This is a genomic window from Paludisphaera rhizosphaerae (assembly GCF_011065895.1).
Lineage (GTDB): Bacteria > Planctomycetota > Planctomycetia > Isosphaerales > Isosphaeraceae > Paludisphaera > Paludisphaera rhizosphaerae.
The window spans coordinates 1-57,671 of record NZ_JAALCR010000028.1; the positions used below are offsets into that span (position 1 = coordinate 1).

At 66.8% G+C, this 57,671-nt stretch carries 43 protein-coding genes; 18 read left to right on the top strand and 25 right to left on the bottom strand.

The features are described from left to right. Positions 1-139: 139 nt before the first annotated feature. From G5C50_RS26050 to G5C50_RS26080, 7 genes are all read right to left on the bottom strand, one after another. The gene (locus G5C50_RS26050) at positions 140-802 is read right to left on the bottom strand and encodes an HD domain-containing protein (RefSeq protein WP_165073908.1); all 663 of its coding nucleotides are present in this window, start codon (positions 800-802) and stop codon (positions 140-142) included. Beyond that, positions 799-2,778, bottom strand: a complete 1,980-nt coding sequence (gene acs / locus G5C50_RS26055; RefSeq protein WP_165073909.1) for an acetate--CoA ligase — start codon at positions 2,776-2,778, stop codon at positions 799-801. Before acs ends, G5C50_RS26050 begins: the two co-directional genes overlap by 4 nt. An 87-nt stretch (positions 2,779-2,865) precedes the next feature. Then, complete coding sequence (locus G5C50_RS26060; RefSeq protein ID WP_165073910.1) at positions 2,866-3,480, bottom strand: hypothetical protein; 615 nt, start codon at positions 3,478-3,480, stop codon at positions 2,866-2,868. 17 nt (positions 3,481-3,497) lie between these two features. Next, positions 3,498-5,531 (bottom strand): RIP metalloprotease RseP, encoded by a 2,034-nt coding sequence (gene rseP / locus G5C50_RS26065; protein WP_165073911.1) that lies wholly within the window; start codon positions 5,529-5,531, stop codon positions 3,498-3,500. Further along, positions 5,519-6,688: a 1-deoxy-D-xylulose-5-phosphate reductoisomerase gene (locus tag G5C50_RS26070; protein ID WP_165073912.1), complete on the bottom strand. Its 1,170-nt coding sequence runs from the start codon at positions 6,686-6,688 to the stop codon at positions 5,519-5,521. Before G5C50_RS26070 ends, rseP begins: the two co-directional genes overlap by 13 nt. A gap of 518 nt (positions 6,689-7,206) precedes the next feature. Further along, entirely contained in the window at positions 7,207-8,772 is a 1,566-nt protein-coding gene (locus G5C50_RS26075; RefSeq protein WP_165073913.1) for a ComEC/Rec2 family competence protein, read from the bottom strand. Positions 8,773-8,774: 2 nt separating this feature from the next. Further along, on the bottom strand, positions 8,775-10,568 hold the full coding sequence (locus G5C50_RS26080; protein ID WP_206107860.1) for a gluzincin family metallopeptidase: 1,794 nt from the start codon (positions 10,566-10,568) through the stop codon (positions 8,775-8,777). Here G5C50_RS26080 and G5C50_RS32425 point away from each other — a divergent pair. Beyond that, on the top strand, positions 10,551-10,832 hold the full coding sequence (locus G5C50_RS32425; protein ID WP_206107861.1) for a hypothetical protein: 282 nt from the start codon (positions 10,551-10,553) through the stop codon (positions 10,830-10,832). The genes G5C50_RS26080 and G5C50_RS32425 overlap by 18 nt on opposite strands. A 325-nt stretch (positions 10,833-11,157) precedes the next feature. Here the strand turns inward: G5C50_RS32425 and G5C50_RS26085 are convergent, their stop codons facing one another. After that, positions 11,158-12,363 (bottom strand): patatin-like phospholipase family protein, encoded by a 1,206-nt coding sequence (locus tag G5C50_RS26085; protein ID WP_165073914.1) that lies wholly within the window; start codon positions 12,361-12,363, stop codon positions 11,158-11,160. A gap of 563 nt (positions 12,364-12,926) precedes the next feature. On the opposite strand from G5C50_RS26085, the gene G5C50_RS26090 reads away from it, so the two are divergent. The 3 genes from G5C50_RS26090 (at position 12,927) to G5C50_RS26100 (ending at position 17,374) form a co-directional block, all read left to right on the top strand. Then, a complete protein-coding gene (locus G5C50_RS26090; RefSeq protein WP_165073915.1) occupies positions 12,927-15,329 on the top strand; it encodes a DUF4962 domain-containing protein in 2,403 nt (800 codons plus the stop codon). Positions 15,330-16,030: 701 nt separating this feature from the next. Further along, a complete protein-coding gene (locus G5C50_RS26095; RefSeq protein WP_165073916.1) occupies positions 16,031-16,501 on the top strand; it encodes a hypothetical protein in 471 nt (156 codons plus the stop codon). A gap of 438 nt (positions 16,502-16,939) precedes the next feature. Beyond that, complete coding sequence (locus G5C50_RS26100; RefSeq protein ID WP_206107863.1) at positions 16,940-17,374, top strand: hypothetical protein; 435 nt, start codon at positions 16,940-16,942, stop codon at positions 17,372-17,374. Between the two features lie 161 nt (positions 17,375-17,535). Here the strand turns inward: G5C50_RS26100 and G5C50_RS26105 are convergent, their stop codons facing one another. Next, positions 17,536-18,492: a sigma-70 family RNA polymerase sigma factor gene (locus tag G5C50_RS26105; protein ID WP_165073917.1), complete on the bottom strand. Its 957-nt coding sequence runs from the start codon at positions 18,490-18,492 to the stop codon at positions 17,536-17,538. Positions 18,493-19,226: 734 nt separating this feature from the next. On the opposite strand from G5C50_RS26105, the gene G5C50_RS26110 reads away from it, so the two are divergent. Beyond that, positions 19,227-19,988: an RNA polymerase sigma factor gene (locus G5C50_RS26110; protein WP_165073918.1), complete on the top strand. Its 762-nt coding sequence runs from the start codon at positions 19,227-19,229 to the stop codon at positions 19,986-19,988. A 3-nt stretch (positions 19,989-19,991) separates the two neighbouring features. Here the strand turns inward: G5C50_RS26110 and G5C50_RS26115 are convergent, their stop codons facing one another. Continuing rightward, complete coding sequence (locus tag G5C50_RS26115) at positions 19,992-21,125, bottom strand: SGNH/GDSL hydrolase family protein (RefSeq protein ID WP_165073919.1); 1,134 nt, start codon at positions 21,123-21,125, stop codon at positions 19,992-19,994. A gap of 307 nt (positions 21,126-21,432) precedes the next feature. On the opposite strand from G5C50_RS26115, the gene G5C50_RS26120 reads away from it, so the two are divergent. The 5 genes from G5C50_RS26120 to G5C50_RS26140 all read left to right on the top strand — a co-directional run bounded on the left by G5C50_RS26120 (position 21,433) and on the right by G5C50_RS26140 (position 27,152). After that, on the top strand, positions 21,433-22,584 hold the full coding sequence (locus tag G5C50_RS26120) for a glycosyltransferase family 2 protein (RefSeq protein ID WP_165073920.1): 1,152 nt from the start codon (positions 21,433-21,435) through the stop codon (positions 22,582-22,584). After that, positions 22,563-23,687, top strand: coding sequence for a DUF362 domain-containing protein (locus tag G5C50_RS26125; protein WP_165073921.1), 1,125 nt, complete (start codon positions 22,563-22,565; stop codon positions 23,685-23,687). The genes G5C50_RS26120 and G5C50_RS26125 overlap by 22 nt, the downstream gene beginning before the upstream one ends. Positions 23,688-23,709: 22 nt before the next feature. Further along, a complete protein-coding gene (locus G5C50_RS26130) occupies positions 23,710-24,939 on the top strand; it encodes a glycosyltransferase family 4 protein (protein WP_165073922.1) in 1,230 nt (409 codons plus the stop codon). A 128-nt stretch (positions 24,940-25,067) separates the two neighbouring features. Beyond that, on the top strand, positions 25,068-26,264 hold the full coding sequence (locus G5C50_RS26135; RefSeq protein ID WP_165073923.1) for a metallophosphoesterase: 1,197 nt from the start codon (positions 25,068-25,070) through the stop codon (positions 26,262-26,264). 150 nt (positions 26,265-26,414) lie between these two features. Then, positions 26,415-27,152 (top strand): hypothetical protein, encoded by a 738-nt coding sequence (locus G5C50_RS26140; RefSeq protein ID WP_165073924.1) that lies wholly within the window; start codon positions 26,415-26,417, stop codon positions 27,150-27,152. Positions 27,153-27,248: 96 nt separating this feature from the next. On the opposite strand, the gene G5C50_RS26145 is transcribed toward G5C50_RS26140, so the two are convergent. Further along, entirely contained in the window at positions 27,249-28,097 is an 849-nt protein-coding gene (locus G5C50_RS26145; RefSeq protein ID WP_165073925.1) for an ABC transporter ATP-binding protein, read from the bottom strand. Between the two features lie 305 nt (positions 28,098-28,402). Next, a complete protein-coding gene (locus tag G5C50_RS26150; protein WP_165073926.1) occupies positions 28,403-29,533 on the bottom strand; it encodes a Gfo/Idh/MocA family protein in 1,131 nt (376 codons plus the stop codon). A gap of 122 nt (positions 29,534-29,655) precedes the next feature. On the opposite strand from G5C50_RS26150, the gene G5C50_RS26155 reads away from it, so the two are divergent. The 5 genes from G5C50_RS26155 to G5C50_RS26175 all read left to right on the top strand — a co-directional run bounded on the left by G5C50_RS26155 (position 29,656) and on the right by G5C50_RS26175 (position 36,286). Then, the gene (locus G5C50_RS26155) at positions 29,656-30,777 is read left to right on the top strand and encodes a Gfo/Idh/MocA family protein (RefSeq protein ID WP_165073927.1); all 1,122 of its coding nucleotides are present in this window, start codon (positions 29,656-29,658) and stop codon (positions 30,775-30,777) included. Between the two features lie 32 nt (positions 30,778-30,809). Further along, on the top strand, positions 30,810-31,460 hold the full coding sequence (locus G5C50_RS26160) for a Uma2 family endonuclease (protein ID WP_206107864.1): 651 nt from the start codon (positions 30,810-30,812) through the stop codon (positions 31,458-31,460). Positions 31,461-31,529: 69 nt separating this feature from the next. After that, positions 31,530-32,954 (top strand): sensor histidine kinase, encoded by a 1,425-nt coding sequence (locus tag G5C50_RS26165; protein ID WP_165073928.1) that lies wholly within the window; start codon positions 31,530-31,532, stop codon positions 32,952-32,954. Next, positions 32,932-34,347, top strand: coding sequence for a sigma-54-dependent transcriptional regulator (locus tag G5C50_RS26170; protein ID WP_165073929.1), 1,416 nt, complete (start codon positions 32,932-32,934; stop codon positions 34,345-34,347). Before G5C50_RS26165 ends, G5C50_RS26170 begins: the two co-directional genes overlap by 23 nt. Positions 34,348-34,372: 25 nt before the next feature. Next, on the top strand, positions 34,373-36,286 hold the full coding sequence (locus G5C50_RS26175; protein ID WP_165073930.1) for a tetratricopeptide repeat protein: 1,914 nt from the start codon (positions 34,373-34,375) through the stop codon (positions 36,284-36,286). Here the strand turns inward: G5C50_RS26175 and G5C50_RS26180 are convergent. From G5C50_RS26180 to G5C50_RS26200, 5 genes are all read right to left on the bottom strand, one after another. Further along, positions 36,194-39,028: a protein kinase domain-containing protein gene (locus G5C50_RS26180; protein WP_165073931.1), complete on the bottom strand. Its 2,835-nt coding sequence runs from the start codon at positions 39,026-39,028 to the stop codon at positions 36,194-36,196. The two genes, G5C50_RS26175 and G5C50_RS26180, sit on opposite strands and share 93 nt — an antisense overlap. Before the next feature lie 98 nt (positions 39,029-39,126). After that, positions 39,127-39,939: a dimethylarginine dimethylaminohydrolase family protein gene (locus G5C50_RS26185; RefSeq protein WP_165073958.1), complete on the bottom strand. Its 813-nt coding sequence runs from the start codon at positions 39,937-39,939 to the stop codon at positions 39,127-39,129. Positions 39,940-39,971: 32 nt separating this feature from the next. Further along, positions 39,972-41,225 carry an ornithine cyclodeaminase, nickel-pincer nucleotide-dependent gene (locus G5C50_RS26190; protein ID WP_165073932.1) on the bottom strand — a complete coding sequence of 418 codons (1,254 nt, stop codon included), beginning with the start codon at positions 41,223-41,225 and terminating at the stop codon, positions 39,972-39,974. A gap of 265 nt (positions 41,226-41,490) precedes the next feature. Further along, positions 41,491-42,663 (bottom strand): cystathionine gamma-synthase, encoded by a 1,173-nt coding sequence (locus G5C50_RS26195; protein ID WP_165073933.1) that lies wholly within the window; start codon positions 42,661-42,663, stop codon positions 41,491-41,493. A gap of 14 nt (positions 42,664-42,677) precedes the next feature. Further along, positions 42,678-44,027 carry a cystathionine beta-synthase gene (locus tag G5C50_RS26200; protein ID WP_165073934.1) on the bottom strand — a complete coding sequence of 450 codons (1,350 nt, stop codon included), beginning with the start codon at positions 44,025-44,027 and terminating at the stop codon, positions 42,678-42,680. 173 nt (positions 44,028-44,200) lie between these two features. On the opposite strand from G5C50_RS26200, the gene G5C50_RS26205 reads away from it, so the two are divergent. Both G5C50_RS26205 and G5C50_RS26210 read left to right on the top strand, forming a co-directional pair. Next, on the top strand, positions 44,201-44,422 hold the full coding sequence (locus G5C50_RS26205; protein ID WP_165073935.1) for a hypothetical protein: 222 nt from the start codon (positions 44,201-44,203) through the stop codon (positions 44,420-44,422). 506 nt (positions 44,423-44,928) lie between these two features. Beyond that, the gene (locus tag G5C50_RS26210) at positions 44,929-45,942 is read left to right on the top strand and encodes an FkbM family methyltransferase (protein WP_165073936.1); all 1,014 of its coding nucleotides are present in this window, start codon (positions 44,929-44,931) and stop codon (positions 45,940-45,942) included. Positions 45,943-46,386: 444 nt separating this feature from the next. Here the strand turns inward: G5C50_RS26210 and G5C50_RS26215 are convergent, their stop codons facing one another. Next, on the bottom strand, positions 46,387-47,403 hold the full coding sequence (locus tag G5C50_RS26215; RefSeq protein WP_165073937.1) for a DUF1573 domain-containing protein: 1,017 nt from the start codon (positions 47,401-47,403) through the stop codon (positions 46,387-46,389). Between the two features lie 288 nt (positions 47,404-47,691). Between G5C50_RS26215 and G5C50_RS26220 the strand changes: the two genes are divergently transcribed. After that, positions 47,692-48,813: an aromatic ring-hydroxylating oxygenase subunit alpha gene (locus G5C50_RS26220; protein ID WP_165073938.1), complete on the top strand. Its 1,122-nt coding sequence runs from the start codon at positions 47,692-47,694 to the stop codon at positions 48,811-48,813. Positions 48,814-48,819: 6 nt separating this feature from the next. Here G5C50_RS26220 and G5C50_RS26225 read toward each other — a convergent pair whose 3' ends face one another. The 7 genes from G5C50_RS26225 to G5C50_RS26255 all read right to left on the bottom strand — a co-directional run bounded on the left by G5C50_RS26225 (position 48,820) and on the right by G5C50_RS26255 (position 57,279). Beyond that, positions 48,820-49,023 carry a ferredoxin gene (locus G5C50_RS26225; protein WP_165073939.1) on the bottom strand — a complete coding sequence of 68 codons (204 nt, stop codon included), beginning with the start codon at positions 49,021-49,023 and terminating at the stop codon, positions 48,820-48,822. Between the two features lie 18 nt (positions 49,024-49,041). Next, positions 49,042-49,980 (bottom strand): hypothetical protein, encoded by a 939-nt coding sequence (locus tag G5C50_RS26230; protein WP_165073940.1) that lies wholly within the window; start codon positions 49,978-49,980, stop codon positions 49,042-49,044. 18 nt (positions 49,981-49,998) lie between these two features. Next, entirely contained in the window at positions 49,999-51,003 is a 1,005-nt protein-coding gene (gene ilvC / locus G5C50_RS26235) for a ketol-acid reductoisomerase (protein WP_165073941.1), read from the bottom strand. A 225-nt stretch (positions 51,004-51,228) separates the two neighbouring features. Then, the gene (gene ilvN, locus G5C50_RS26240) at positions 51,229-51,849 is read right to left on the bottom strand and encodes an acetolactate synthase small subunit (RefSeq protein ID WP_165073942.1); all 621 of its coding nucleotides are present in this window, start codon (positions 51,847-51,849) and stop codon (positions 51,229-51,231) included. Between the two features lie 231 nt (positions 51,850-52,080). Beyond that, entirely contained in the window at positions 52,081-53,601 is a 1,521-nt protein-coding gene (locus G5C50_RS26245; protein ID WP_165073943.1) for a DUF4340 domain-containing protein, read from the bottom strand. A gap of 63 nt (positions 53,602-53,664) precedes the next feature. Then, complete coding sequence (locus tag G5C50_RS26250) at positions 53,665-56,433, bottom strand: Gldg family protein (protein ID WP_240907370.1); 2,769 nt, start codon at positions 56,431-56,433, stop codon at positions 53,665-53,667. Between the two features lie 117 nt (positions 56,434-56,550). Beyond that, on the bottom strand, positions 56,551-57,279 hold the full coding sequence (locus tag G5C50_RS26255) for an ABC transporter ATP-binding protein (RefSeq protein ID WP_165073944.1): 729 nt from the start codon (positions 57,277-57,279) through the stop codon (positions 56,551-56,553). Between the last annotated feature and the right edge of the window lie 392 nt (positions 57,280-57,671).

Below are 57,671 nucleotides of genomic sequence, written 5' to 3' on the forward strand. Positions count from 1 at the left end.
GGCGATCTTTTATCCGATGGCGATCGGGCACCCACAAGGGGTGCCCCTACGACGGTAGGACCGACGTCGGTCGGGTGCCAATCCTCAATGTTCGGCGCGGGGCGCAATCCAAACGGTCGGCACTCGAGAATCCTCGACCTCAAACCTCCCCCGACTCCAACCGTCCGGTCGTCTCCAACTCCTGCGCCTCGCGGGCCAGGTTGGCGAGGGCTTCGGCCTGGCGGGGAGCGTAGGCTTCGGTGAGGAAGATTCGGCCGCGGGCGAGCATGTGGCGGAGGAACTTCTCGACGCGGCCTTTGCGGTAGACGTCCTCGCCGAAGATGGGGGCGTATTCGCGCAGGACGCCCTCGGCGTAGCGGGCGTATTCGGGCCAGGGGGCGGCGAGGATGGAGAGGTCGACGTCGAGGAAGAGGTCGACGTCGGGGTCGCCCGTCGCGGAGTGGCCGCAGGTCGCCAGGATCATCGCCTCGGCCCGCTCCAGGAGGGAGGCCGAGACGGATCCGGCAAGCAGGTCGTGGAGCGCGGAGGCGCTGCGGGCCTCGTTGTCGCGGCGGGAGGGTTCGTATACGGCGTCATGGAAGAAGACGGCCAGTTCGACGGCGTCGCGGTTCTGGAACAGAGATCCGTGGGCCTCGACCTCGTCGAGCATCCGCGCGACGTGATCGAGGCCGTGGTAGTATCGGCCCTCAGCCGTGTACTGGTCGACGAGGTAGTCCGCGATCAGCGCGGTGCGATCGTCGTCCAGGCCCAGGCGGCGGGCCAGGAGGATCCACGCACGACGTGATCGGTCGGCGGCGGTCATTCCTCTTCCTGCTGTTCCTGTTTCCGCAGCATGGCCAGGACGCCGGCGTCTTCCAGCGTCGAGGTGTCGCCCGTGCTCTCAACCCCGGCGGCGATGTCGCGGAGAAGCCTCCGCATGATCTTGCCGCTGCGGGTCTTGGGCAGGGACTCGCTGAAGTGGATGTCGTCCGGGCGGGCGAGGGCCCCGATCTCCTTGGCGACGTGGGCCTTCAACTCCGCCTTGAGCTTGTCCGTGGGCGTCTGGTTGAGTTCCAGCGTGACGAAGCAGGCGATCCCCTGGCCCTTGATCTCGTCGGGCTTGCCGACGACGGCGGCCTCGGCCACCGCCGGGTGGCTCACCAGGGCGCTCTCGATTTCCATCGTGGAGAGCCGGTGGCCGGCGACGTTCAGGACGTCGTCGACGCGACCCATGATCCAGTAGTTGCCGTGCTCGTCGCGGCGGGCGCCGTCGCCGGTGAAGTACACGCCCGGCACGTCGCTCCAGTACTGGTTCTTGTAGCGCTGATCGTCGCCGTAAATGGTCCGGAGCATCGACGGCCAGGGCTTGGTGATGACCAGGAAGCCCCCTTCGTTGACGCCCACGGGCGTGCCGTCCTTGGTGACGATCTCCGGGACGATGCCGGGGAGCGGGCGGGTCGCCGAGCCGGGGATGGTGGGCGTCGCGCCGGGGAGCGGGGCGATCATGATCGCCCCGGTCTCGGTTTGCCACCAGGTGTCGACGATCGGGCAGCGGCCGCCGCCGATGACCTCGTGGTACCACATCCAGGCCTCGGGGTTGATCGGCTCGCCGACCGAACCCAGCAGGCGGAGGCTCGTCAGGTCGTGCTTCCTGGGGTGCTGCTCGCCCCACTTCATGAAGGCGCGGATGGCGGTGGGGGCGGTGTAGAGGATCGTGACCTTGTAATCCTCGATGATCTTCCAGAACCGGGCCTCGTCGGGCCAGTTCGGGGCGCCCTCGAACATCACGCACGTCGTCCCGTTGGCGAGCGGGCCGTACGTCAGGTACGAGTGGCCGGTGATCCAGCCCACGTCCGCCGTGCACCAGTAGGTGTCGTCGGGCTTCAGGTCGAAGACCCACTTGGTCGTGGCCGCCGCCTGGAGCATGTAGCCGCCGGTCGTGTGCAGGATTCCCTTCGGCTTGCCCGTCGACCCCGAGGTGTAGAGGATGAACAGCGGGTGCTCGCTGTCGAGTTCCTCCGGCGGACAGTCGGAGGAGGCGTTCGCCTCAAGCTCGTGCCACCAGTGGTCGCGGCCGGCCGTCCAGGCGACCTCGTGGCCGGTTCGCTTGGTGACCACGACCGCGGTGAGGGTCGGGCACTCGGCGGCGGCGCCGTCGGCGTTCTCCTTCAGCGGCACGATCTTCCCGCGCCGCCAGCCGCCGTCGGCCGTGACGAGCACCTTGGCCTTGCAGTCCTGGATCCGGCCCGCGAGAGCCTCCGAGCTGAACCCGCCGAAAACGACCGTGTGCGGAGCCCCGATCCGGGCGCAGGCGAGGGCCGCGATCACCAACTCGGGGATCATCGGCAGATAGAGCGCGACGACGTCCCCCTTCTTGACGCCCAGGCCCTTGAGCACGTTGGCGAACTTGCTCACCTCGCGCTGGAGATCCTGATAGCGGAGGACCCGGCGGTCGCCCGGCTCGCCTTCGAAGATGAGGGCGGCCTTGTTCTTGTCCGGCCCCTCGCAATGGCGGTCGACGCAGTTGTACGAGGCGTTGAGCTTGCCGCCGACGAACCACTTGGCGAACGGCGCATCCCAGTCGAGGACGCGGTCCCACGTCTTGAACCAGTGGAGGGACTTCGCCTGCTCGGCCCAGAAGCCTTCGGGATCGTCCTTGGCCTTGTTCCAGAGGGCCTGATACTCGTCGAGGCTCTTGATCCCGGCGGTCTTGGCGAACTCCGCGGGGGGCGGGAAAACGCGGGTCTCTTGCAGGACGCTCTTGATGGCTCCGCCGCCGCTGGGATTCTCGGGGGGCATGCTCGCTCGCTCCAGGATCGCTCGACCGGGGAAAGGGGTGATTCGGATCTTAAACCCCTCCCCGGCGCGAGTCAATCAGCCCGAAGCTCAAGCTATCGCGGCTTCTGCGGTCGCCTTCAGGAGAATCGCCATTTCCAGCCGCTGAAGTCGGCGAGCCGCCCGCTCGTCGTCGGTCCCCGGACGGGAGCGGGTGCAAACATCGATCATGGCGAACGGATCCCACGAACCGCCCGCGACGACCCGGCGCGTCCCCTCGGTCAGCAGGGGTTCGGCCGATTCGGCGAGCGTCGGGAAGAGGGGGTGTCGGCCGACGCGGCGGAACCAGTACGAGGCGTTGCCGGCGTCGGGCTCGCGGCGATGAGCGACGCCATGCCAGTAGGCGGAGAACCGGCGCTCGCCCAGGTCCTCGGCCTCCTGCGCGGCCTCGTGACTGGCGTCCCAGGCGTTGAGGATCTGGAGCAGGCCGGCCGAAAGCGCCAGCCGGGTCGGGCGCGAAGCCTTCGGGAAGAGCCCGGCGAGGGCGGGCTCGGAGACGGCGGCGACCAGCTTCGGACGCTCGGGACGCGCCTGAACCAGCTTCGGGCCGAGCGATTCGTCGTCGCCGAGAGCCTCAAGGGCGACGGCCGCAACGAAGTCGAGCGGCCGGCCCGCGAAGACGTCGGCGGGGGCCTCTCCGGCCTCCAGCCGCTGGAGAACGCTCATCCCCGCCTCCGCTCAGATCAGAAGAAGAGGTAGTCCTTGAGCAGCCGGTAGACGTCCTGGTAGGTCGCGAAGACCATCAGGCAGAGGACCAGCAAAAGCCCCACGTACGTCCCGGCGATCACGGCCGATTCGGGCAGGGGACGGCCTCGGATCTTCTCGGCGATCAGGAAGATCATCTGGCCGCCGTCCAGAGGCGGGATCGGCAGGAAATTCAGGACGGCCAGGTTGATGCTGATCAGCCCGAGGAAGTTGAGCAAGTCGGTCAGGCTGGACTTCGCCGCGGAGTTGGCCATCCGGAAGATGCCGATCGGCCCGGCCGTCTGGTTCATGCTGACGCGGCCCGTCGAGAGGCTGCGGATCGTCGCGTAAACCAGGGCGATGTTCTCGACCGTCTCGTTCACGCCCTTCTTGACGGCGTCCACGAAGCCGAGCGGCGGCATCGTGCGGAAGGCGGGGAAGAACTCCAGGCCGCGGTTGGGGTTGAACCAGTCGGCCACGACCTCGGGCTGAACGGGAACCGGTTCGTCGCGGCCGTGAACCTTCAGGTTCAGGGTCTGGATCGGCAGCTCCTGGAGCAGTCCGAAGACGAACGGCCAGGCGGCCGTCTTGTCGTCGAGCTTGAGCGTCTGCTCGCGGGTCCCCGAGGTGGGCTCCATCGCGGAGCCGCCGTCGCGGCGAGGGCGAGGTTTGGTCGCGGGGATGACCACGGCGTCGATGACGTCGCCGGCCTTCAACCCGGCCTTGGCGGCGGGCGAATCCGCGACGACCCCCTGAACGACGGGCTTGATCGGGAAGGCGATCCCCAGGCCGGGGATCTGGATATCCTCGGACGGAGAGACCCGCCAGAAGGAGTCGCCCAAAGGCGAGTCGTTCGGGGTGACCGTCAGCGATATGGTTTCCGTCGCTGCTCCCTCGCCGCGCTGGACTTCAACGGTCATGGGCGAGCCGGCGTGGTCGAAGCAGGCCAGGGGCAGCCGCATCGGGTCGACGTCGTCGCGGCCGTCGACTTTGACGATCCGATCGCCCACGCGGAAGCCGGCGGCCTCGGCCGGCGAACCCTTGGCGATCGACCGGATCGGCTCGAATGCGAACTTCAGGCCCAGATCGACGAAGTGGTTGGGGGGGAGCGTCGCCTTGACCTCGACGCCGCCAGGGACGGCCTTGCCGCCGGCCGTCCGGGGCTCGAAGGTCACTTCCAACGGCTTGTCGCGGTTCCGCGTCGACGCCTGCACGAACGCTTCGTGGTTGGCCATGGGGACGAGCGGTTCGCCGGCCGGCGCGGCGGCTTTCACCGCCAGGGCGTCCAGGGGCTTGGACTGGGCCGGCCAGGGGAGCTTCGCCGCCTCGGGCGTCCCGGCCAGGGGCTGGTAGTCGCCGACTTCCAGCGACGAGCCGTACACGACGCCGATCGTCGGCTTGTCGGCGTTGGCGTCGCGACGGGGGGTGATCGTCAGGTTGATCGGGGCGGAAGCGCCAGGGCGTTCGACCTGAAAGTCGACGATCTGGCCTTCTCTGCTAAGGCTCACCGTCTTCATCAGGTCCTGAAAACCGACGTCGCGGCGGCCGTCGATGGCGATGATCTCGTCGCCGGCGCGGAGGCCGGCCTCGAACGCCGGCGAGCCTGACAGAACCGCCCCCACCCGCGCCGCCATCTCCTCGCGAGGCTGGCCGAAGACGTAGGCGAAGCAGACCATCGCCAGCAGGATGTTCATGATCACCCCCGCGGAGATGATCGCCATCCGGGCGCCGACCGGCTTGTTGTTGAACGCGCGGGGGTCGCTGGCGGCCTCGGCGTCAGGCGGCCCTTCGCCGACCTCGCCCCCTTCGCCGAGCATCTTGACGAAGCCGCCCAGCGGGATCGCGGCGATGACGTATTCGGTCTCTCCCCGCTTGAAGCCGAACAGGGTCTTGCCGAAGCCGATGGAGAACTTCTCGACCTTAACGCCGTTCCACTTGGCCAGCAGGAAGTGGCCGAGTTCATGAATGAAGATCACGAACCCGAGCCCGAGCACGACCTTCGCGATGTTCCAGAGCTGCATCAGGGCTTCCAACGTTGCACCTCCAGGCGAGCCGCGGCATCGACCTTCCACAGGCGGTCGAGCGTCGGGCAGGGGTCGTATTCGTGATCGTCGAGCGCGGCGCGGCAGGCCGCGGGGATGTCCAGGAAACCGATCTCGCCGCCGAGGAACCGTCCCACGGCGACCTCGTTGGCGGCGTTCAGGGCGGCCCCGGCGGTGCCGCCCTTCCGCATAACCTCGTAGGCCAGGTCGAGCGCCGGGAAGGTCTCCCGGTCGGGGGGCTCGAAGTGCAGGGCCGAGGGCTTCGTGAGGTCGAGCCGCGGGCCAGGGCAGGGGTGGCGGTCGGGGTAGGTGAGGGCGTACTGGATCGGCAGCCGCATGTCGGGCGGCGAGAGCTGGGCGACCACGCTGCCGTCGACGAACTCGACCATCGAGTGGATCGTGCTCTCGGGGTGGATGACGACCTCGATCTGCTCCGGCGCGAGGTCGAACAGCCAGCGGGCCTCGATCACCTCGAGCGCCTTGTTCATCAGCGTGGCCGAGTCGATCGTGATCTTGGGGCCCATGCTCCAGGTCGGATGCTTCAGGGCCATCTCGGGCGTGACGTCTTGCAGCTCGCGGCGGGTCTTGCCTCGGAAGGGGCCGCCGGACGAGGTCAGGATGACGCGCTTGACCTCGCGAGGCCCGCCCGACTTGAGGGCCTGGAAGATGGCCGAGTGTTCGCTGTCGACGGGGAGGAGGTCGGCACCTCGCTTCCGGGCCAGGTCCATGACCAGCGGGCCGGCGACGACGAGCGTCTCCTTGTTCGCCAGGGCCACCGTCTTGCCGGCCTCAAGCGCCGCCCAGGCTCCTTCCAGCCCGGCGGCGCCGACGATGGCGTCGAGCACGCGGTCGGTCTCGGGATCCTGGACCATCCGGATGACGCCGTCGCGTCCCGAGAGGACCTCGACGCCGGTGCCTCGCAGGGCCTCGCGAGCCTCCGCGACGGCCCCATCGCCGCCGACCGCGACGAATCGCGGGGCCGTCGAGCGGGCCTGATCGGCGAGCCGCTTCCAGTTCGTGTGCGCGCTGAGTCCGTGCGCCCGGAGCCTCGCCGGCCCGTCCGCCCCGATCACGTCGAGGGCGCTGCGCCCGATCGACCCCGTCGAGCCCAGGACCACGACGCGCGTGGTGGCTTCCCCTCGCTCCATCTCGGCTCCCGTATCTCAGGCCGCATCGCGGATCCCGGCCTCGCGACCCAAGTCTCGCCGCGTTCGACCTTTGGGCGAACACGCCCGCACGGCGGATCATTCCCTCCTAGCACTATAAATCCTCCCCCGCGCCCCGACAAGTCCGCCCGCCGGGCGGTTGCCAACCCAATGCCGGCCGCGACCGATCACTTGCCGCCGACGACCGATCAGACAGGACCAGCGTGGCACCGACTCCTCACCGGGGAGGTTCCGGGCCGGAAATGATTGATATTGAGAGGTGGAAGAGCAGTCCGCCCTCGACGGCTGCCGCCACCACTCGGCCGGAGGATCAGGCCCCGTGCCCCGGGATCATCTCATCGTCGAGCACTTGCCATCCGTGGATGTATCTTCCATTCGGCCGCGAGACGCCTGCTGGAGTGGAAACAAGCTTTTCCAAATTCCCTGAACGGCGGCGAAATCCAGACGTGCTGCCGTTTCAGCTCCTCCCTGCCCCTCGTCTTCCCTCACCTCCCGGACATTTACGGATTTATAAGCAAATCAAAATATAGCGGCGTTTCTTTAACTCGCTTTAAAAAGCCATGAAAGTTTCCGGACACGTCGACGGCGGGCGCGGCTGGCACGGGCGAGTCGGTTTGCAGAACACGCCCATTGGCTTTTTTCAGGAGAGCCTGCTTAATTTCAGGGAGCGGATGGTTCCAGTCAGGTTTGGGCTTCCGGCGAGCCCATGCTTCGACGGCCGTGATCATGGCGACGAATTCGGCCTCGTGCTTGCCCCGCGCCATGATGGCGAGGCCCGCCTCATGGGAGCCGACCTTGCCTTTCAGCGTTGCGTTGTGACTGCCGTGATGGCCGACCTTATAGAGAACGGTGCGCCCCAGCAGGTCCTCCGCCGTGACCTCGGCACCGTCATCCTCGAACTTGCCGTCGGACCAGGATCTCCAGTTGCCGGCCTGCGCATCGCCGACGAACAGCAACACTTTGCCGCCCTTCGAGAGCTCGAACGCGAGGACAAGGCTCGCATTGTTGGTGGCATTATTCATTGCGAGGGCCAACGCGCCCGCGTCAGCGGCGTCGTCAGCGGTCATGCGGCGCCAGCCGGCGTTGGACGGTATCTCCTGGCCGTCGCCCGCTTCCGAGGCGAAAGCCCCCGCTTCGCCGTAGAAGTCGCTGAAGAACCATCCGGACTTAACGTCGGCGAAAGCTTGCTCGAGCGGAATCACATAGCGCCGCGAGAACGGCGAGGCTTTCGGCAGGTCCGCCCCCCCGCCGCCGACGGCGTTCAATGCGTGGCCACCGAAGGTCTCGTCCCCGACCGGATCGAGGTCGTCGATCTTGTCGATGTCGCGCGGAGGCCCCAGCGAGAAGACGCGAGCGCTCTTGGCGCCGGGCACCGCGAGTACTTTCTGGTGCGGATAGAGATACTCCGTCTTTCCCGCCGCACACTCGCTGAGGAACTTCATTGCCCGCTTGTTTGCTGATTTTGCGGGGTCCTTCCCTGTGGCGGCGAGGTGTTCGGCACCGTTGAAATCACAGGGCTCCTCGCCAAGCTCGAACTCGAGGAAACAATCCAGGTCCTCGGCCGCTTCGGACTTGCCGAGGCCCATGAGGCTGGCTCGGGCGTCGATGAGCCCGAGCAGCCTGTCCCTGAACTTCTTGCGCAGCTGGTTGGCGACCTCGTCTTTGGGATTCTCGGTCCAGGCGAACCAGACCTTCCCGACTTCGAGGCCTGGGAAGTTGTCAGGGGTCAGGCCGTTGAGGTGGTCCTGGTGCTCGTGGGTCGCGACGGCGACGTCGACGAAACCGCCGGTGGTCGCGATGATGTGCGCGCCAATGTCCTTCGCCTTCGTGGGCTGGCCGAGCATGTCGGGCGATTTGGGCTTGTAGCCGCAGTCGATCAGCACGTAGGCCGGCTTCCCAGGACTTTCGCCATCGAACGCCACCAGGAAGCAATCGCCGTGGCCGATGCGGTACATGCGGATCGCGGCACCGCCGGGCGGCGGTATCAGGGCCTCGGGGGGCGAGGCGAGCGTATCGGGCTTGGAGCTGGATTTCACGGTTTTCTTGCCGGCCTTCTTCTTGGCCATGGTCACGCTCCGCCGTGGGAATGGAGGAATGCGAAGGGCTCGGCATCCGGCCTGAAGCGTTTCGAGGCAGGCGCGAAGGCGTTGAGCGGGGCCAGCCCTTCCAGTAGGTAACTCCGCATGCGGTCGAACTCGCTCTCGTCAGCTACCGTGGCGGGCGTTCGAATGACCCGGCGGATCTGCATCTCCTGAGGGTCGATCAGCAGCGTACAGCCGGCGCGGTATTTGAAGTCGCAAGCTGAGTCTTTCTCTGATTTCGGGGTGGAGTCCCTTTCGTTCTGGATTTCCTTGTCGAAATAGCCGTCGCGGCTTTGCGTCAGGACGACGACCATGTGCGGCTCCGGCCATCCCAGAGCCCCCTGCTTCAGGGCGGTGCGCACCGAGTGCACTTCGATCCTCGCCCGGCCGTTCCTGGAGGAGATCGTCAACGGAAGGCCGGCAACGTCGACGACCAGACCGAGCGCGAGCGACAGCCATGCCAGGTCCTCGTCCATCAGCCAGCCGTGGAACATCGCCGCCTGCTTCTCGGCGTCCAGCCAGATGTCGAAGCGGGGCATCGACAATCTGGCCGGCGTCAGCACGTCGCCGGACCGGGCCGATGGATACGGCTCCGGTTTACCACGCCTCGTCTTGTGGGCGTAGTTCTCGTCCGACGACGCGGGAGCCGATTCCCTGAACAGTTTGGTCAGCGCCCGATGGCTGCGTTGCCTCGCCATTTCGACGTCGCCGCCGAATGCGCCAGGCTTGTAGGAAGCCTGCTTCTCCTCGTAACCGACGGGTGCCTGCTCGATCCTCACTTGCTCTTTGATCACGTCCTGTTCTCTCGGCCAAAGCAGGCTGTCCTCCGCCATGGAGCGCGCCCCACGAGGGGATATCCCCCATTCGCGAAAGCTCTCGATAAACGCCAGGCGCCAATTCTGGCGATCGATCGGATTTATGTCGTAGTCGGCCGTGACGACCGCACGCAGGTAGGCACCGAACGTAATCCCGACCGGCGGGCAGTAGTCGATGGCGCGTATGCACATCTGGAGCGCGCGATCGGCGGCTCGCTGCGCCTCCTCGGCGAGGCGGTTGACGAGATCGGGATGGATGTCGCCGTCGCGGAGGACGCCAGTGCCCTCGGTGGCGATCCGGAAGAGGTCGCTGGTACGCGACCGGTACACCTTCGAGAAGGCACCGAAGACCGCCGCCACAAGAATCGCCCCGCGGGCATGCGGTTCGGCCGTCGACCCGAGCTTGGTCGGCTCTGGCCTCATCGGCGTCCATTCACCGTTTTTCATCTCGCCGAGGTAGCTGCGCAACGCGTCGCCGCGCCCCGAGGCCAGCGCGAACTGCTGTGCGAGCTGTCCAAGCACGCTCTGGCGGGCGAGGTCGCCGCGGGTGCGCGCGATCTGGTCGCGCAGCACTCCCGGATACGAGAAGTGCTGGAACAGCGCGACGATGTCGGCGAAGGCCTCGTGGAACGCCAGGACGTCCTCATTGACTGGGTCGTTGAAGCGAGGGTGCACGCCGTCGAGGAGCGCGTGCGTCGTCTCGTGGGCGATGATGTCGTGGGACAGGCAGCCGAACACGGTCGTCCCCGGCGTATTCCTTCCGTCGTTCGCGGTGGAAGAGAAGTACCCGAAGAGCAGGGCCTTCTTGGGCGGGCTGTAGAACGCGTTCTGCTGCCGCAAGGCGTGCGGGTAGATCCGCAGCCGCGGGACGTAGTTCTCGACGAAGCGATCGCCCTCCTTTCGGCGGTGTGTCGACCAGAGCGCTTTCCGTCCTAGGGCACGTTCGAAGTGCTCGATCGTCTTCATAGCGACGGCGTAGCACATCTGCTGATGAAAACGAGGGTCGGATTCCGACGGCTGAAGACCGTCGGTCGCGAGCAGTGCGGGCTCGTTCAGGTCGACCGGCGGATAAGCGGCGTTGCTGGCGGGATCGACGTCGACGACCTCGATGTACTCGCCGACTGGGCCCGGCCTGAGGCCATCTTCCCACGGGACTTCGATCGTGATGCCGCTCACGCCGGCCAGCTCATAGCGGGCGGCGAGCGCCGGATCGAAGGAGAAGATCCGTAGACGGCGTACGGCGGGACGCGGATAGTCCTCAGCTGTCACAGTTCGCCCCTTTCGTCGAGCTGTCAGCGACAGATAATCGTGTCTTTCGACGTGATTTCCCGGATGAGCATCGACCTCGTTGTCCTCGCTCCCGCTCTCTAGAGGCCCGGTCCTAACTGACCGAATTCTCGCGCCCGACGTGAATCGACGGGATCGGAGCGCCCGGCGAGCCATACGGGTGAACCGACGTCTGGCGGCCCAGTTCGACTCGTGCTCCGGCGTTCCCCCTCACTTCAGGCCATCCCGACGCTCATCGGCCGCGCCTGCCGACTTCTCTGCTTACGCCTCACGGCCGAACTCCTCGCGGGTACGGGAATTTCGGAGTTGGGGGAGTGCCTTGCGGCGGCCAATGCCGCCGGATCGCAGCGTCGCATACCGCGTAGCCCCAATTGATGAGGCGTTCCTGCAGCTCCTCTGTAAGCTTGGCCAGCCGGGTGGGCACCTCAGCCAGTTCGAGAGTATGCGTGTGCAGACAGTCCGCGTTGAGGGCGCTGTCGAGTCCATAGTCGGCGATGTCGGTCCGGATGCCCCAATACGCACCCCTTCTCGACGTATGCGGATTGCCGGAGGCGTCCCGGTAGGCAGCGATCAGTGCGCGCTTGCGCAGACTGCGCACTTGGTTGTCATTGATGTTCAGCATCCTGTAGGAATGGCGGGCCCAGTCGCCGCTCGGCACCTCTTCGGCCGCGATCTTCGCCCCCGCGTCGCTGACCAGAACCGTGTCGAGGCGCTTGAACACCGTCTCGAGTCCAAGGTTGTCGTAGCCTCCGCCGTCGCTCAGAACCACGCTCGTCGTGAACGGGGGCCGCCGCAAGTCGGCGATAGTATCGGGCTCGAAGTTCAGGCCGGAGGTATCCAGCGTGACCGGCGAGAGAAACGGCGGGAAGGCGGATGAGGCGGTAACCGCCAGAGCCAGCGCTGTGGGCGGGTTCTTCGTGATCCCGACGCGGTAATCACCCATGAAGGACCTGGAGAACCGCCAAAGTGCGCCGGTTTGGACGTTGGTGGCGTTGAGGACGAAACTCGGCGCCGGCGGGCCAGGGAGGTCCTGCAAAGTCGCGTCCCCGTAGAGTTGCTCTCGATAGGCCGAGTGAATTTGGTCGGCGATACTGCTGAATGGGTTGAGCAGCCCTCCGAGCACGGACCCGGCGTCGATCGTGCGGCGGGCCAGCCCCCGGATCGGCTCGACCACAAGCTTCCCGAAGTTCCGTGCCACGCCATCGCCGTCGAACCCCAGGTCATTCCACGCCAATGCCAGGGTCGCCGCGGTGATCGAACCGCCGGAAACACTCGAGACTCGCTTAAGCGCGGGGAGCAGGCCGAATTCGTTGAGGCGCGACAGGGCCCCGACGTGAAACAGCATCGCCCTATAGCCTCCGCCGGACAAACACAGTCCGGGTCCCGACTCCGGCGCGCGATCGGCCTCATCACTCTCACCAGGCTCTAGCAGGTCCTGGCTAGAATCGCTCAGCGGGCTTACAGCTTCTTGCATCGAAGCACCTCGTTCGCGTTGGCCTTGTCAGATGCGCTTCAAAATAACACAAAAACCACACCAAAAACAAGACCGCCGACACGCAAAATGAAATCCCCCGGCTCTTTTGTGGTCCACAGCTAACTTACAGGCCCCCGCAATATGTCCCTTAGGAGCCGGCCACGATGAGTGCGCCGCCGACGCCTCGCCGAGGAAAACCGCACCTAAAGCAATGACTTCCGGGAGACCTCCCCCTGACGACTCCCCGTCAGGCCCCCCGAATGACGTAAAGCCATAGGGAGGCCCCGTCAAACCCTCCCGTCAGATCCCAGGGATCTCCTCGTCAGATCCCTGCATCTATAGTGCAGCAACTCTGGGGGCTGCCAGGGCCGCCAAGCCATTGACTCCCGACGCGCGGCGTGGTCAGGTGAGGGGCAGCATTAACCCACCTGAAAACGCGCATCCTTCCAGGCTGAGAGATGCGCGCGGTTTTGCGTCGGGCGCCGGCCCCGGTCTCTCCTGGTTTTCTTCGCTGGGGCGATCTCTCGACGGCAAGAGGTGCCTTCGACGGAGGAGCCAGACGCATGAGGACGAACACCGCACGGCTGGTGATGTTGCCGGCCCTGGTCCTGGTTTGCGTTGGGATGGGCGGGCCGTCGATCGCCGCCGAGAGGGTCTCGAATCGCCCGGCCAATCCGGACGAGTGGGGTTATCGGCCGGGCGACGGCGCCGTGGTTCGGATGAATCCGCCCTCGCTCAACTGGGTCCACGAGACCCAGGCCAAAACCTACACCGTGCAGTGGAGCCGTCGTGACGACTTCGGCGACGCCGTCACCATCAAGGACGTCCCCTGGCCGACATATACTCATCACGAGACTCTAACGCCGGGCAACTACGTCTGGCGCTATCGGTTCCAGACTCAAAAAGGGGAGGACTCAGACTGGAGCCTCACCCGGCGATTCATCGTGCCGGCCGACGCCGTGGCCTTCCCCATGCCGTCGAAAGCCCAGCGGGCCGAGCGCATTCCCAAGGGGCACCCCCGGCTCTTCCTCCGTCCCGAAGACCTACCGCGCATCCGAAAGGCCGCAGAGGGAACGCAGGCCGAGGCATTCCGTCGCCTGACACGCGAGGCCGATGCGCTGATCAAGGCCGGGCCGACGCCCGAGCCCGAACATCTGGGATCGGCCCGCGACAAGGACAACGCCGAGATGGTCAAGTACTGGTGGCCCAACCGCGTACAGACCGAGAAGGCGTGTAAGGAAGCGGAAACCCTGGCCTTCGTCGGCCTGATCACCGGTGAGCCGAGGTACAAGCAGGCCGCCCGGCGTTGGATCCTGCACCTGGCCTCCTACAACCCCGACGGCCCGACGAACTTCGCCCTCAACTGCGAGGCCGCCAAGCCAATGCTCCATCGGCTGCCCCGAGCCTATGACTGGGCGTTCGACGCACTGTCGGAGGAAGATCGGCAGGTCGTTCGCAAGGCCATGATTCGGCGGATCTATGACGCCTGGGTCAGCGGCGAAGTCCAGCGCGGGGTCGGTCATCTGAACCGCCCGTACAATAGCCACGGCAACCGAGTCTGGCACAAGATCGGCGAGGCGGGCATCGCCTTCTTCGGCGAGGTTCCGGAAGCCGACGTCTGGCTCGACTACGCCCTGAACAAGTTCTACGGAGCCTACCCCGTCTGGTCCGACGACGACGGCGGCTGGCACGAAGGCGTCGCCTACTGGGCGGGCTACATGACCAAGGTCGTCTGGTGGCTCCAGGCCGCCGACTCGGCGCTTGGGATCGACGGTCTGAAAAAGCCCTTCTTCGCCCAGGTCGGCGACTTCCCGCTCTACGTCGCACCGCCGGGATCGCCCAACATGGGTTTCGGCGACCTGTCCAGCGGAAAGCCGGGATCGTCCTGGGGAGGCTTCCTCGGTTACTTCATCCGGGCCTCGGCCGGACGCCCCGAAGCCGGCCGCGACGGTTACTGGCGGTGGTGGGCCGAGCAATGGGGGATGAAGGACGAGTCGGGCGTGCTGGGATTCCTCTACGACGCGAACCTGCCCCCGAAGCCGGCCGCCAAGCCCCCCAAGGACCTGCCGTCCTCGAAGGTCTTCCACGGCATCGGCGTCGCCAGCCTGCACACGAACCTGCTCGACAGCCGCCGCGACGTTCACTTCCTGTTCAAGTCGAGCCCCTTCGGATCGCAGAGCCACGGCCACAACCCGCAGAACATCTTCCAGCTCAACGCCTACGGCGAAGCGCTCCTGACCACGTGCGTCTACCGGGACCTCCACGGCAGTAAGTTCCATTACGGTTGGGCTCACTCGACCGTCGCGCACAACGCCGTGCTCGTCGACGGCGAAGGCCAGATCAAACACACGGCGCGACCGCTCGGTCGGATCGTCGACGAGTCGCTGTCGCCGGCTCTCGACTATATCGAAGGCGACGCGACCCCCGCCTATGACGGTCGGCTCAAGCAGGCCCGCCGCCGCGTCGCCTTCGTGAAGGATGCGGCCACCCCGTTCCTGGTGGTCTACGACCATCTCGAAGCCGCGAAGCCGGCGACCTACCAGTTCATGCTCCACGGCCTCTCGCCGTTCAAGATCGACGAGCCGAACAAGGCCCTTTCGCTTCAGCGCGACAACGCGGGGGTTCAGGTTCGCTACCTAGCCTCTGAGGCGCTGAACTTCCGGCAGTGGGACGGCTATGAGCCGCCGCCCACCCGCGAGTTCCCGAACCAGTGGCACGTCGAGGCCGGCACGTCGACCAAGAGTGATCAAGTCAATATGTTGACCTTGATCGTTCCCCATCAGGACGACAAGGCGCCCCGACTGGAAGCCCAACGGTTCGACACGCCCGAATCCATCGGCGTCAAGGGAACCCTCGACGGCCGCCCCTTTTACGTCGCCTTCCGTCGCGAAGGCGTCACCAGCCCCTGGGGCGGTTCGCTCCAGGTCCGCGGCCCCGTCTTCGCGAACTCTAAAGCCGCGGAGTAAATCTCAAGGATGCACCGACATCGTCCCCACGACGGCGCCGCGACTCCAACCGACACGGCGACCGTCGCGGCGGGGCGAGCCGTCGACGGGGAGACGTGAAGGGGGGTGAGGAAGACGTATCACCAAAGCGCAGCGCCCCTCGCGGAGTCAAGTTGGTAGTAGTTCATCCTTTTGGGAGGGGGGCCAGATCGAAGGCTCTACGAGGAAGACCGCCAACACGCCCGCACGGCGGATCAGTCCCTCCTAGCACTATAGATTCTCCCCAACGCTCTGATAAAGCCGCCCGCCGGGCGGTTGACAACCCACTTCGACGGACGACTTGCCGAGGCCGACCCAGCTTCCAGGGCCGGACCGACGCGTATGCCCTCCGGTGAATACCTGATATCGAGAGTCCTGGGAGGAGTTCCCTGCTGACGACCAAACTTGAGGAATGATCGCCTCGCGTGGTTCACCCTCGCGCTGCCGTCGTCCATGGGAAGTGGAGAGGGATGTTCCATGGCCACCTCCCTCGACCCCAAGGAGCCTCCGGATGGCGAATTCACCATCCCGAACGACCGTCCTCGAACCGGAAGGAGAGTACCTTACCAGCCCTCCCCTAGACGACGGAGAGCAAGAGGGAGATCGCCGTCAGCTTTTCCCCCGACGAAGAGCAATAGGGATATCTCCGTCAGCTTTTATGCACTAAACGGAAGGTCCTCGACATGGAACCATCACGCATCCACGATATGACTGGAGTCGTAAAAGACATCGTCGAAATCATCGGCTTCTCGGCGGCAGCCATGTACTTCGTATGGCGAGTCTTCTTTCAAAGGATGTTTCAGCGACTCTCCGTCGACATCGGTTTGACACCACTGGGACCGTCGAACGGTGTGCAGCCGAGGCAAGTTGCCGTGGAGTGCAAGATTGAGAACAAAGCGGAAGTGCGGATCGAGCTCGAGTGGTTGAAATACCGGTTGGTCTGGGGTGGGGAGCCGACTTGTGGCGACTTCCCCGGGAATATGAGCCGCCACGCTGCCGCGAGCTATCACGCAATCGACGCAGACGCAAGTTCCCGATTCGTTGCGGAAGCGGAGATACCGGCCAATACTCACGTGGTCATTGTCATTGTGGAGTTCCGCCCTCGGCTGACTGACAACACGTACACATTCCAAAAGGCAGTAACTCTCGTGTAGCGAGAAAATACGTACCCTTCATCGCGGCTCACATCGGCACTGTCTGGATCGGAATCGTCCCCGAGTTGTTGAGCAAGGCAGAGGTAAGGCAAAGGAAGGGAGTTAAGGCAAAGTGGCCACTCCCGAATTCGGGGCAAAACGGCAAGGAAGAGGGGACTCTCTTAGGCAAGGCAGAGGGACCAGCCTTAATTTCGCTGACAGCCTAGGCTTACTAATGACAGCTTCGTCCTGGAAAGCCTGAGGAACATGATCGGGATGCTGCTCAGATCCGGATAAGGGTGGGAAATACAGTGCGGTTCGAGAGTCGCGGAGAAAGAGGACTCGCGTCTCGTGGTCGCTCCTGAAAACGAGGCGGCGGAATCAGGCTGTCCTATCCCTGAGAACCGCGGGTCGTCGCCGGGAGGCGAGGGCCGACTTACGCCTTGGGAGATTTCGAGAATGACGACCGATGCCGCACTGGCCGGGAACAAGCGGACTCTCTTCTTGCTGGTGGCGGCCAATGTCGCGACGTCCATCCTGCACTACGTCGACAACGTGATCTTCTTCAAACAGTACCCCGAGCCGACCTGGCTGAACCCTCACCTGGTGGACATGGCCTGGTTCGTCATGACGCCCTTTGGTCTCGCCGGCTGCTTGCTTTTCCTCGAAGGTCGTCGGACCGCCTCGTTCGTCTGTCTCTACATCTTCGCGCTGATGAACCTGCTCGTCCTGGGGCACTACCTGATCGCCCCGCCCTGGAAGGTCTCGTTCAAAATCAATCTGTTCATCATGCTGGAAGCCGCCGCAGCCCTCATCCTGGGCGGCTATATGGCCTGGGTCCAATCTCAAGGCTCCACAGGAGTGCCTCAGCGGGAGGTCGTTCCGGGAGCCTAAAGTTCGGCTCGTCGACGGCTACCATTCCACCGTCGACGAGGCGCTGCGGACGGGGCGGCCAGGCGAAGCGCGCGAGAGCGTGGACATGGATCGGTTTGGACGGCTGCATCACCGTCGCCGATCGCATGCCCACGCTCGTGGTACTCAACTTGAAGGGAACGTCATCCGACCTCGCAGCACTCGCGGTGACGGGCGAAGGCTCGGAGCTTGGAGAGGGCGGCGTCCTGGATCTGGCGGATCCGTTCCTTGGAGACGTCGAGGATCTCGCTGACCTGGCTCAGCGAGTGGGCCGGAGCGCCGTCGAGGCCGAAGCGGAGGCGGAGGACGGTCTGCTCGCGGGGCTTGAGCTGGCCGATCAGGCCGGCGATCTGCTCCTCATGGTCGCGGTCCTCAACCTCGTCGTCGGTCGAGACGCTCAGCATGTCGAGCATGCTCGTGCGGCCGGAGTCGCCCACCGGGGCGTTGAGCGAGACGACGGGCCGGGTGGCCGCGTGCAGTTGCTTCAGGGTCGCCTCGGCGGCGGCGGAGCGGACTCGCTTGGTCTTCGTCGGCTGGCTCCCCTCGTCCTCATGCGAGCTTTCGGCCAGCTTCTGGAGGTGACGCGGGTTGAGCCGGACCGGGTAAACGCCGGCCGCCACCGCCCGCTGCAAGGACTGGCGAATCCACCACACGGCGTACGACGCCAGGCGGGTCGTGTTCGAGACGTCGTAGCGGTCGATGGCCGTCAGCAGACCGCAGAACCCTTCCTGAAGGAGGTCCGAAATGGACATCCCCCGGTCGCGGTAGCGGCGGGCGACGTGGGCGACCAGTCGCAGGTTGGCCATCGCCAGCCGGGTGCGGGTCTCGTTGTACGCCCGGGCCGTGGCCTGAAGGACGGCCTCGTCGTCGCTGAGCGGCGGGCCGCCGGCCAGCACGAAGCGGACGAACCCCTGGACGTCGAATTCAGCCTCGGCGTGAAGGTCAAGCTCCCCCGCGGCGGCGGCCAGCAGGGTGCGAAGGTCGTGAAGCTGCATCAGAATCCGCCGCTCTTCCTCGGGCTTCAGAACGCGAACGTCCTTGCGGCTGAGGAGAAGCAGGGTGCTGAGGTCGTCATTGGGAATGCGTGCGGCGGCAGCCATGGATCCGTTCCTTTCCCGATCTGGATCGATTCACGATCCATCTCGTGTGTTCGCGTCTCACTCTCGGGGCGCACCTTGGCCACCGCCCGTCACGCTCCGGGCGGGTGTGCACCGCGGAGCGGACGGGAACGGGCGCGGCCGGGCAAGGGGCCGGCCACGGGTTCGCCCATGAGGACCTGGGGGAGGACGTTATGTGGAGGAGTCAAGCCGTCGGCGTGGACGACTTATCTCCGATGGACCGCCCGCGAACGCCGAATCTTCGCGGCGGAAGCGTCGATCGGGATCGGTGCCAGGGCCGCCCGTCCCTTCAGGAGGAAGAGAATCAGGAAGGTGGCCGTCGAGTCGAGCCCGGACCGAACGTGATCCGCGAGCCGACGGCCGAGCGTTCGGCACGTCTCCAGCGGTGCGTTCCCTCGGCTCTCGATTCGACGTAAGCTATGATAAGTGCGGGACGAAGCGAGACCGAGAAACCCCGAGGTCCGACTTCGGCGCTGGGCTGTCTGACTCGGGTTTTTCATGGTTCGGCCTCCGTCTGTATGATAGAGAGAGATCAGGTCGTTCGACGTCTCCCTCTCACTATCAAGTACGTGCGCCGCACCGGACCGTTCCATGACGATCTTTCTTTTTTCTGACCGGCCGGACCGCAACGGCCGCCGCCGACGTCCCTGATCGACCTGACGCACCCAGTCGACGCCGCCGGAATCGGCGGGCGGATTTCGTCGAGGAGAACGGTTGTGAAATCCGGCGACGCCAAAGCCAAGCTCACCGAGCTGATGACCCAGACGACCCTCCTCTACAAGGCGCGCAACGGCACCCCGGAGGAGATGAACCAGGCCAACCAGCTTCTGATGCTCCGCTATTCGGGCGCCGTCCACCGCTATCTCTTAAAGGTCGTGGGCGATCCTGAGGTCGCGCGCGACCTGAACCAGGAATTTTCGCTCAAGTTCCTGGACGGCAAGTTCCGCCAGTTCGACCGCAGCCGCGGCCGGTTCCGCGACTACCTCAAGCGGGCGGTCCACAACCTGATGATGGACCACTTCCGCAAGAAGAAGGGGGTCGCCCACCTCGACACCGACATGGAAGCCGCCATCGTCGGCGACGTCGGGCTGAAGGATTTCGACGAGCAGTTCCTTCTAAGCTGGCGGCAAGACTTGATGGCCCGCGCCTGGCAGGCCCTCAAGGACCACGAGCAGAACACGGGCCAGCCCTACTGGCAGGTCATGAGGTTGAGGCTCGCCAGGCCTCAGCTTCGCTCGCCCGACCTGGCCAAGGAGTTGTCGGAGCGGATCGGCCGCCCCGTGACCGCCGGCAGCCTCCGCCAGATCCTCCACCGCGCCCGGGACAAGTTCACCGAGTTCCTCATCTCCGAGGTCCGCGTGACCCTCGGCGATCCTTCTCGCGATCAAGTCGAGGAGGAACTCGGCGACCTGAAACTCCTGGAGTTCTGCAAGCCCTCCCTGGCTCGCATCAAGTTCGACGATGGAGACGACCGCTGAACGTCAGCGCGAGGAGCCCCCGCCGATCGCCGCCGAAATCGCCGGCGCGAAGACGTCCGCCATTCGCATGAAGCCCAGATCGGTCGGGTGCGAACCGTCGACGGTCCCTTCGCCGTCGTCGCCGAGCTGCGGTTCGCCTTCCAGGTAGTACAGCTCGGGAATTCCTTCGGCCTTGAGCTTTTCATACACGGACTTGAGCGCAGCTCGGCTGGTTTCGTTGCGCTCAAGCTGAGACGGCCGGAAGATCGAATCGGTGTACGTGCGGTCCTCGACGAGGAGGATCGGCGTGTTCGGCCGGGCCTTGCGAATCGTCTTGACCAGCGGAGAGGTCCGCGCCGACACCATGGCCGCCGTCATGTTCGGCAGGCAGTCGATCACGTAGACGGCCGCGTCGATCTCGACGAGGAGATCGGAAATCGACTGGTCCATCGTGCCGTTGCCGCTGAAGCCCAGGTTGATGACGGGTCGCTCAAGCTTCCGGCCGACGATCGCCGGATGGCACATCCCGGGCCGCGAGGCGCAGCCGCCGTGGGTGATCGAGGTCCCGTAGAAGACGATCGGCTTGGCGGACTCGGCCTTGCGCGGGGCGGCCGGACGAACGGATCGATCGGTCGGAACGCCGACCTCGACCGAGGTGACGCCGTTGTAGAGCGGAAGATAGAGCATGTACTCCCGTTCGCCGGCGCTGAGTCCCTTCACCAGGGCCTTCGTGTTCGTCTGCTCGGTCGGCTGGCCGACGGCGACCCATCGCCACTTGCCCTGAGGATCCCGGGCGTACAGATCCAGTCCGCTGACCCCCGTCGCGGGCATGTGCGGCATGGCCAGGCGATCCTTCTTGTTGACCGTCCAGCGAGCGTGGATCTCCGGGGAATCGGTCACGAACCGGACGGCGATCCCCGCCGAGTCCCTCGAAAGGCTCCAGACCGGAGGCCGAGCGACTCCATCGGCCTTCGCGGGAAGGCGGTCGAACGGGGCCTTGAGATCGGCCTCCTTCCAGCCCTGGCCTTCCAGCGTCAGCGTCCGGACGTCGCTCCAGGTGAGCGCAGTCTGGGTCGCGGGCGCCTGGGCGCGAACGGCGACCGGCAGGGACAGGGTTACGATCACGAGACCAATGGGGATGCGGAGTGGGGGCTTCATCAGGATTGTCGCCAGGATGGGGGGGGAAGGAGCGGACCGGCGCCCGCGAGATGGGGCGATCGTATCGCCGCCGGGGGGCCGGTTCCAGGTTCCTACGCCGGCATTGACGACTTCCGGGGTTCCCGCTACATTCCCGCCGCACGTCGCGTCCGCTGGGCGACGACGGGTGGACGAGACCTCTTGAGAAGACATCGGCGCTTGTAAACGCCCCCGTTCGACGGCCACGGTCGAGGCCCGTGCTCGGGCGATCCCACGGATGGTGAACGCATTCCGGCACAGGTCTACTTCAGACGGGCGAGGGTGAATCATGGACGACTTCCCCGCCGGTCCGGCGAGCGCGGAGCCGGGGAGGCCGTCGCTCTCGGTTGTCGTTCCCGTCCACAACGGGGGCGTCGACTTCGAGCGCTGCCTCCGCCGGCTTCGTGAATCCACCTGGACCGACTTCGAGCTGCTCGTCGTCGACGACGGCTCGACCGATCAATCAGGACCCCTGGCGAAAAGCCACGGGGCTTTCGTGTTGCGCCTCGACCGCCCCATGGGCCCGGCCGCCGCGCGGAACCTCGGCGCCGAACGGGCGACCGGCGATTTGATCTTCTTCCTGGACGCCGACGTCGCCGTCCACCCGGAGACCATCGCCCGAGGCATGTCCCGCTTCCTGGCGGACGACGATCTCACCGCCCTCTTCGGATCGTACGACGACCGCCCGAGCGCGCACGGAATCGTCAGCCGTTTCCGAAACCTGCTCCATCACTACGTCCATCAGCGCGGCGATTTCGTCGACGACGTCCGCCCCGCTCATACGTTCTGGACGGGATGCGGCCTGATCCGCCGTCGCGAGTTCCTCGAATTCGGCGGCTTCGACCCCCGGCTCTACGCCCGCCCCTCGATCGAGGACATCGAGCTGGGCTACCGGCTCACCCGCGCTGGAAGGCGAATCCTCCTGGCCCGCGACGTCCTGGCGACGCACTTGAAGCGCTGGACGCTGTTCGACATGGTCCGCACCGACATCTTCCGCCGGGGCGTCCCCTGGATGCTTCTGATCAAGCGGAGCGGGACGGTTGAGACCGATCTGAACGTCCAGACCGGCCAGAAGCTGTCGGTCGCGGCGACCGGCGGGCTCCTGCTGGCGACGGCCGCGTTGCCGCTCTCGCTCTGGACCGGCGCGATCGCTCTGGCCTGCGCCGGGACCGTCGCGACGCTCAACGTGGACCTCTATCGGTTCCTGGCCCAACGCCGGGGCGTCGCTTTCGCGGCAGGGTCGTTCCCGTTGCACCTGGTCTATTTCGTCTGCTGCGGGTTGTCGGTCGTGATCGCGCTGGCTCGTTGGTACCTCGTCGACCGGCGAGGCGCGTCGATCGCCGAAGGCCAGGGTCGGATCGACCGCGGCGGCCCCATTCCCTCTCCCGCCTGGGTTCGGCTGGCACGGAGGCTCCAGCGATGGACGACGCGGTCAAGGTAGCCGTAGTGCAGGGAGATCGCCGCCGAGGGGCCGTGGCGCAAGCGCTCGCGCTGATCGCCGACGACCTCCGCACGGTCGTCGGCGCGTGTGGGGCCGCGGTCGTCGTGCCGACGCTCGACGAGTTGGCCCGCCCCTGGGCGTCGACCGACCGCGACAGCCTCTCGGCGACCGTCGACGCCCTCGCCGCCGCCGGCGCGGCCTCGATCGACGTCGTCGCCTCGTCGACGGCCGCTCGGCCGTCCGCCTCCACATGCTTTGAGAGCCTCGGTTATCGCGGCGAGACGTGGGGCCGTCCAGTGGCCTACCACGATCTCGACGATGGTCCCGACGCCTGGACCGATCGCGAGGTGGTCGTCGCCGGCCGTCCTGAGACGCTCCGGGTCTCAACTCTGGCGATCGAATCGGGCTGCCGCGTGTCGCTGGGCGTGGCGAGGACGCATGGAGTCTTCCGGCTCGGACTGGGCGTCCCCAGCCTTGCGGCGGTGCTTCGCCGCGAGGACCGAAGAGGCTTCGACGGCCAGGCGCTGGCGACCCAGATTCCAGACTGGATGGTCCCCTATTGCTGCAGCCTGGAGACCACCCGAGGCCGGGTGGCTCGCGCCTGGCTGCGTCTCCGATCCATCGACGGCGGGATGCGGCTGACGGGGGCGGAGAGACGTCGCCTGGAGCGGGCCGAACGCGCCACGGAACGGCTCGCGGTCCTGGCGGCGGCCGTCGCGCCCAAGATCAGCATCGTGGACGGTTTCTCGGGGATGCACGGCCAGGCGCCCAGGCTAGGGACCCAGCTCCGGCTTGGGACTGTCGTCGCGGGGACCGACCCGGTCGCCGTCGACGCCGTGGCCGCGGCGATCATGGGATTCGACCCCCTCGACGTGGCCTATCTCCGGCGCGCGCAGGCGGCCGGTCTGGGAGTGGCCGACCTGGCGGCGATCACGATCGTCGGCGAGCCCTGGTCGCAGGTGCGCCGCAAGTGCCGTCGGCACGCCTCCGACCGGCTTCTCAGGTTGGTTTCCGCGACGACCGGAACCGAATCGGCGGACGTCCGCGGCCCGTACTTCCTCCGCCGACGCCGGCGGCGAGCCCGCCGATCCTCGCCGGTTTGACACTTCCCCTCGGAGCGTCCTGATGAGGATCGGTTACGACGGGACCTGCCTGGCCAATCGCCGGGGCTTCGGCCGATTCGCCCGCCGCCTCCTATCAGCGTTCGTCCCCCGCGCGACGGAAGCCGGCCACGAGGTCGTCGTGGTCATCGACGCCCCTTCCGCCGCCTCGGTCGAAATCCCCATCGGGGCTTCGCCGCTCGTCGTCGACGTCCGCAAGGCCCCCAGCGCGGCGGCGTCGGCCGACGGCCGACGGGGCCTGCTCGACATGCTCGCCATGGGCCGGGCCGTCTCGCGGGCGAAGCTCGACCTGATGTATTTCCCGGCCACCTACAGCTTCTATCCCGTCTGGGGCGTCCCGCGCGTCGTCGTCACCATGCACGACACGCTGACGATGGAGCACCCCGAGTTGGTCTTCCCCAACCGTCGGGGGCGGCTGGCCTGGCAGCTCAAGGAGTTCGTGGCCATCCGCTCGGCGGACCGCATCGCGACCGTCTCCGAAACCTCGAAACGATTCCTGATGAATCGGCTGCCGCTGCCCGAGGACCGCTTCCGCGTCGTTTCCGAGGCCGCCGACCCGATCTTCCGGCCGATCGACGACCCGTCGACGACAGCCGCCGCGCTCGAGCGATACGGCATTCCGAGGCAGGGCCGATTCCTGCTCTACGTCGGCGGCCTGAGCCCGCACAAGAACCTCGTCCGACTCGTCGAGGCGTTCGCGGTCGCCGCTCCTGACGACGTGTCGCTGGTCCTGACGGGCGACTTCAAGGACGTCTTCCACACCCACGTGCCTGAGATCCGCCGGGCGATCGCGGCGGCGGGCGTCGAGCGACGTGTGATCCTCACCGGCTACGTGCCGGACGAAGACCTCGCGGCGCTCTACAGCCGGGCGTACGCCCTGGTCTTCCCCTCGCTCCTGGAAGGCTTCGGGCTCCCCGCCGTGGAGGCGATGGCCTGCGGCGCGCCGGTGGTCGCCAGCCGGGCCGGGTCGCTCCCCGAGGTCGTCGGCGACGCGGGCCTCTTCTTCGCCCCCCTGAGCGTCGCCGACATCAGTCGAGCCCTTCGCACGATCCTCGACGATCCCGCTCTCCGAGACGGCCTCGCAGTCGCCGCACTCCGCCGAGCCTCGACGTTCGACTGGGACCGCTCCGCGGTGGACCTTCTCGCATGCATTGAGGAATTCGTCCCGCGACGTAAGGTTGCAGGAATTCCACACCTCGGGCGAACGACGACGACGAGCCGCCGTTCCGGTTGAGAACTGGGGTTGAACGAAGCCGGCCGAAAGACTCACCTGGATAGAGACGCGACGGCCACGGGGGGAGAAACGCAAACGCACCGCGAACATGAACTACTCTTAAAACAAACCCCCGTGGAGTCACCGCTTTGTTTCTGACACTCCTGTTCTACGCGGGCGTCGTGATCGGCGAGGCGGCCTGCATCGCCTATGCGATCAACGTCCTGCACGGCTATCCCTGGCGGAGCCGATGGACCGAGGAGATCACGCTCGTCGCCCTGGCCGCCATCGGTCTAGGCTCGCTTGAACTGGCCCGGCGCTACTGGTTCGTCCCCGTCTCCTCCTGGCCGACTTCGGTGGCGGCCCTCGCGGGGGGCTTCTGCCTCATCGGTTTCGTCGGCGTCCCGGCCGCCCAGCTCTCCCGGTCGCTTCGGTCGAGGTTCGTCGGCGTGATCCCCAGCGAGCGCCGAGAGGAGCTTCAGGATCTGCCCAGAGAGGAGTTCATCGGCGACGGCCATCACGCCTGGCTGCTCCGGCTCCCCGGCAATCGATCGCTCGACCTGGAGGCCCACGACTTCTCGGTGGCGTTCCCGCAGCTTCCCGACGAGATGAACGGGCTCTCGGTCCTCCACCTGACCGACCTCCATTTCTCACGCGCGTACGACCGCCGCTACTTCCAGGCCGTGTGCGAAGCCGCGGCCGACATGCCGTCGGATATCGTGCTCGTCACGGGGGACATGGTCGACGACCCGGCGTGCATCGAGTGGATCGCGCCGCTGCTGAAGGACCTTCCCGGTCCGCTGGGGAAGTTCGCCATCCTGGGAAACCACGACCACTTCCACGACTCGGAATTAATCGCCGCTGCGCTGACCGAGGCCGGTTTCCGGGTGCTCGACGGCGAAACGACGCTCGTGGACGTCGAGGGCCGTCGCCTGGCCGTGGGCGGAACGTGCGCTCCCTGGGGCCCACCGATCCCCGACGACGCCGTCCCCTCGGCCGACTTCTCCCTGTTGATGAGCCACACGCCCGACCAGGTCTACAAGTCGGCGAAGCAGGGGTGGGATTTCATCCTCACCGGCCACAACCACGGCGGCCAGATCCGATTTCCGCTGATCGGCCCCTTGCTGATGCCCAGCGTCTACAGCCGGCGGTTCGACCGCGGCTTCTTCCGCATCCGACCCTCGTTGATGTACGTCAGCCAGGGGATCGGCGCCAAGCATCCCATCCGCTACGGCTGCGTCCCGGAAATCACCCGGTTCACCCTGGTCCGGTCTGAGGCGACTGCTCGCCGCGACCTGGCCGCCTCCAGCGGCGCGACGAAGGCGTCTTCATGCTCTCCGACGTGACAACGCGCCGACCTTGACGGCCGTCAGAACTGTTCGGCCCCGATGACCGGGCGTCGATAACGCCCATTCGTCATGTAGCCTGGCGTACGGCGTGGGTTGGGTCTACATTAAGGCAATTCTCCGTCGGACAGCCCCATAGGTAACCGACCCGTGAAGATGCCCCGTGTGCGGTTCACACTGCGGTCGATGATGGCCGCAGTGGCAGCCATAGCGGGCCTACTCGCCCTGCCGACCTGGCTGCAGCAATTCGTTGCTGTGGTCTCACTGCCATGTCTCGCCATCTTCTCGGCATGCCGCCTCGTAGCGAAACGCCGCCGACGGCTCGCTGCGGTCTGCTTCTGGACACTCGCGATCCTGGCCAATGTCCTCTTCGCGGTCATCTCGGTTTATCCCGGGATGATCTCCGTGCTCCTCCTGCTCGCCTGGTGCGTGATCTTCCTGCCCACGCTCGCCGGTTTTGGGGTCGCGTGGGCCGTGGCGGCGACCCCGGAGGCAGCGGCCCAGCAGTCGCCACGACGAGGCGCCTGGGCGTGGGTCGTCGCCCTCTCGGTGATGCCGGGCATCACCGCCTGGACCGCCTGGCCCTTTCACCTGGCGTTCCTGTCAGCCAGGGCCAGCCTCGAGCAGCTCGCAGACCAGGTCGAGGCTGGTCAGGCCATCTCGTTCCCACAGAGTCTAGGGCCGTTCGAAATCGTGGCCTCGAGAATCGACGCCAGGACAGGAGGCATCGCCCTTTTGACCGACCCGAACCCGAGCGGCCCCAGTGGTTTCGTCCGCCACAAGGGCCTACTCATCGACGCCTACCGCTTCAACTGCTATGCCCCCATCCGAGGCGATTGGTGGCACGTCGGGCTCGGCGACGGCTGGTGCTACCATGAGGAGGACTGAACCCGTCCTGTAGCTGGAACAGCCGAGATGATGAGATGATGCGGTAGGTACAACTCAGGATCAAGAAATACGGCACGATCGAGCCCTCGACCCCATTCAATCGTGTCGTCGCAGCAGCGACGCCCACGCCCCCGGACTGACGCGGGAGTAGAACCGGCCGTCGGCCTGGACGACTTCGAGGGGGCAGCGGTAGACGGCCGAGAGCAGGTCCGACCGCAGCACGTCCTCGGGCTTCCCCTGGACGGCGACGCGCCCCTCGTCGAGGACGAGGACGTGCGAGACGGCCGGCGGCAGCTCTTCCAGGTGGTGAGTGATCAGGACGACGGTCGGCGCGTCGTCCTCGTCGTGGAGCGACTGGATCGTCGCCAGCACCTGCTCGCGGGCCAGCAGGTCGAGGCCCGACGTCGGCTCGTCGAGGAGCAAGAGCCGGGGTTTCCGCACCATCGCGCGGGCCATCAGGCAGCGAATGTGCTCTCCGCTGCTGAGGTTCTGGTAGGGGGTTTTCATCGACCCCGAAAGACCGACGGTCTCCAGCAACCGCTTCGCCTCGCGACGGACCTCGTCCGACGTCTCCTGATAGAGCCCGACCGTACCGAAGGCCCCGGTGACCGCGACGTCGAAGGCCGTCATCTCAGGATCGGGCTCGGCGAGTCCCGTCGGCTGGACCAGGCGGAGGTCTTCGCGAAGCTCGTGGAGGTTCACCTCGCCGAAGGTCTCGCCTAGCACGGAGACCTCGCCGTCGGTCGGCCAGAGGTAGCCGGAGATGACCCGAGTGAGCGTGCTCTTGCCACTGCCGTTGGGCCCCAGCACGGCCACGCACGCGCCGGCGGGAACCTCCCAGTCGACGTCCTTCAGAATCCAACGGCCCGTGCGATAGACGCCGACGTTTTGGGCCCGAATGGCGAGGGCAGGGGAGGGTTGGTCATCGTGGGCGGGGCGTGTCATGGCGGGACTCGATCGAGCGGGATGAGGACATCAGGAGACTCATCGCTCGCCTGCACCAGAACGAACGCCCAGGGTGCCATGGCCACGCTTGCGTGGCCATGTGATTGGCGACGGTCGTGCGACAGTCCGACAGCGGTTCATGGCCACGCAAGCGTGGCCACGGTACCCGAGTTCGACCGACGACTTCTGGTGGGCTCTCTTGGCGTGGAGCGAGGAGTCTCAAAACGAACCCGCGCGCCGGAGGCCGGCGCGCGGGTGGTTGGTGGATTATAGACGATCGAGCGAACGTCGAGGTTCGGCCGACTTCAGAAGGTCGGGATGTCGACGCGGCTGCCGCCGTTCATGGCCGACTCGTGGGCGCAGAGGCCGACCATCGTCCAGTTGGCGGAGGTCTCAGCGTCCGGGAGGGCGGCGCGGTTGCCCTTCACGGCCTCGAGGAACGCGTGCACGAGATGCGGGTGGGATCCGCCGTGCCCGCCTCCCTGGAGGAACGAAAGGTGGTCGGCGTCCTGGATGGCGGCCGGCTGGGTGAATTTCTGGATCCCTTCCGGAAGCCGAGAGGCGTAATCCGGCACCGTGACCCGCTTGGCGATCTCCGGCTCGGTGAGCGGGGCCTGCGGGGTGCTCTTGGTGTGGATGACGGGGTCCTCGCCCTCGACCTGCTGCCACTCGAACGACTTCTTGCTGCCGGTGGCGTCGAAGCTCTCGCGATACTGGCGGGCCGTGTCAAAGAGGCTGCGGGTGACCTCGGCGACGACGTCACTGTCCTTGATCTTGAACGTGGCCGTCTCGATGGCGAACGGGCTGTTGTACTTGGCGATCAGGTCGTCGCTGATCCGGCCGGAGCCGTGGCAGACGACGCTCTCCGCGTGTTTGCCCAGGAGCGCCAGGCAGGGGCTGACGCAGTGGGTGGCGTACCACATCGGCGGCAGGCCGGGCCAGTACTCGGGCCAGCCGTCCATGTCCTGCTGGTGGCTGCCGCGGAGGAACTGGAGCCGGCCGAGTTCGCCCTTGCGGTAGAGGTCCTCGACGAAGAGATACTCGCGGCTGTAGACGACGGTCTCCATCATCATGTAGACCTTGCCGCTGGACCGCTGAGCGTCGACGACCTTCTTGCAGTCCTCGATGCTCGTGGCCATGGGCACGGTGCAGGCGACGTGCTTGCCGGCGTTGAGGGCCTCGATCGACATCCAGGCGTGGTCGGGGATCGGCGAGTTGATGTGAACGACGTCGACGTCCGGGTCCTTGAGCAGCTCGCGATAATCCTGGTAGCGGGCCTTGATGCCGTAACGCTCGCCGACTTCGTCGAGCCCCTTCTTGTCGCGACGGCAGACGGCGTACATCTCCGCGCCGGGGTAGTTTTGATAGATCGGGATGAACTCGGCGCCAAAGCCGAGGCCGATAATCGCCACGCGGATGGGCTTTTCGCTCGCCATCGTCTGAACGTCCCCTGGTTGTCGTCGCGTTCGACCCTGTCGAGAATGGACTCCGAACGGAGTAACGTGCAGGATAGTGGGGCCGGAAGTTGAAGGCAAGCGTACCGCGAGGTTTGATCGACATGGCCGAGTTCTCTGAGTCCCGTCCCGTCCGCGTGGCCTTCATCGGCGTCGGCGCCGTGACCGCCTACCACCACCTGCCGGGCCTCCGGCTCGACCCCCGCGCCAAGCTGGTCGCCATTTGCGACGCCGACCCCGCGCTCCTGGAGCGTCGGAAGTCCGAGTGGGGCGTCGAGCACGCCACGACCGACGCCATCGCCCTCTGCGCGGACGACCGGATCGACGCCGTCGTGATCGCCACCCCCAACGACACTCACCGGCCGATCGCCGTCGCCGCCGCCGAGGCCGGCAAGCACGTCATGGCCGAGAAGCCGCTGGGCCTGAACGCCCGCGAGGTCGGCGACATGTACGAGGCCGCCCGCGACGCCTCGGTCGTTCACATGACGGCCTTTACTTACCGCTTCGCCCCGGCCATGCGGTACATCCGGAGCCTGGTCAAGTCGGGCTCGCTCGGCGAGCCCCGGCACTTCCGGTCGCAGCGGTTCCTGGACTGGCCCGAGACCAGTTGGGGATGGCGGCAGTACAAGGAGCGAGCCGGCGCGGGCGACCTCTTCGACATGACCATCCACCGGATCGACTTCGCCATCGACCTGATCGGCCCGATCGCCAGCGTCTGCGGAGCCGTCGCCCAGTTCGCCCCGCGCGACCGGACGGTCGACGGCAAGAGCTGCCCGCCGTCGACCGTCGACGACTGGTCGTCGATCATCGGCGAGTTCTCTTGCGGAGCGACCGGCGTCTGGGAAGGGACGACGCTGGCGAAGGGCTACCACCGCGACGGCTTCGGCCACGAATGGGCCGAGATCAACGGCTCCGAAGGCTCGGTCGTCTACCGACTGCACGAGCCCAACGTCGTCCTCCTGGGCAAGACCGGCCAGGACCTGGCGCCCGTCGAGGTTCCAGCTGAGTTCCTCAAGCCCGCCGGCAGCCCGCGCGACCCCTCCGAGGGAGCGCCCGCGACCGTCTTCCGGTATGATCTGATGTGGGAGTTCATCTCGGCGATCGTCGAGAACCGCCCCGCCGTACCGAGCTTCCACGATGGTCTCAACGCCCAGATCGTCGCCGACGCCGTCCTCGACTCCCACCGCCGCCGGACCTGGGTGGAGACGCCGATCGCGCCGGCGTGAGCATCGACCGATCGGCTGGAGGATCAAGCATCATGACTCCGACGACGCTGGAGCAAGCCCCGGCGAATCCCGCCGCCGACGGCGAACACTCCCCCGAGACGATGTTAGTCGTTCCCGAGGGGGTTCGGTTGATCATCGGCCTGGAGGACTTCGAGCGCCTTTGCCAGGTCCCGGAGAACCGGGACCTGAGGTTGGAACGCGAGTCGGACGGAGGCTTGATCGTCATGGCGCCCGCGGGGATGGAGGGAAGTTGGCGGAATGGGAATCTCTTCGGCCAGCTCTGGAACTGGAACCGGGAGAACGGCCTCGGTCGGATGTTTGAATCGTCCGGCGGCATGACGTTCCCGAACACCGCCGTCCGCGCGCCCGACGTCTCCTGGATCGCCAGCCCCCGCTGGGAAGCGCTCTCCGAGGACGACCGCCGTCGGTTCACCCACGTCGTCCCCGACTTCGTCGCCGAGTTGCACTCCCCGAGCGACTCCCTGACGAAGGCTCGCGCCAAGATGGCCGAATATATTGCCCAGGGCGTTCGGTTGGGATGGTTGATCGATCCGTCCTCACAAACCGTCGAGATCTACCGCCCCGGCCGCGAGCCCGAGACGCTGACGAAGCCCGCCACGCTCTCCGGTGAGGACGTCATGCCAGGCCTGGTCCTGGATTTGAAGGGGATTCTGTTCGATTGACCGCGGCGCGGCCTGAGTCCTCGAGGAGAACCAGGCCCTTCTGTCTTCTTCGACACCCAGGCTCTCCCGTTGAAGTACGCCCCCATCCGTCGCCAGATACTGATCCCGATCGTCGCCATCCAGACGGCGACGATCGCGGCGACGACGGCGGCCGGGGTGTGGCTGACGGCGGCTCGAGGGGAGCGACGGGACGTGGAGCGGCTCTCGGCGGTGATCGAGGTGCTCGACGGCACCACGTTCCCGCCGACCTCCCGCGTGCTGGAGCAGATGCACGGGCTGTCGGGGGCTCACTTCATCCTCGGCGATGCGACGGGACGGGTGCTCGCATCGAGCGACGAAGCCCTGGGCCGCGCCACGCCCTCCGGGGCGAACGTCCCCGACTTCCGCCGTCCCGACTTCCGCTCCTGGCGACAGTGGCCGACGCTCGCGATCGCCGGCCAGCGATACTTCGCGGCGAGGATTCGAGCCCCGCTCGCGGGGAGCGCCGGCGGGGCCTCGCTGCTGGTGCTCTATCCCGAATCGAGCTGGCGGTCGGCCCTGTGGGACGTGGCCGCCGCGCCGATCGCCCTCGGCCTGGCGGCCGTCGCGCTGACCGCCCAGGCGACCCGGTGGTTCGCCGAGCGGATCGCCCGCCGCGTCCACCGGCTGCGGGGACAGGTCGCGCGGATCGCCGACGGCGACTTCACCGAGATCGACCCTGAAGCCGGCGCCGATGAGATCGCCGACCTGATCGAATCGGTCAACCAGATGAGCCGCCAGCTTCGCGAGATGCGCCGGACGATCGCCCAGGCCGAGCGCACGCAACTGCTGGCCCAACTGGCGGCGGGCTTCGCGCATCAGTTGCGGAATACGCTCACCGGCGCGCGGCTGGGCGTGCAACTCCACGGCAAGCGTTGCGGGGCGACCGGTCGCGATACCAGCCTGGGCGTGGCGGTTCGTCAGCTTGAGTTGGCCGAGGAGCAGGTGCAGGGGCTCCTGACGGTGGGCCGTCTGGAGCAAAGGCCCAACCGCCCCTGCGACCTCGCCGCCCTCGTGCGGGACGTCGCCGGACTGTTGGAGCCGACGAGCCGCCACGCGCGCGTCGACCTCGAAGTCGAGACGCCGGCCGATCCGATCGTCGCCAGCGTCGACGAGCCGAGCGTCCGCGCCGCGGTGCTCAACCTCGGTTGGAACGCCCTGGAAGCGGCCGGCCCCGGTGGTCGGGTTTGCTTCCGATTGATTGCCGACGCGGATTCGATCATGATCGAAGTCGGCGACGACGGCCCGGGACCGCCCGAGGAACTCGCATCGGCGATCTTCGACCCGTTCGTGACGGGCAAGCCGGAAGGCGTCGGCCTTGGCCTGGCGCTCGCGCGGCGGGTCGCGGAGTCTCACCGGGGCGAGTTGGCCTGGCGCCGGGAAGAGGGCTGGACCCGATTCCGCCTGACGACCCCCCGCCCGAACGACGAGCCGACGGAGGCGAGGAACGCCGATGAGCCGCGTCCTGATCGTTGACGACGAGGCCAGCATCTGCTGGGCCTTCGGCGAGTACCTGGGTGATCTCGGCCACGACGTCGCCGTCGCATCCTCAGCCGAGGAAGGGCTCGACGCCGCCCGAGCCAATCCTTTCGACGCCGTGGTTCTGGACGTCCGCCTCCCCGGCATGGACGGCCTCTCCGCGATGGGCGCCTTCCGCGAACGCCTGGGCGCCGCGCCCATCATCGTCGTCACCGCCTTCGGCAGCCTGGACACGGCCGTCAAGGCGATGGAGGCCGGGGCGTTCGATTACCTGGTAAAACCCTTCGACCTCGACGAGGCCGGCGCGGTCGTCCAGCGGGCCCTGGAAACCGGCGTCCCCGATCTCGACGCCCCGCCGAGAGAACCGGCCGTCGGCCACGGCGTCCGACTGATCGGCTCGTCGCCGCCGATGCAGGCGTTGTTCAAGCAGATCGCGCTGGTGGCCGCAACCGACGTCCCGGTCCTCATCACCGGCGAGAGCGGGACGGGCAAGGAGTTGGTGGCCCGCGCCATTCACCAGAACAGCCCCCGACGCCCCAAGACCTTCCTCCCCGTCTGCCTCGCGGCGCTCAGCCCGGGGCTCGTCGAAGGCGAGCTGTTCGGCCACACGCGCGGCTCGTTCACGGGTGCAAGCCAGGACCGCAAAGGTCTGCTGGAACTGGCCGCCGGCGGCACGGTGCTGCTCGACGAGATCGGCGACGTCCCCCTGGGAATGCAGGTGAAGCTGCTCCGGGCGATCGAGCACCGCGAGGTGACCCCCGTCGGCGACGCCCGCCCCCGGCCGATCGACGTCCGGTTCCTGGCCGCGACGAATCGGCCGCTCTCCCGCCTCATGGCCGAGGGTGAGTTCCGCGAGGACCTGTTCTTCCGGCTCAGCGTCTTCCCCATCCACATCCCGCCGCTTCGCGAACGCCTGGAAGACGTCCCGGAGTTGGCCCGGTTCTTCCTCGGCCAGGTCGACCCGCGCCAGGGCGTCGATCCGACGCTCCGCGACGACACGCTGGCCGAACTCCGCCGACGGACCTGGGCGGGCAACGTCCGCGAGCTGCGCAACGCCATCGAGCGGGCCGCCATCGTCGCCCGAGGCGGGCCCATCCTCCCCGAACACCTTCCCCCCGCCGTCGACGCCCGCGCGCTCGACCCGAGCCCCGGAGGCGACGGCCTGGACGCGTCCATCGCCCGCTGGACCGAGGCCGCCCTCAAGGCGCTCCCCGACTCAGATTCCGACGAGGGCGAGACGCTGTACGACCGGTTCCTCGCCCAGGTCGAGCCGCCGATGCTGCGGGCGGTGCTTCGGCGCCAATCGGGCAACAAGGCCCTCGCCGCCCAGCGGATCGGCATCCACCGATCGACGCTCCGCCAGAAGCTGCGCAAGTACGGCCTCGAATGACGCCCGACGCCTCGCGGAGCACGCGATGAACGAGACCGTTCACGCCGCCGAACCCGCGAGCTGGGGTCCACGGCGATTACGAACGTACGTGGGACTGGCGATCGGGCTCGCTCCCCTCGTCCTGGGGGTCATCGTCGGTTCGTACTACATTTACGACCACACGCCGAGGTGGGGCTACTGGGCGGCAGGAATGATCGCCTGCTGGCTCGTCGACGCTTGCTACTTCCTGGCGGTCGCCGCCGCTTGCGTCGGCCTGCCGATGGCCGTCCGTGTGTTGCGACGTCGCCCAACCGGTCGTTCGCGATGGTTCCGCATCGCCGCCCTGAGCGGCGTGGTCCTGCTCGGGGCTCTCGTGATGGAGATCGCCTCTCGGGTGATCCTCGCCGTGCAGGCGTACGAATCCGTGATGCCCGCCGGCGACCTGAACGCCCTGGCGGTCGAGCGAAAGGTCTCGCGGAGCCTTCCGGACGACCGCGGAGTGGTCAAACTTCCCACGGAATTCCCCCCCGACGACGGCCGAACAAGCATTGCCGTCGTCGGCGAATCCAGCGCCGAGGGGGTCCCCTTCGACCGTTGGTTGTCGATGGGCCGGGTCGTGGCCAGCGAATTGAGCCGGGCGATTCCCGGCCGACGGTTCGAGGCCGAGACCGTCGCCCAGGCGGGGGATACGCTCGAGGCCCAGCATCGAAAGCTCCGAGATCTCCGGTTCCACCCCGACGTCTTGATCGTCTACTGCGGCCATAACGAGTTCGCCGCGCGAATCCCCCTGCGGCGGGACAGAGCCTACTACATCGACGACGGCGCGCCTTCGGTCGCCAGCCGGGCGATGGCGAAAGCCCTCTCCTGGTCGTCGTTCCACGTTCTGATGCAGAGGAATATCGAAAAGTGCCGGATCGCAATCCCGCCGCCGGCCTTCGGGCGTCGCGCTCTGGTCGACGCTCCTGCGTTTCTGCCGAGCGAGCGGGCGCAGCTCCTGGCCGACTTCCGCCGCCGACTCGACGCGATCGCCGACTACGCCGCCGAAGTGGGTTCGATCCTGGTCCTGATCTCCCCCTCGGCGAATGATTCCGACTACGATCCCAATCGTTCCTATCTCCCTCCCGAGTCGCCCCGCGCCGAAAGACGAGCCTTTGAGACCGCTTACCTGGCCGTGAAAGAGCGAGAGGCGACCAATCCCTCGGCGGCGATCGAGGCCTACCGCGAGCTTCTGGCGCGAGCGCCCGGATTCGCCGCGGCTCACTGGCGACTCGCCCGGCTTCTGGCGGCCCAGGGGGACGTTGAGGGAGCCTACCACCACGCCGTCGTCGCCCGAGACCTGGACGGCTACCCCCAGCGCTGTCCGACCGACTTCCAGGAGGTCTACGGCGAGGTCGCCCGCCGCCATCCCGGGAGCATTTACATCAACGGCCAGGCTTACTTTCATGCACTCAGCCCCAACGGCCTGCTCGACGACCGCCTCTTCCACGACGCGATGCACCCCTCGTTTCGCGGCCAGATGGCGCTGGCGCAGGCCGTGCTGCGGGGCCTTTATGAGCGTCGGGCCTTCGGCTGGGCGGCCGACGCACCCGCGCCGGTCGTCGACCCCGAGGAGATCGCCCGGCGCTTCGGCGTCGACGCTGATGCGTGGCGCGAGGTCTGCTGGTGGGGGATGATGTCGTACCAGATCACCGGCCCCGCCGCGTTCGATCGGGGAGTGCGGAACGCCAAGGAGCAGGCCTTCCAACGCGCCGCCGTTCGGATGGGAGCGGGCGTCCTCCCTGAGCAAGCCGGTCTGGCCAGCATCGGCCGATTGGAGCCGATCCCGATCGTCCCCTACGGCGACCCCGACGCATCGGCTCGCTCCAACCTAGATCGGCACGACGGCCGTGCCGCTGAGACGGTCGTGGGGGCCTCGCGCGAGGAACAAAAGCCCCAGGGCGAAATAAACACCCAGCAATAAGACGCCTCCGAACCAAAGGGCCCAGGCTGGGGCGATGGCGTCGGGCGCATAGTCCTGGAGCCATTGCGAGCCGATGAACAAAACCGTCGGCAGCGCCCAGACCAGGAAGGAACGCAGCCCGCAACGCCAACGAGCGGCGAGCCGGCCGTCGATCCCCACAAGGGTCAGCCCGGCGAGGGGAAAGCTGACGCCTCCGCGCATCAGGGCACCCCAGACGACCCAGGCGAAGGGGATCGCCAGGAAGACTTCCGGCTCCCAGGGCATGTCGTAGGCGTCCATCTCCGGACAGCTCAGGCCGGCGAGGACGAGCAGAGCCGGCGAAATCAGGAAGGCGTGAATGAGCAGTTGGAGGCCGCGCCGCGCCGTCCCGACCTCGGTCGGTCGCTCGGCGGCGGCGGCGAGATCCGACCGCAGGTCGGTCAGTCGAGGGTAAGGCTGAAGACGTCCAGTGAGACGGTCGAGCATGACCCCGGCGCGTTCGGGGACGGTCCCCCGACTCCAGCCCCTGGTCGGCAACTCGGGAATCCCCCAGCCGGCCAGCGAGAGCCGCCGATGGGTCCGCCCTCCTTCGAGAGCGAGTTGAGCGACGTCGCGCAGGAAGGCGAAGGCCCGGGTCTCCTCATCGCCGGGGTCGGGCTCGGAGCGATCCCAGGCCAACGGATCGGCGAGTTGCACGCGGCCGTCAGGCTGGACCCAGACGTGGTCGAGCGAGAGCCGGGCGGGGAAGGTGCCGTCTCCGCGGGCCGCTTCCAGTTCTTCGGCCAGGTCCGTCAGGATCGGCAGGACGTCGCGCCAGGGGAGCCCACCGTCCTCGACGACCTCTCGGAGCGGACGGCCGGTGGGAGCGATGAAGGCGTCCCAGCGTGCCTGAGGCTGCTCGCCCCCCCCAACCCATCGCGGCCGAGTCAGCCGGTTGAGCCCGCGCCGGGGGGCCTCGGGAGCGGGAGTCCCAGGATCGCGGAGGACAAGCCAAACCTGCCGATCCAGCGAACCGTCTCGGCCCGAGACGACCTCGCAGCCGTCGGCCGTCGCGACCGGCCCCTCCACGCGGTAAGGCCCGAGCTGACTGTCGCTCGGATCGACGTGCGAGGCGACGGCCTCTGGCCGACGCCCTGTCGCCGGGCCGCGACGCCGGCGATCGGCCAGCCTCCGGAGGCCCCTCGCCCGAACCACGCAGACCACCCGCGTCCCGCTCAGAAGCTCGTGCAGGCCCCGAAGGCCGGACCCCGGCCGCATCGGCGCGAAGACGAGCAGGCAGCCGACGGCGTTCAATCCGAGCACCAGGGCCGTGCGGAGGTTGTCCGATGCGCGCGGATCGGGAGGCCGGAACGCATCGAAGACTTCGGTCCCCAGTCCCGTCAGCAGCACGAAGGCCAGGGTCCGCGCCAGGACGCGACCGACCCCCGGCGGCTCGCTGTCGGCCGCCCGAGCGATCCGAAGCCCGAGGAACCATTTCCCGATCGACGCCGCCAGGAAGCTCTCCAGCACGACGAAGTAGGCCACCCACGCCAGGGCGTCGACCATCTCGATGACGCGTCCGTGCCTCTCGCCGAATGCATACGTCTGCATAACCCCGCCGCGGTTGTACAGGAATACGGCCGCGACCCCCGCCCACACGCCCACGTAGTAGAGGATCGCATCGATCGCATAGGCCCCGATCCGGAGCCCGATCGAGCCGATGTCCACTCGCTCCGGGACGAACGGCAGGAGCGCCTCGTGGAATTCGCGGAGGTCCCGCCAGCGGCGGGAGCGGTCGCGTTCGAGCCCCTTGTGGATGACCGCTTCAAGCGATCTGGAGATCTTCGGCGCGTAGTCATGCAGTGGCGGCGCCGGCTCGGAGGCGATCCTCGCCAGGGCCTCGGCCGCGTCCTGAGCCTGAACGGGCGCACGGCCGGAGAGCAGGTAGTAGAGCGTGGCGGCCACCGAGTAGACGTCGGTCCGCTCGTCCAGCGGCTCACGCTTGATCTGCTCGGGCGAGGCGTACAGGGGAGTCCCCAGGAACGCGCCGGTGCGTGTGAGATCGGCTCCGCCGTCGAGCGCCTTCGACAGACCGAAGTCGCCGATCTTGACCCGGTGGTCGTGGTCCAGAAAGCAGTTCGACGGCTTGACGTCGCGGTGGATCATCCCCAGCTTGTGGAATTCGGCCAGGCCCTCGATCACGTCGAGGATCCGTCCGATCGCCTCCGCCGGCGCGAGCGGCCCGTTCTCCTCAACGTGCGACTGGAGCGTGGTCCCCGGCATCAGCTCCATCACGAGGTACGGCAGGCCGGCCTCCTCGTCGACGGCCAGGACGAAGACGCAACGGGGGTGCGTCACCGCGCTGGCGGTCCGGCCCTCCTGGCGGAACCGCTCCAGGGCCTCGTGCGAGCCCAGGTTGCGAGGAGCGATCAGCTTGAGGGCGACGTGCAGCCCCTGCCTTTCCTCGACGGCCTCAAAGACGGTCCCCATGCCGCCGGAACCCAGCCGACGGACGAGCCGATAGCCGGCGACCTGTTCGGGGAAGGGCTCCTCGGCCTGTCGGGGGCGGGACGAGATGTAGTCGGTCGTCTCGTCGGCCGACCCGAAGGGAGTCGTCCGCGACGGGTCTGATTCGGTCACGGCCGACGGGTCGAGCGGCGAGCCGCAATAGCCGCAGAAGCGCGGGGCCTCGCCCGAGAAAATCAGCACGCGCCGGCAGTTTGAGCAGGCGGCCCGCCCCTCGGCCTGTCCCGGCTGCTCCAGCGTCGGATCGCGCTCCGGCATGCTCGGCTTTCGTCGGGGGGCGTGGGACCTGGATCGGCGTCTCGAAACGCCCGCGCGGATTCACGTTGGTTTTATGGTCGCGACGGCCGCGACGGTCGTCAAGGGGCGGCGTCTTTCCAGGCGGCCGCCTCCTCGCCGTCCACCCGCAAAGTCAAACACTTGGCGCTGCCGCCCGACTTGATGAACTCGGAAAGGTCCAGCGTTCGCGTGGCATATCCCAGCCTCTGGAGATCCGCCGCCAGTCCCGGCGCTCCCTGGTTGAGAACGACCGTCCGGCCCACCACGACTGCGTTGCAGCTAAAGCTCTGGGCCTCCTCGGCGCGGACCTCCACGAGCGTCGGGATGCGTTCGCGAATCACCGCGCGGCCGTATTCGTCGAAGGCTCCCGGATAGTAGATCGCCGCGTCGGGGGCGATCGGGCAGAAGCAGGTGTCGAGGTGATAGTAGCGCGGGTCGACCAACTCCATCGGCAGGACCTCCACCCCAAGCCGCTCGCCGACCCACTGGTGGCTCCTCACGTCGCTGCGGAAGCGATAGCCCGCGAAGAGGGTGTCGCCGCAGAAGAGGGCGTCCCCGGCCCCCTCGAAGTTCATCCCCTCGGGCGTCTCGATGATCTCGAAGCCTCGCGAACGGGCCCAGGCCTCGAAATGAGGCGTTTCCCCCTGCCTCACGCCGAACCGAAACCGCGACGGGATGAACAGATCACGGAAGACGACCCCGGCGTTGGCCGTGAAGACCAAATCGGGCAATCCCTTCACCGGCGTCATCAGGTCGACGTCGACTCCCAAATCGACCAGCGTCCGCTCCAGGGCTTGCCACTGGGCGGCGGCGCGTGCGGGATCGCTGCCGTGCTCGACGCTCATCCACGGGTTGATCTCGTACTCGATCCCGAAATAATCGGGCGGGCACATCAGGATCCGAGGCTGGGACGACTTCGCAACGGTCACGACGGGGCCCTCTCGGTGGTCAGCTCCGCGGCCAGCGAGCGGAGGAACGGCTCGACGTCGGTCACGATCCCGATCGTCTGGAACGACCCGCGATCGGCCAGCTTCGTGACTGTGGCCGGGTTGATGTCCACGCAGACGACCTTCACCCACGCCGGCAGCAGGTTGCCGGTGGCGATCGAGTGCAGGGCCGTCGCAATGCAGAGCGCGAAGCCCACATCCTTCACCGCCTCGCGCATCCGGTCCTGGGCCACGAGAACGTCGGTGATTACGTCGGGCAGGGGGCCGTCGTCGCGGATCGAGCCGGCCAGCACGAAGTCGACCCCTTTGCGGACGCACTCGTACATGATCCCCGAGGTCACAACCCCCTTCTCAACGGCCGCCTTAAGACTCCCCAGCCGACGGACTGTGTTGATCGCCCGTAGATGATGCTCGTGGCCGTGCTCGATCGATTCCCCCTTCGCAATCGAGACGCCCAGGCTCGTGCCGAAGAGGGATTGCTCGACGTCGTGGGTCGCCAGGGCGTTGCCCGCGAAGAGGGTTTGGATCCAGCCTTCACGGACGAGCTTTGAGACGTGCGGCACCGACCCTGTGTGGACGATCGCCGGCCCGCCGACCAGCAGCACCTTCTTGCCGGCCTCGCGAGTCGCCCGGATGCCGTCGGCGACGCCTTGGAGGCTGACCGCCTTGGGTTTTTCGCTGGAGACGTTCGAGGACATGAAGCCGAAGAGCGACGTCTCCCGCGGCCGTTCCTCGGGGAGCACCCGGACTCCGGCGTGGCCGACGACGATCGGGTCGCCGACCTTCACGTGGACCATCGGAATGCACCGCGCCGAGCCGACGACCGCGTCCAGGAGGATGCCGCAGTCCATCTCCTGATCGTCCACGTCGATCCAGCGCCCCTTCACGCGAACCTGGGTGCGCTGGTTGGTCGTGCTGTAGAAGTCCTCCGGGAAGGCCGTCGCCACGTCGGCGGGAACGACGCGCGCGTCCGCCGGATGCAGCGGCGAGGCCCCGTGCTCGACGAGGTCGCCGATGATCTCGGCCACCGCTTCGGGCGTGTCGGCCCGAACGGCGATTCGCGCATAGCTTGGGTCCGACCGACGAGCGCCGATCTTGCACTCGTGGATCTCGAACGTTCCCCCCATCTGGAGGATCCGGTCGAGGATCTTCGGGAGCAGGAGCGAATCGACGATGTGCCCCCGGACCTCGATCTCGTCGACGGCCCCGGTCTTCTTCTCGGCGTTCGACATGGCCTCGGCTCCGCGGAAGTTACTTCGAACCCTCGGAAACTCCCAATCGATTGCCTCGTGGACTCAGAAGTCCCCTCTCCCCCCGGGAGAGGGCAGCCGCGCAGCGGCGGGTGAGGGTTGTGGGCGTTCGGAGGGCGTGTTGGACGCAGGTGATCAAAAACCCTGTCGCTATGCCTACAGGTCCGATGACCCTCACCCGGCCCTTCGGGCCACCCTCTCCCGGCGGGAGAGGGGACCTGGGAGGGCTCCGCCCACCTCGGAATCCTCACTCCCCCAATCGATCCAGCGCCTGCTCCAAATCCGACCGAAGATCCCGCACGTCCTCAATCCCCACGCTCAGTCGGACAAGCCCGTCGTCCACGCCGCGCGCAGCGCGCACTTCGGCCGGGATGCTGGCGTGGGTCATGGTCGCCGGGTGCGAGATCAAGGACTCTACGCCCCCCAGGCTCTCGGCCAGGCTGAACAGTCGGGTGGAGGTCAACAGTTTCCGCGCCGCGGGCCCGCCCCCCTGGAGCCGGATGCTGATCATGCCTCCGTACCCGTTCATCTGCCGGCCCGCCAGGGAGTGGCCGAGGTGCTTGAACAGGCCCGGATAGTAGACGCGTTCGATCTCCCGCCGCGACTCCAGCCAGGACGCCAGCTCGATGGCGTTGGCGTTGTGCCGCTCCATGCGGACGGCCAGCGTTTTCAGACCCCGAAGCGTCAGCCAGGCGTCGAACGGGCCAGGGACGCCGCCGGCCGCGTTCTGGTAGAACTTGATCGGCTCCAGCAGATTTTTCGGCCCCATGACGGCCCCGCCGACGACATCGGAGTGGCCGCCGATGTATTTGGTCGTGCTGTGGACGACGAGATCGGCCCCGAACCGAATCGGCTGCTGGATGTAGGGCGAGGCGAACGTGTTGTCCACCGCCAAAATCGCCCCCGCCTCATGGGCCACCCGCGCGACGCCTTCGATGTCCAGAATCTGGAGCAGCGGGTTCGTGGGAGTCTCGATCCAGATCATCCGCGTCTTCGAGGTCGTCAGCGACTTGAACGCGTCGGGTGCGGAATCCTCCGTGTATCGCGGGATAATCCCCATCGGCCGGCAGACGCGTTCCAGCAGGCGATAGGTGCCCCCGTAGAGGTCGGCTGAGGCGACGATCTCATCGCCGGGCCGAAGCGTCGAGAGAACTGCCGTTGAGGCGGCCAGGCCCGAAGCAAACGCCAACGCCTGCTCGGCCCCTTCGAGCGAGGCCAGGCAGGTTTCAAGCGCCGCGCGGGTCGGGTTGCCGCTGCGGGAGTACTCGTATCCCTTGTGGCTGCCCGGGGCCTCCTGGGTGAACGTGGAGGTCGCGTAGATCGGCACAACCGTCGCGCCGGTGGTCGGGTCGGCCTCCTGGCCGACGTGGATGGCCCTGGTGGCAAAGCCCAAAGTCGTCTTGGTCGATTCCTGGCTCATCGGACGAGGCTCCGTCAGGGCTTGCCGTTGCGGTTCCAGTATTGAACGAGGTCGATCCGCGTGACGATGTCCACGACCGCCCCCTCGGCGACGGCCAGAACCCCCGTGTTGCCGGCGAGCAGCAGACGATACGCCTCGTCGAGATTCGTCGACACGTCGAGTTGGGGCAGGGGACGGGCCATCACCTCGCCCACCTTGACTTTCGAAGGGTCCCGGCGATCGTGGAGAATCCGGGCGACGGTCACCTCCTGGATGCTTCCGACCGCCACGCCGTGGCTCACGACCGGCAGTTGCGAGATCCCCGCCTGCTGCATGGCGTCGACGGCCTCGCGCACGGTGGTCTCAGGCGCGACAGCGGTCAGCGTCCGAGGGCCGCGGTGGCGGAGCAGGTCGCCGATCGAATCCCGAGGCGCTTCCTCCCAGGCCAGGCCGGCTTCCGTCAGCCACTGGTCGTCAAAGAACTTGCTGAGGTAGTTACGTCCGGTGTCCGGGCAAAGTGCGACGACCAGGTCGTCGGCCGTCAGTCGGCGGGCGTACCGCAGGGCCGCCGCGACGGCCGTGCCGCTGGAGCCGCCGACGAGCATCCCCTCCTTGCGGGCGAGTTGCCGGGCGACGTGGAAGGCCTCAGCATCTCCCACGCGGACCCACTCGTCGACGACATGGCTGTTGAGCGTCTTGGGGACGAAGTCCTCGCCGATCCCTTCCACCTTCCACGGCTTCGGCGAGTCGCCCGAGAGGACCGAGCCCTCGGGGTCGGCCCCAACGATCCGGATGTCGGGGTTCTTCTCCTTGAGATACTTGCCGACGCCGGAGATCGTTCCGCCGGTCCCCGCGCCGGCGACGAACGCGGTGATCCGGCCGCCGCTCTGCTCCCAGATCTCGGGCCCGGTGGTCCGGTAGTGGACGTCCGGGTTGGCGAGATTCGCGAACTGGTTGGGACGCCAGGCGTCGGGGATCTCGCGGGCCAGCCGGTCGGCGACGCCGTTGTAACTCTCCGGCGAGTCGGGCGGGACGGCCGTCGGGGTGACGACGATCTCCGCCCCATAGGCGGTCAGCAGACGGATCTTCTCCGCGCTCATCTTGTCCGGCAGGACGAAGATGCAGCGGTATCCCTTGACTGCCCCGGCCATCGCCAGACCGACGCCCGTGTTGCCGGCGGTCGCCTCGATGATCGTCCCGCCCGGCCGGAGGTTCCCACGCCGTTCGGCCTCCTCGATCATCGCCAGGCCGACGCGATCCTTGATGCTGCCGCCGGGGTTCAACGATTCCAGTTTGACCGCGACCGTCGCCGCCAGCCCCTCGGCGAGCCTGCGCAACGGAACGAGCGGCGTCCGACCGACGAAATCCAGGATACTTCCCTGCATGGTGGTCCCTCCTGAGCCCGCCCACCGATCCAGGGCCGCGGCGTCGCGACCGCACCTATCGGCATTCTAGCACCCACCACGAATTCGGCGAGGCCGAGACCGGGCGATCGGCCTTCTGTCACAACTGTCGAGTTGCAAGTTTTGGATCTCGACCCAGACTCCAGGTTTTGGGAATGCATCTGGGGAGGTTCCGTAGATCCCCCGCCACTCTGGAAGACCTCGCCCACATCAAAGGCAAGGCCGAGTTAATCGACGGTCGGATCGTCTACCTTCCGCTCGCCTGCCACGGGTCAGGTAGGACGACGAGACGAATCCTCCACAGCCCTGGCGACCATGCCGACGCCGAGCCCGCCGTCCCAGGCTGGCGCATGGACGTGGACCATATCTTCGCCTGATTGATCAGGACCGGCTCCAGCGAGCGCCTCCTCAAATCTCATGTTCTCGACGTACGGCCGCCCTGTCACCACCTCGCGGAAGCCGCCGAAAAACGCCTGCCAACCGACGCATCAGGTCGAAAAAAGCTCGATCTCAGCACCGAGAATGTCGCTTTACAGCGACATGATTGATTTTTTGATTCCTAAATGTGACTTCCTTAGTCACCATATTCATCTATGGATTGGCGGACGACGTGACTGTCGGTTAGTCTCGCGATCCTACTCATGACTGAACAGTTTTTTCTAACGCGCCCTCTCCATCCCGAAGTTGCATCGAGGTCGAGCTTCGGGCTTCCATGTCGACGAAGAATCGATGCCGTTGGACGCGATAGGTCGGCGACGAAGACAGACGCCAACCAGGAGAAACGCGGCCTTCTTCTTTCGGCCGCGGCGTTCAGCGGGTCTCCCCGCAGCCCCATTAGATTGGACCGACAACGCCCTAGGTCGACCCAGGAGTTCCCCTTTCCATGCAGTTCATCCACCAGATCATCCGCCCGTGGATTAGACATGAACTCCCAGGATGGGGAAAACTCTACAGCAGGTTTATCGAGGGTCCGCGTTACCGCGAGCGGTGGGGTGAGGAAGGCCGTCGCATAATTCGGGGCAAGCTGCACGGATATACGATGGAGCTTGACCTGGGCCAGTGGTCTGATCGGCTGACTTACTTCCTGGGCCGCTTCTACGATCAGGAGATGCAGCTTCTGGCGATCGGCGTACTTCAGCCCGGCGACCGATTCGTCGACGTCGGTGCGAACGTCGGCATGGTCTCACTGCTCGCAGCCAGCCGCGTGGGCGCGACCGGCCTTGTAGACTCCGTCGAGCCCAACCCCACCTGCGTCGAACGACTCCGGTCGGCCGTCGATCGAAACCACATCTCTCATCTCCACGTCCATCCCTGCGCAGCCGCCGACGTCGAGACCGAGATGACCCTGTTCATCCCCAAGTTCAGCGGCGAGGAGGCGAGCCTCGCTGCATTCGACGTCGCGGAGAACGACGATCGATACGAACGCGTCTGCGTTAAGGTCCGGCCCGTTGAAGCGATGCTGGCGCACGACCCGAGACCGCCGATCCTGGTCAAAATCGACGTCGAGGGCTATGAATGCTCGGCCGTCCGCGGAATGGCCGACATGCTCCGCCAGGCGAGGCCCCTCGTGGCTACCGAGATCGCCGCGGATCATCTTGGACGGGCGGGTTGCACGCCCGCCGATCTCATCAGCCTGATGAAAAGTCTGGGCTACACGGGCTGGACGATCGGCTCTCAACGCGCCGGGATCGAGCGGGAGTTCAATCTCACCACCATCGATCCGTCCGCGACCTTCTACAACGCCCTCTGGATCCCCACCGGCGGTCCCGGACTGGCCCGCTTCAATGAGAGCTTCCCCGATCTCGCCCGCCGAATCGGAACCGTCCCTCCCGTTCCCGCCGACTCCTTCGCCAGACCTCGCACGTCGCCCCAAGGATCGGTCTCTCAACTGAATTGACCGCCGATCGCGAGAATCGGCCCCCCGTCAGCCTGCGAGAACCGCAGCGGCGTTCCCGCAGGCTATCGGCGCGCGCTCTGAAAACCGCCCACAGTCTCGCAGAATCGTTACGACCGACCCCGCCGCTTCCGACGACTCGACTAGATTCCCGTTCCGTCCCCCTGAATTGGGAATCCGGGACCATGGTCTCTTCAGACAGGACTCTCGGCGGCCGTTCGCTCAGAGTCGGTCGACGGAAGAGCCGGTCGGAAGCGTGCGTGGTGAGAAATGGTCGGACGAACCCATTCCCGGAAGACCGCTTTCGACCCTAGAGCGTTGAGGACAAATGGGTTGCGTCGAACGGGTTCGATCCGCCTGCTCGACGAAGGAAGCCATTTCGAAGTGACGACGGCCGGCGACCTTCAAGAGACCGCCGGCCGCCGGGGATGTCGATCGGGGGTCGGGTCAGGGGGCGGCGTGGATCGTCGCGGTGAGGTCGAGCGGGGGCTCGCCGGGGACGTCGGTGGAGACGCGGAAGATGCGCCGGAGGTCGCCGCGGGTGGTTCCGTCCTCAGGCTTGTAGGCGACGGTCAGGATGTGCATGGTCTTGCGCTGGCCGTCGAGCGGGGCGACCGAGAAGCCGTCGCCGGCTCCGTCGACCGCCGTGATGGCGAACGGCTGAGACGACCGGATGATGAACTTGCCCTGCTTGGCCTCGGCCGAGGTCGCCTCGCCCATCGCCAGCAGCGAGGGGGACGCGGTCAGGTCGCCGCGGACCCAGCCGGTGACCATCACGGGGATGCTGCGGGTCTCGCGGTCGTTGCTCAGAAGCTGGATCTCGTCCCGGAGCGGCCCGGCGGGGGCGTCGGGCTTGATGCCGACGTCCAGTCGGTACTGCACCGCGCCGGAGGGCTCGCGCTTGGTCTCAACGAGTTGGGCGGTGATCGCCCGGCTGGCGGAGACCATCCGCTCGAACCGCCAATTCGCCCCGTTGATCCGGTCGATCGTGATCGACTGGGTCGCCGACTGACCCTTCACCACGGTGCCGAAGTCGACGGAGCCTGGATTCAGGACGATGTCGGCCAGGATGTGCGAGGTGACGTGCAACCGGACCTCAGCCTCGCGCCCGCTGGCCGTGACGAGGGTCACGAACAGGATCGTGGACTTCTCGCCCAGGAAATTGCGGGTGTCCATCTGGGCCTCGACGGTCGCCGACTGGCCCGGGTTGACCACCGACGCGCTCGCCTGGCCGCTGGTGCAGCCGCACGAGGGACGAAGGTTCAGAATCGTCACCGGCTCGCCCATCCGGTTGATCAGCGTGAACTCGTGCTTGACCTTCGCGCCGCGCGGGACCGGGCCGAAGTGGTGCGAACGCTCGACGAAGAGGGAGTCCGCCCAGTTCGCCGCGTGGACCGTCGCCGGCCCGACCAGCCATACCGCCAGGCAGCCCGTCAGGGCCGCGATCATCCTGCGCCGAGTCATCGTCGCCTCCTGCGATCCCTTCTCTCCACGAATCGACCGAGGGCGCTGCATCCTGTCCCTCGCGACACCCACCTTATCGGCCGGTTCCACCCGTTCCATCCATCGTGCGACGTACCGCCGTCGCACCATTTTCTCCAGACCTCCGCATCATGACGAATAATCGGCCTGTAGCGATCGACCGGGTCGTCTGGCAATCCTTGTCGCCTTCTTCATGAAGCCGTCTTACGATGAGACCCCGTCGGCGCGAAGTGCGACCGACGGGGCCGCCGCGACCCAGGATCCCACCCCATGCCCCCCGCCGAAAAGCCTCGCCCCCCATTGCCGGCCGACGCATTGAGTTTGCCGGCCCGGTTTTACGTCGACGAGGCTCATTACGCGGCCGAACTGGAGCGGCTGTTTCTGGCCCGCTGGTTCTACGCCGGCCGCGAGGCGGAAATCCCGCGCCGGGGGGAATACGTCCTCCGCGAGGTGGGCGATGAGAGTCTGATCGTGACCCGGTCGGACGACGCCCGCATCCGGGCCTTCTTCAACGTCTGCCGGCATCGAGGGACCCGACTCTGCGAGGCCCCCGCGGGGAGTTTCGGCGGGGCGATCCGATGCCCCTACCACGCCTGGGCCTACGACCTTTCGGGCCGACTCCTTGGCGCTCCCACGATGGAGCAATGCCCCGACTTCCGGGCCGAGGACTACCCGCTCATCGAGGCCCGCACGACCGTCTGGGACGGCCACATCTTCCTGAGCCTCGCCGACGACCCGCCGCCGCTCGGCGAGAGGCTCGGGATGCTCGTGGACAAGTTCCAGCCCTGGAAGATGGCCGAGATGGTGCTGGCCGAGCGGGTCGTGTACGAGGTCGCCGCCAACTGGAAGCTCATCATCCAGAACTACTCGGAGTGCCTCCACTGCCCGGGAGTCCACCCGGCGCTCCAGCGGCTCTCCCACTTCCTCAGCGGGGAGAACGTCCAGCCGACGCCCGGGTATCTCGGCGGCAGCATGGAACTACGCGACAAGGTTGAGACCCTCTCACGCGACGGCCGATACGTCGGCGCGTGCGTCCCTGGCCTTGCGCAGAACGACCTGCACCAGGTCCACTACTACGCGATTCTCCCCAACCTGCTCCTCAGCCTGCACCCAGACTACATGATGACCCACCGGCTTACGCCGAAAGGCGCAGGCCGAACGGAGATCGTCTGCGAGTGGCATTTCCGCCCCGAATCGGGCGACTCTCCTGAATTCGATCCTCAGAGCGCCATCGAGTTCTGGGACATGACCAACCGCCAGGACTGGCACGTGTGCGAGCAGATGCAGCTCGGCCTCAAGTCGCGAGCCTACCGCCCGGGACCGTACTCGCCTCGGGAGGATCTCCTGTACGCCTTCGACCGGCTGATCCGAGAGTCGGAGGAGTCGCGATGACGCGGGTCAGCCGTCGCTGCGGATGGCCTCGACGGGGCAGGCCTCGGCGGCCTCGTCGTAGAGTTCGCGCTCCTCGGGGGTCGCTGGGGCGCGAAGGACCTCGCTGCGGCCTTCCTCCTCGTTGCGGACGAAGAGTTGGGGGGCCGTCTCGTGGCAGAGGTCGCAGTCGATGCAGTCTTCGTTGATGTAAAAGGGGCCATGTCGGATCATCGTGGTGCGCCACCAGTTTCAACGGGGATCGTCGTCAAGGGCCGGCTTGTAAGCCACGTCTTCCAGGGATTCGGCCTGAGCCTCCCAGTAGAAGAGAAACAGGACGATGGAGCCGAGAGAGCCGAGGACGCCGAGCAGACTGTCGGCGACCGCTCTGATAATAGGATCGGCCAGAAGTCCCGTATCGTCGAGAAGCCCTCCCACAACGACCGAGACGAGCCCGATGATGAGGATCACGCCGCCGGCCCCCGCGACGATCCGCCAGGCCCTCCCGGCGACGAGCCTCGCGCTGCGGCGCCTGGAGTCAAGGATCGGGGAGTGTTCGAGGACGATCACCTCGTCGACGAGGCAGTAGTAGACGTAAAGGATCAGCGCGGGGATCGCCCCGAGGAGACGAATCACCGGCGGCAGGCCGACCAGGAAAAAGACCACCCCGGCAGACAGGACGAAGAAGGTCGCCACGACGCGCGCCGCGAAGACCCGCCACCAGGCTTCGACGCCCGCACGGGCGACGTCCTGGAATGTCGATCGACGGCCGGACATCCGCTCGGCCAGCAAGACGATCAGGCCGGCGGCCGTGATCGGGCCGAAGAAGAGGTCGACGACGAGCTTCATCGGGATCGAGGCCAGAGGGTCGCCGCCCAGGCCTTCGCGCTCGACGATCAACTCAGCGGCGATGTTCCCGGGAAGGCGAATCATCAGCACGAGCGCGGCGATCACCGGAAGCTGCTCGAAGAGGAGCCGCAGCGCGGTTGCGATCTTCGCGGGCGTCGTGGGGGGGACGGTCAGCGGCTCAAAGCCGCGTCCCTCGACGTCGGCCGGATGGGCGTCCCGGTCGACGAATTCGGCAGGTTCGCCGACGCGTGCGTCGCAATACGGGCACGCGCCGGCGGTCGCCTCAAGTCGATCGCGGGTCAAGAGCGCCCGGCATTTCGGGCACTCCCAGTAGCTCCGCATGGGAAGAAGTCTCGAAGATCAGACGGTCTTGGCCTTGATCCAGGGCATCAGCGCCCGCAGCCGCTTGCCGACCTTTTCCACCGGGTGCTCGCGCTCCTGGCGGCGGAGGGCCTGGAACATCGGCTTGCCGGCCTTGTTCTCCAGGATGAAATCGCGGGCGAACTGGCCGGACTGGATCTCCTTGAGGGCCTTCCGCATGGCGGCGCGGGTGTCCTCGGTGATGATCTGGGGGCCGCGGATGTAGTCGCCGTATTCGGCCGTATTGGAGATGCTGTAGCGCATGTAGTCGAGCCCGCCCTGGTAGATCAGGTCGACGATGAGCTTCAGCTCGTGGACGCACTCGAAGTAGGCGCTTTCCTCCTGGTAGCCGGCCTCGATGAGCGTCTCATAGCCCATCTTCACCAGAGCGCTGAGGCCGCCGCAGAGGACGACCTGCTCGCCGAAGAGGTCGGTCTCGGTTTCCTCGGCGAAGGTGGTGCGGAGCACGCCGGCGCGGGTGCCGCCGATCCCCTTGGCGTAGGCCAGGGCGAGCTTCTCACCTTCGGGAGAGCAGCCCTCGCCGGTGGCGATGAGGCAGGGGACGCCGCCGCCGCGGGCGTACTCGCTGCGGACCAGGTGGCCGGGGCCCTTGGGGGCCACCAGGGCGCTGTCGACCCCCTTGGGAGGGACGACCTGGCCGAAGTGGATGTTGAACCCGTGCGAGCAGAGGAGCAGGTTGCCCGGCTTCAGCTTCGGCTTGATGTCGTTGTTGTAGACTTCGGCCTGGAACTCGTCGGGCAGGAGGATGTTGATCAGGTCGCCCTTCTCGGCCGCCTCGGCCGCCGAGACCGGCTTGAAGCCGTGCTCCACCGCCAGATCATAGTTGGGCGAGCCCGGGCGCTGGCCGACGACCACGTTGCAGCCCGAGTCGCGCAAGTTCTGGGCGTGCGCGTGCCCCTGGCTGCCGTAGCCGATGATCGCCACCGTCTTGTTCTTCAGCAGCGACAGATCGGCGTCCTGGTCGTAGTACATCTGGGCGGGCATCACGTTCTCCTCGGAGGCGTCTTCTGGCTGGGGGTAGGGAGAGAAAAAGCAGGGCAACTCACAGGTCACCGGCAATCAACCGGGTGGCATGGCCACGCTGGCGTGGCCATGGACCGGTGCTGGAAGTTCGACGATCCGTCGCCGATCGCATGCCCACGCGAGCGTGGGCATGGCACCCGTTGCGCGACCCTCGCGAGGAACTCGTTCAGGGTCGCCGGGGGAAACTCAAAGCTCGGAGTGGCCGTGGACCATGGGGGCGGCGTCCTCGACGGGCGTCGGGGCCGGCTCGTCGGGTTCGTCGAAGCGGGGGAGGCCGCGAACGAGAGCGATCCGGCCGGTGCGGGCCAGCTCCAGAATGCCGTACTCGCGGACGGCCTCGACGAACGCCTCGACCTTCTTCTCCTGGCCGGAGATCTCGATCATCAGCGTCTCGGTCGTGACGTCGACGATCCGCCCGCGGAAGATCTGGACGATCGACTGGATCTCGGTCCGGTTGGCGGCGGTGGCCTTGATCTTGATCAGCATCAGGTCGCGCTCGACGAAGTCCTCGCTGGAGATGTCGTGGACCTTGACCACGGTCACGATCTTCTCAAGCTGCTTGCGGACCTGTTCGAGATAGCGCTCGTCGCCGCGGACGACCACGGTGATCCGCGAGAGATCCGGGGCTTCGGTCTCGCCGACGGCGAGGCTGTCGATGTTGAAGCCCCGCGAGGCGAACATGCCCGAGACGTGGGCCAGTACGCCGGGGCGGTTCTGTACGAGGGCGGAGAGGACGTGGCGGTTGCCCCTCGTCTGCGAGGGCTGCTTGGCGGAGGACGTCGAGGTCTGAGCCTTATCGTTTGCCATCACCACTTCCCCAGGGATCGGCGGCCTCGCCGCCGGCTGGCGTCGTCCGGGTCTCGGCGACGCATCGGTTTCGGAAATCTGAAGTCGTACAAGGCCGGACGCGTCAGTGTACCACAACTCGGGCGGTTGCCGACACGTCGACCTAGAACAGAGGCGACCCCGCCCCGCCGGGTTCGGTCCGGCGGGCGGGGTCGGAGGCTTTTCAGCAAGGTCGGGCCGTCCGGACCGTACTCAGTGGCCGGGGATCGAGAAGCCCGGCGGCAGACCGCCGGCGCCGCCCGGGAAGCCGGGAGGCATGGCGCCGCCGGGGGCCGCGGTCTTGGGCTTCAGCGGGACGACCAGCGCCGCACGGTCCAGGTCGACGGAGCGGAAGCTGTCGCCGGGGGTGACGTAGTACCAGGCGGCGAAGCGATCGGTCAGCTCCTGGGCCCGCTTCTTGCCATCGGCGACCTTCTTGTCGTAGTCGGCCTTCTCGCGTTCGGCCTTCAGCTTGGCGGCCTTCTCCTCGGCCGGGTCGGCGGCGATGACCTTGTCGGGAAGCTCGCCCGGGGCCGGGGAGGGATCGGCCAGCGGTTCGGCCTGGGGCGCGGGGATGAGCGCGGGGTCGAAGGCGACGGTGACCATGACGTAGCGGTTGTCGGCCGCGCCGCCGGAGGTCTTCTCGTCCTTCTTGGCGGCGTCCTTCTTCGCCTCGGCGTCGTCGCGCTCGCCGGCCGTCAGCTGGTCGCCGACGCCCAGGGCGACCTCGCCGAAGCGGAGGGTGTAGACCACGCCGTCGTCGCAGTAGGCCCGAACGTCTCCCTGGTTGGACAGGAGCTGGTTGTCCTTGGTCATGTAGAAGCCCTTCCCCTGGAGCGAGGCGAGGGCCTGCGTGGAGATCGTGATGCCGCTGCCGTCGTCCTTCTTGAGATCGCGGGTCAGGCCGGCGGGCTTGGAACGGACGCCGACGATCTTGAGGTCCGACAGAGTGTTCGTCAGGGTCCGCAGCTTGTCGTCGTCAAGCTGCATTCCTTCGGGGAGGCCGCCTACGAGCGTCCAGGGGTCGGTCGCGTTCTTGCGCTCGATATCCAGGACTTCGCCCTTCTGATAGCCCTGTTCGAGGTTGACCTTGTAGTCGTCGAACTCGACCTTGCGGAGCTTGCTGGCGTCCAGGCCCAGGAGGTTGGTCTCGATCCAGTCCGCGAACTTGGTGGAGGGCTCGGCCTTGAGCTTCACGCCGTAGATCCGGTTCTTGCCCGGGACTCGGACGTAATACTCGTCGGTGCGGTCCTTGATCTTGCCGCCGATGATGAAGTCGGCGAGCACCTTTTCCGAGGCGTCCCGCAGAGTGATCCGCTTGCCGCGGCCCTTGAGCGAGGGTGCCTTGGCGTCGAGCGGGTCGACGACCCCCATCTTCTCCTGATCGTCGGGGGCGTCCGACCGGATCGTGTCCTTGGTCAGGTCCATGAGCGCCGCGGCCGTCTTGGAGAGGCGGTCGCGGGCGTCGGCCGGGTAGCCGTAGTGGGACGGGATGACCCACTTGTTGTTCTGGAACTTGACCTGGAACCGCGCGGCCGTGGCCGTGGACGGGTCGTAGTCGACCACGTCCAGATCGGTGCAGGCCAGGGGGTCCTTGAACTCGGGGAAGAACGGCTGGCCCTGGTCGGAGAACGTCTCGGGCCGTGCGGTGTAGTCGCGGGTCGCGATCATCGCCATCCCGGTCAGCACCAGGGCGACGGCCGCGAAAACGGCGGTCTTGCCTGTCTCGGTCATCGTCGGTCGGTCCTCTTCAATTCGTCTGCGTATCTCGTCGTGGACGCTGGGAACGACCTTCGGTCAGGCCATCCGCTTGGGGCTGGCGCCGAGGTTCTCGCGACGGAGGCGGCCCAAAAGCACGAGCAGGCCCAGGATCATCGGCGGGAGCGGCGGGACGAACGCGGCCAGGTAGCGAACCCGGTTCTCGATCGCCCGCGTCTTGCGCTCGGACTCGGCGCGGCCCTCGCGGATCTTGTTCAGCTTCTCGTCCTCGATCTTCTGCTTCTCGACGTCCAGCCGGCGCTGGGCGACGTCCTGGAGATTGGCCAGCATGATCTCCTTGGTCCGCTCGTCGAGGTCGGTCCGAGCCTTGACCTGTTCGACCTGCTTGTCGAACGCCTTCTGGGCGCCCTCAAGCTCGGTCTTGGCGGCGTCCTCGGCGACCTTGGTCTGGGCGTTGAGGTCTTCGAGGAAGTTGGACGTCTGGGCCTCGATCGTCGTCAGCGTCCGGTGCTCGGGCCGCTTGCCGCGAAGCGCGATGAACGACTCGTCGCCGGCCAGCACGTCGACGCAGTTGAGGACGAACGTCACGTTGTCGAAATCGAGGTTCTCGATCTTGCGACGACGGATTTCGAAGAACTGCTCGGAGACCATGTCGAGGTCGGCGATGGCGATGACGTTGATCGTCCCCGGCTTCGCCTCCTTGGCCGCTTCGTCCTTCTTCTCAGCAGGCTCAGCCTTCTTGGAAGGTGCGGCGTCCCCCTTCACTCGGGCGGCCAGGGTGTAGGCCGTATTCGTCGCGAAGTGGCGACGGCGCGGGTTGATGCCGCTGACGCCCATGAAGCCCTGCTGAACGGCCTCGGACCACTCGACCACGCCCCCCTTGGGACTGGTGCGGAGCAGGGGGGTGAACTCCGGCGAGCCGCCGCCGTTGCGCGAGCGGAGCAGGCCGGGGAACAGGGCGACGATCTCCTGGAGACCCGCCGACGCGGCCTGGTCGGGATTGAAGGCGTCCTTCGCGCCGCTCCCCTTGCCGATGAAGACGACCTCCGGGGGCATGTCGGCGAGTTGCGGGTGGGGGTTGTAGCTGTTCCAGACGATCTCAGTCGTCGGCCATTCGACGTTGATCAGCTCCAGGAGTTCCTTGAGGTCCCCCTTGGGCTCGGGAGGCTGGCCGCCGCCGAACGGCCCGCCGGCTGGCTGGCGAGGAACCTCGGGGGCGATCTGCGGGTTGTCGACGGGGAACGGATCCATCAGCAGCAAGGTCGCGCCGCCGGCCTTGACGAAGGCCGTCAGGTTGTCGATCTGCGGCTGGGTCAGCGACGACGGTTGGGCGACCAGCAAGACGCCCAGGTCGGTCGCGATCGGCGCGTCGGGCGAAACCGAGCTGACCTCGTACTGCTTCTTCAACTCGGTGACGATCGACCACTCGGGCGACTGACCGAAGCTCCGCTGGTCGAAGCCCCCCATCAGCTTGGCGTCGGTCGAGAGGATGCCCACCTTCTTGCGGGCGCTCCGCGAGGCCACCTGGATCGATCGGGTCAGTTCGTACTCCACCGGCAGGCCGCGGTCGAAGAAGGGGATGACCACCTCCTCCAGGCCCGACGTGAAGGCGACGCCCAGGAAGATCTCCGAAGAACTCTGCTTGGCCTGGTCGGCCGAGAAGACCCGCTTAGGCTCGATACCGAACTGCTTCTCCGCGTCGCGGGCGGCCGTCGAGAAGGTCTCGGTCGGGATCAGGTTGAGCTGAATCCGGCCGCCGCTGCGGGCCTGGATCTCGTTCAGGTAGCGGAGCAGGTCGTTCTTGGTCTCCACGTAGTCTCGGGGGACCTCCGGGCTGTAGAAGGCCTGGATCAGAACGGGGCGGTCGGCGGGGATCTTGCGGATCAGCTCGATGGTCTCGGGCGAGAGCGTATTCAGGCCCTCGCTGCTGGCGTCGACGCGCCCCCCGATCAATCGGCCGACCAGCACGTTCGCGCTGAAGAGGGCCAGCAGCAGGCAGAGGAACCGGATAGCTGCATGACCTGCGCGTCCTCGACCAGCCTCGCCGCCCGTCCAGTGGCGACGGCCCAGCAGCAGCATGTTCAGGTAGAGCATCGCCGCCGTAAGGCTGACGAAATAGAAGAGCCCGGAGAGCGGGATCACCCCCTCGCCGAACGGGCTGAACTGCTGCGGGACCGACCAGCCCTCAAGCTGCCGACGGAGGTCGCCGCCGGTGGGCGAGCCCAGGTAGCCGATGAAGATCGGCACGGCGCAGAAGAGGGCCCCCAGGATGAACGCCACCGTCACGTTCGACGACAGCAGCGAGGCCACCATCCCCACCGCGATCAGCAGCGCCCCCATCAGCCAGTAGCCCAGGTAGGTGGAGAACATCACCCCCATGTCGGGCCTTCCCAGGTACCAGAGCACCAGCAGGTGGCTCATCGAGAAGAGCAGGGCGACCGTATAAATCCCCAGCGCGGCCAGGTACTTGCCCAGGACGACGTCCAGGTCGTGGGCCGGCAGCGTGAAGAGGAGTTCGTCGGTCCCCTGCCGGCGCTCGTCGGCCCACAGGCTCATGGTGATGGCCGGGATGAAGAAGAGCAGCAGATACGGCATGTACCGGTTGAGCTGATCCAGGTTCGCCAGGTTGTTCGTGAAGAACTCGTCCCGCCAGAAGGCGACGGCCGACGAGATCAGCACGAACAACGTGATGAACACGTAGCCGGCCGGGTTGCTGAAGTAGCTCTGCAGGTTCCGCTTGAAGACGGCCCCGACGACGTGGGGGCGGAACGGGTGGATCGCGGCCCGACCGGATCGGTCGACGTCGGGCGCGGGCTGCTTGCCGGGTTCGGTCTGGAGCGTGGCCACCGCGGGTTTCCTCTTAGTGTTGCGTCGAACGGTCGAAACGAGCGGCGGGGGCGTCGGCGGCTTCGACGCCGGCCCCGGCCAGTGGGCGATGGATGTCGGTCGCTGCGACGGCCGGCCTCAAACGGGCTGGGCCGTCAACTTGTAGAAGGACTCTTCAAGCGAGCCGTTGCGCTTGGCCAGTTCGGCCGGAGCGCCGTCGAAGACGAGCTTGCCGTCGTGGATGAACAGAACGCGGCCGGCGATCGGTTCGACCTCTTGCAGAATGTGGGTCGAGACCAGCACGGTCTTGGTCTTCCCCAGATCGCGGATCAGGGCGCGAACGCCCCGGATCTGGTTGGGGTCGAGGCCGCTGGTGGGCTCGTCGAGGATCAGGACCTCGGGGTCGTGGAGGATCGCCTGGGCCATCGACGTCCGCTGGCGATAGCCCTTGGAGAGCTTGCCGATGGCTTTATGAGCGACGGTCCCCAGTGCGCACTGGTCGACGACCGCATCGAGGCGATCGCGAAGCCTCGCGCTGGACATCCCTCGGGCGGCGCCGAAGAACTTGAGCAGCCCGAGGGGGGTCATGTCGGTGTAGAGCGGGCCGTTCTCGGGGAGATACCCCAGGCGCTCGGCGGCGGCGATCCGATCGGACTGGACGTCGATCCCGGCGATCCGGGCCTCGCCGTGAGTCGGGGCCGTAAAGCCGGTGAGCAGTCGCATGGTGGTCGTCTTGCCCGCGCCGTTGGGGCCGAGGAAGGCAACGACTTGCCCCTTGGGGATCGTGAACGACACGTCGCGGACCGCCAGAAACGACCCGAATTGCTTGCAAAGTCCGTCGGCTTCGATCATGACCGGCGTAGACATGCCGATTCACCCCTCCCAGACCATGGAAAGCGCCGAGGCCGGCCGCTCGACGCGGCCCGGGCCGACGCGGGGCGGCCCGGCGGCCGATCGCGGCCGCCCCCCCTCGGATGTACCTACCCTCGCACTCGCGGACCGCGCGGACGCCGGGCGTCCAGCATCGATACGCGACTCCGGCGGAAGAGGTTCATTATGCGCCGGCCGCCCGGACGACGCAACCGGACGAACCGACCGCCGAAAACTCATAGAAAGCCTTGGATGTCATGATTGACGCGACCCCTCTGTCCGAATAATCTCAAAGTTAGTCACATCGGAAGTCCCGCGTCGTATGAGTTGGATCAAGGAGGAGTGCCGGCCGCCGGCCCGCGTCTCCTCCCGCATCGCGGTTTCGTGCA

Excerpts from the sequence above, each read along its gene's own strand:
- G5C50_RS26050 (WP_165073908.1), bottom strand. The coding sequence starts at position 802 with ATGACCGCCGCCGACCGATCACGTCGTGCGTGGATCCTCCTGGCCCGC.
- acs (WP_165073909.1), bottom strand. The coding sequence starts at position 2,778 with ATGCCCCCCGAGAATCCCAGCGGCGGCGGAGCCATCAAGAGCGTCCTG.
- G5C50_RS26060 (WP_165073910.1), bottom strand. The coding sequence starts at position 3,480 with ATGAGCGTTCTCCAGCGGCTGGAGGCCGGAGAGGCCCCCGCCGACGTC.
- G5C50_RS26070 (WP_165073912.1), bottom strand. The coding sequence starts at position 6,688 with ATGGAGCGAGGGGAAGCCACCACGCGCGTCGTGGTCCTGGGCTCGACG.
- G5C50_RS26075 (WP_165073913.1), bottom strand. The coding sequence starts at position 8,772 with ATGGCCAAGAAGAAGGCCGGCAAGAAAACCGTGAAATCCAGCTCCAAG.
- G5C50_RS26080 (WP_206107860.1), bottom strand. The coding sequence starts at position 10,568 with ATGAAGACGATCGAGCACTTCGAACGTGCCCTAGGACGGAAAGCGCTC.
- G5C50_RS26085 (WP_165073914.1), bottom strand. The coding sequence starts at position 12,363 with ATGCAAGAAGCTGTAAGCCCGCTGAGCGATTCTAGCCAGGACCTGCTA.
- G5C50_RS26090 (WP_165073915.1), top strand. The coding sequence starts at position 12,927 with ATGAGGACGAACACCGCACGGCTGGTGATGTTGCCGGCCCTGGTCCTG.
- G5C50_RS26095 (WP_165073916.1), top strand. The coding sequence starts at position 16,031 with ATGGAACCATCACGCATCCACGATATGACTGGAGTCGTAAAAGACATC.
- G5C50_RS26100 (WP_206107863.1), top strand. The coding sequence starts at position 16,940 with ATGACGACCGATGCCGCACTGGCCGGGAACAAGCGGACTCTCTTCTTG.
- G5C50_RS26105 (WP_165073917.1), bottom strand. The coding sequence starts at position 18,492 with ATGGCTGCCGCCGCACGCATTCCCAATGACGACCTCAGCACCCTGCTT.
- G5C50_RS26115 (WP_165073919.1), bottom strand. The coding sequence starts at position 21,125 with ATGAAGCCCCCACTCCGCATCCCCATTGGTCTCGTGATCGTAACCCTG.
- G5C50_RS26120 (WP_165073920.1), top strand. The coding sequence starts at position 21,433 with ATGGACGACTTCCCCGCCGGTCCGGCGAGCGCGGAGCCGGGGAGGCCG.
- G5C50_RS26125 (WP_165073921.1), top strand. The coding sequence starts at position 22,563 with ATGGACGACGCGGTCAAGGTAGCCGTAGTGCAGGGAGATCGCCGCCGA.
- G5C50_RS26130 (WP_165073922.1), top strand. The coding sequence starts at position 23,710 with ATGAGGATCGGTTACGACGGGACCTGCCTGGCCAATCGCCGGGGCTTC.
- G5C50_RS26145 (WP_165073925.1), bottom strand. The coding sequence starts at position 28,097 with ATGACACGCCCCGCCCACGATGACCAACCCTCCCCTGCCCTCGCCATT.
- G5C50_RS26150 (WP_165073926.1), bottom strand. The coding sequence starts at position 29,533 with ATGGCGAGCGAAAAGCCCATCCGCGTGGCGATTATCGGCCTCGGCTTT.
- G5C50_RS26155 (WP_165073927.1), top strand. The coding sequence starts at position 29,656 with ATGGCCGAGTTCTCTGAGTCCCGTCCCGTCCGCGTGGCCTTCATCGGC.
- G5C50_RS26160 (WP_206107864.1), top strand. The coding sequence starts at position 30,810 with ATGACTCCGACGACGCTGGAGCAAGCCCCGGCGAATCCCGCCGCCGAC.
- G5C50_RS26170 (WP_165073929.1), top strand. The coding sequence starts at position 32,932 with ATGAGCCGCGTCCTGATCGTTGACGACGAGGCCAGCATCTGCTGGGCC.
- G5C50_RS26175 (WP_165073930.1), top strand. The coding sequence starts at position 34,373 with ATGAACGAGACCGTTCACGCCGCCGAACCCGCGAGCTGGGGTCCACGG.
- G5C50_RS26180 (WP_165073931.1), bottom strand. The coding sequence starts at position 39,028 with ATGCCGGAGCGCGATCCGACGCTGGAGCAGCCGGGACAGGCCGAGGGG.
- G5C50_RS26185 (WP_165073958.1), bottom strand. The coding sequence starts at position 39,939 with ATGTGCCCGCCCGATTATTTCGGGATCGAGTACGAGATCAACCCGTGG.
- G5C50_RS26190 (WP_165073932.1), bottom strand. The coding sequence starts at position 41,225 with ATGTCGAACGCCGAGAAGAAGACCGGGGCCGTCGACGAGATCGAGGTC.
- G5C50_RS26195 (WP_165073933.1), bottom strand. The coding sequence starts at position 42,663 with ATGAGCCAGGAATCGACCAAGACGACTTTGGGCTTTGCCACCAGGGCC.
- G5C50_RS26200 (WP_165073934.1), bottom strand. The coding sequence starts at position 44,027 with ATGCAGGGAAGTATCCTGGATTTCGTCGGTCGGACGCCGCTCGTTCCG.
- G5C50_RS26205 (WP_165073935.1), top strand. The coding sequence starts at position 44,201 with ATGCATCTGGGGAGGTTCCGTAGATCCCCCGCCACTCTGGAAGACCTC.
- G5C50_RS26210 (WP_165073936.1), top strand. The coding sequence starts at position 44,929 with ATGCAGTTCATCCACCAGATCATCCGCCCGTGGATTAGACATGAACTC.
- G5C50_RS26215 (WP_165073937.1), bottom strand. The coding sequence starts at position 47,403 with ATGACTCGGCGCAGGATGATCGCGGCCCTGACGGGCTGCCTGGCGGTA.
- G5C50_RS26220 (WP_165073938.1), top strand. The coding sequence starts at position 47,692 with ATGCCCCCCGCCGAAAAGCCTCGCCCCCCATTGCCGGCCGACGCATTG.
- G5C50_RS26225 (WP_165073939.1), bottom strand. The coding sequence starts at position 49,023 with ATGATCCGACATGGCCCCTTTTACATCAACGAAGACTGCATCGACTGC.
- G5C50_RS26230 (WP_165073940.1), bottom strand. The coding sequence starts at position 49,980 with ATGCGGAGCTACTGGGAGTGCCCGAAATGCCGGGCGCTCTTGACCCGC.
- ilvC (WP_165073941.1), bottom strand. The coding sequence starts at position 51,003 with ATGCCCGCCCAGATGTACTACGACCAGGACGCCGATCTGTCGCTGCTG.
- ilvN (WP_165073942.1), bottom strand. The coding sequence starts at position 51,849 with ATGGCAAACGATAAGGCTCAGACCTCGACGTCCTCCGCCAAGCAGCCC.
- G5C50_RS26245 (WP_165073943.1), bottom strand. The coding sequence starts at position 53,601 with ATGACCGAGACAGGCAAGACCGCCGTTTTCGCGGCCGTCGCCCTGGTG.
- G5C50_RS26255 (WP_165073944.1), bottom strand. The coding sequence starts at position 57,279 with ATGTCTACGCCGGTCATGATCGAAGCCGACGGACTTTGCAAGCAATTC.